Source organism: Massilimicrobiota sp. mt181 (genome assembly GCF_055420065.1).
In genome coordinates, this window is the sequence record NZ_JBVAYN010000006.1 from 1 (window position 1) to 57671 (window position 57671).

The 57671-nt window shown below is 30.8% G+C and carries 52 protein-coding genes and 1 pseudogene (1 of these 53 running past the window's edge); 45 read left to right on the top strand and 8 right to left on the bottom strand.

Annotated elements, in window-relative coordinates:
- Window positions 1-80: 80 nt before the first annotated feature.
- The 6 genes from ACZYT4_RS04940 to ACZYT4_RS04965 all read left to right on the top strand — a co-directional run bounded on the left by ACZYT4_RS04940 (window position 81) and on the right by ACZYT4_RS04965 (window position 9194).
- Window positions 81-512: a MarR family winged helix-turn-helix transcriptional regulator gene (locus ACZYT4_RS04940; protein WP_463783021.1), complete on the top strand. Its 432-nt coding sequence runs from the start codon at window positions 81-83 to the stop codon at window positions 510-512.
- A gap of 83 nt (window positions 513-595) precedes the next feature.
- Window positions 596-4816 (top strand): acyl-CoA dehydratase activase-related protein, encoded by a 4221-nt coding sequence (locus ACZYT4_RS04945; RefSeq protein WP_463783023.1) that lies wholly within the window; start codon window positions 596-598, stop codon window positions 4814-4816.
- Window positions 4817-4998: 182 nt separating this feature from the next.
- Window positions 4999-6120 carry a betaine/proline/choline family ABC transporter ATP-binding protein gene (locus tag ACZYT4_RS04950; RefSeq protein ID WP_463783026.1) on the top strand — a complete coding sequence of 374 codons (1122 nt, stop codon included), beginning with the start codon at window positions 4999-5001 and terminating at the stop codon, window positions 6118-6120.
- Complete coding sequence (locus tag ACZYT4_RS04955) at window positions 6120-7685, top strand: ABC transporter permease/substrate-binding protein (RefSeq protein WP_463783030.1); 1566 nt, start codon at window positions 6120-6122, stop codon at window positions 7683-7685. The genes ACZYT4_RS04950 and ACZYT4_RS04955 overlap by 1 nt, the downstream gene beginning before the upstream one ends.
- A gap of 82 nt (window positions 7686-7767) precedes the next feature.
- Window positions 7768-8745 (top strand): alpha/beta hydrolase, encoded by a 978-nt coding sequence (locus ACZYT4_RS04960; RefSeq protein WP_463783032.1) that lies wholly within the window; start codon window positions 7768-7770, stop codon window positions 8743-8745.
- Window positions 8746-8897: 152 nt separating this feature from the next.
- Window positions 8898-9194 carry an AAC(3) family N-acetyltransferase gene (locus ACZYT4_RS04965; RefSeq protein WP_463783034.1) on the top strand — a complete coding sequence of 99 codons (297 nt, stop codon included), beginning with the start codon at window positions 8898-8900 and terminating at the stop codon, window positions 9192-9194.
- A 113-nt stretch (window positions 9195-9307) separates the two neighbouring features.
- On the opposite strand, the gene ACZYT4_RS04970 is transcribed toward ACZYT4_RS04965, so the two are convergent.
- From ACZYT4_RS04970 to ACZYT4_RS04980, 3 genes are read right to left on the bottom strand one after another with little or no spacing between them, the layout of a single operon-like run.
- On the bottom strand, window positions 9308-10132 hold the full coding sequence (locus ACZYT4_RS04970) for an HAD family hydrolase (protein WP_463783037.1): 825 nt from the start codon (window positions 10130-10132) through the stop codon (window positions 9308-9310).
- Window positions 10125-11159, bottom strand: a complete 1035-nt coding sequence (locus tag ACZYT4_RS04975; protein WP_463783039.1) for a M42 family metallopeptidase — start codon at window positions 11157-11159, stop codon at window positions 10125-10127. Before ACZYT4_RS04975 ends, ACZYT4_RS04970 begins: the two co-directional genes overlap by 8 nt.
- Window positions 11156-11596 carry an RrF2 family transcriptional regulator gene (locus ACZYT4_RS04980; RefSeq protein WP_463783042.1) on the bottom strand — a complete coding sequence of 147 codons (441 nt, stop codon included), beginning with the start codon at window positions 11594-11596 and terminating at the stop codon, window positions 11156-11158. Before ACZYT4_RS04980 ends, ACZYT4_RS04975 begins: the two co-directional genes overlap by 4 nt.
- A 151-nt stretch (window positions 11597-11747) precedes the next feature.
- On the opposite strand from ACZYT4_RS04980, the gene ACZYT4_RS04985 reads away from it, so the two are divergent.
- Both ACZYT4_RS04985 and ACZYT4_RS04990 read left to right on the top strand, forming a co-directional pair.
- Window positions 11748-14195 carry a YhgE/Pip family protein gene (locus ACZYT4_RS04985; protein ID WP_463783045.1) on the top strand — a complete coding sequence of 816 codons (2448 nt, stop codon included), beginning with the start codon at window positions 11748-11750 and terminating at the stop codon, window positions 14193-14195.
- Between the two features lie 76 nt (window positions 14196-14271).
- The gene (locus tag ACZYT4_RS04990; protein ID WP_463783047.1) at window positions 14272-14718 is read left to right on the top strand and encodes a hypothetical protein; all 447 of its coding nucleotides are present in this window, start codon (window positions 14272-14274) and stop codon (window positions 14716-14718) included.
- A 98-nt stretch (window positions 14719-14816) separates the two neighbouring features.
- On the opposite strand, the gene ACZYT4_RS04995 is transcribed toward ACZYT4_RS04990, so the two are convergent.
- Window positions 14817-15500, bottom strand: coding sequence for a YjjG family noncanonical pyrimidine nucleotidase (locus ACZYT4_RS04995; protein ID WP_463783048.1), 684 nt, complete (start codon window positions 15498-15500; stop codon window positions 14817-14819).
- A 96-nt stretch (window positions 15501-15596) separates the two neighbouring features.
- Here ACZYT4_RS04995 and rnmV point away from each other — a divergent pair, with 96 nt between their 5' ends.
- Complete coding sequence (rnmV, locus tag ACZYT4_RS05000) at window positions 15597-16133, top strand: ribonuclease M5 (protein WP_463783050.1); 537 nt, start codon at window positions 15597-15599, stop codon at window positions 16131-16133.
- Between the two features lie 14 nt (window positions 16134-16147).
- Here the strand turns inward: rnmV and ACZYT4_RS05005 are convergent, their stop codons facing one another.
- Window positions 16148-16723, bottom strand: a complete 576-nt coding sequence (locus tag ACZYT4_RS05005; protein ID WP_087304461.1) for a hypothetical protein — start codon at window positions 16721-16723, stop codon at window positions 16148-16150.
- A 92-nt stretch (window positions 16724-16815) separates the two neighbouring features.
- A complete protein-coding gene (locus ACZYT4_RS05010; protein ID WP_087244642.1) occupies window positions 16816-17325 on the bottom strand; it encodes a transcription repressor NadR in 510 nt (169 codons plus the stop codon).
- A 140-nt stretch (window positions 17326-17465) separates the two neighbouring features.
- Here ACZYT4_RS05010 and ACZYT4_RS05015 point away from each other — a divergent pair, with 140 nt between their 5' ends.
- From ACZYT4_RS05015 to ACZYT4_RS05080, 14 genes are all read left to right on the top strand, one after another.
- Entirely contained in the window at window positions 17466-17759 is a 294-nt protein-coding gene (locus ACZYT4_RS05015; protein WP_463783054.1) for a hypothetical protein, read from the top strand.
- Window positions 17760-17785: 26 nt separating this feature from the next.
- Window positions 17786-18373 carry a hypothetical protein gene (locus ACZYT4_RS05020; protein WP_463783057.1) on the top strand — a complete coding sequence of 196 codons (588 nt, stop codon included), beginning with the start codon at window positions 17786-17788 and terminating at the stop codon, window positions 18371-18373.
- A complete protein-coding gene (locus tag ACZYT4_RS05025; RefSeq protein WP_463783060.1) occupies window positions 18370-19011 on the top strand; it encodes a LytR/AlgR family response regulator transcription factor in 642 nt (213 codons plus the stop codon). The genes ACZYT4_RS05020 and ACZYT4_RS05025 overlap by 4 nt, the downstream gene beginning before the upstream one ends.
- Window positions 19012-19024: 13 nt before the next feature.
- Window positions 19025-19264 (top strand): hypothetical protein, encoded by a 240-nt coding sequence (locus ACZYT4_RS05030; RefSeq protein WP_463783062.1) that lies wholly within the window; start codon window positions 19025-19027, stop codon window positions 19262-19264.
- Between the two features lie 101 nt (window positions 19265-19365).
- On the top strand, window positions 19366-19512 hold the full coding sequence (locus tag ACZYT4_RS05035; protein ID WP_463783066.1) for a hypothetical protein: 147 nt from the start codon (window positions 19366-19368) through the stop codon (window positions 19510-19512).
- A 64-nt stretch (window positions 19513-19576) separates the two neighbouring features.
- Window positions 19577-20392 (top strand): 16S rRNA (adenine(1518)-N(6)/adenine(1519)-N(6))-dimethyltransferase RsmA, encoded by an 816-nt coding sequence (gene rsmA, locus ACZYT4_RS05040; protein WP_463783069.1) that lies wholly within the window; start codon window positions 19577-19579, stop codon window positions 20390-20392.
- A gap of 25 nt (window positions 20393-20417) precedes the next feature.
- Window positions 20418-21164 carry a sporulation peptidase YabG gene (locus tag ACZYT4_RS05045; protein ID WP_463783071.1) on the top strand — a complete coding sequence of 249 codons (747 nt, stop codon included), beginning with the start codon at window positions 20418-20420 and terminating at the stop codon, window positions 21162-21164.
- A 4-nt stretch (window positions 21165-21168) separates the two neighbouring features.
- A complete protein-coding gene (gene ispE, locus ACZYT4_RS05050; protein ID WP_463783074.1) occupies window positions 21169-22020 on the top strand; it encodes a 4-(cytidine 5'-diphospho)-2-C-methyl-D-erythritol kinase in 852 nt (283 codons plus the stop codon).
- Between the two features lie 133 nt (window positions 22021-22153).
- Complete coding sequence (gene glmU / locus ACZYT4_RS05055; protein WP_463783076.1) at window positions 22154-23554, top strand: bifunctional UDP-N-acetylglucosamine diphosphorylase/glucosamine-1-phosphate N-acetyltransferase GlmU; 1401 nt, start codon at window positions 22154-22156, stop codon at window positions 23552-23554.
- 18 nt (window positions 23555-23572) lie between these two features.
- On the top strand, window positions 23573-24532 hold the full coding sequence (locus ACZYT4_RS05060) for a ribose-phosphate diphosphokinase (protein WP_463783078.1): 960 nt from the start codon (window positions 23573-23575) through the stop codon (window positions 24530-24532).
- A 291-nt stretch (window positions 24533-24823) separates the two neighbouring features.
- Window positions 24824-25582, top strand: coding sequence for a TatD family hydrolase (locus tag ACZYT4_RS05065; protein ID WP_463783080.1), 759 nt, complete (start codon window positions 24824-24826; stop codon window positions 25580-25582).
- 12 nt (window positions 25583-25594) lie between these two features.
- Window positions 25595-26533 carry a G5 domain-containing protein gene (locus ACZYT4_RS05070; protein WP_087359104.1) on the top strand — a complete coding sequence of 313 codons (939 nt, stop codon included), beginning with the start codon at window positions 25595-25597 and terminating at the stop codon, window positions 26531-26533.
- Between the two features lie 194 nt (window positions 26534-26727).
- The gene (locus tag ACZYT4_RS05075; RefSeq protein WP_463783084.1) at window positions 26728-28989 is read left to right on the top strand and encodes a family 16 glycosylhydrolase; all 2262 of its coding nucleotides are present in this window, start codon (window positions 26728-26730) and stop codon (window positions 28987-28989) included.
- Window positions 28990-29009: 20 nt separating this feature from the next.
- Window positions 29010-32486, top strand: a complete 3477-nt coding sequence (locus ACZYT4_RS05080) for an alpha-L-fucosidase (protein WP_463783085.1) — start codon at window positions 29010-29012, stop codon at window positions 32484-32486.
- Window positions 32487-32768: 282 nt separating this feature from the next.
- Here the strand turns inward: ACZYT4_RS05080 and ACZYT4_RS05085 are convergent, their stop codons facing one another.
- The gene (locus ACZYT4_RS05085; RefSeq protein ID WP_463783087.1) at window positions 32769-33260 is read right to left on the bottom strand and encodes a type III toxin-antitoxin system ToxN/AbiQ family toxin; all 492 of its coding nucleotides are present in this window, start codon (window positions 33258-33260) and stop codon (window positions 32769-32771) included.
- Between the two features lie 448 nt (window positions 33261-33708).
- Between ACZYT4_RS05085 and ACZYT4_RS05090 the strand changes: the two genes are divergently transcribed.
- The 20 genes and pseudogenes from ACZYT4_RS05090 (at window position 33709) to ACZYT4_RS05185 (ending at window position 54681) form a co-directional block, all read left to right on the top strand.
- Window positions 33709-34548: an aldo/keto reductase gene (locus tag ACZYT4_RS05090; protein WP_463783089.1), complete on the top strand. Its 840-nt coding sequence runs from the start codon at window positions 33709-33711 to the stop codon at window positions 34546-34548.
- Window positions 34549-34564: 16 nt separating this feature from the next.
- Window positions 34565-34957 (top strand): PTS sugar transporter subunit IIA, encoded by a 393-nt coding sequence (locus ACZYT4_RS05095; RefSeq protein ID WP_463783092.1) that lies wholly within the window; start codon window positions 34565-34567, stop codon window positions 34955-34957.
- An 89-nt stretch (window positions 34958-35046) separates the two neighbouring features.
- Complete coding sequence (locus tag ACZYT4_RS05100) at window positions 35047-35547, top strand: PTS sugar transporter subunit IIB (RefSeq protein WP_087304935.1); 501 nt, start codon at window positions 35047-35049, stop codon at window positions 35545-35547.
- Between the two features lie 4 nt (window positions 35548-35551).
- A complete protein-coding gene (locus ACZYT4_RS05105; RefSeq protein WP_463783095.1) occupies window positions 35552-36355 on the top strand; it encodes a PTS mannose/fructose/sorbose/N-acetylgalactosamine transporter subunit IIC in 804 nt (267 codons plus the stop codon).
- Window positions 36352-37171: pseudogene (locus ACZYT4_RS05110) on the top strand (PTS system mannose/fructose/sorbose family transporter subunit IID). The gene ACZYT4_RS05105 and the pseudogene ACZYT4_RS05110 overlap by 4 nt, the downstream one beginning before the upstream one ends.
- Window positions 37172-37185: 14 nt before the next feature.
- Window positions 37186-37989, top strand: a complete 804-nt coding sequence (locus ACZYT4_RS05115) for an HAD-IIB family hydrolase (protein WP_463783099.1) — start codon at window positions 37186-37188, stop codon at window positions 37987-37989.
- A 102-nt stretch (window positions 37990-38091) separates the two neighbouring features.
- The gene (locus ACZYT4_RS05120; RefSeq protein WP_463783101.1) at window positions 38092-39054 is read left to right on the top strand and encodes a type I phosphomannose isomerase catalytic subunit; all 963 of its coding nucleotides are present in this window, start codon (window positions 38092-38094) and stop codon (window positions 39052-39054) included.
- Between the two features lie 24 nt (window positions 39055-39078).
- Window positions 39079-40827, top strand: a complete 1749-nt coding sequence (locus tag ACZYT4_RS05125; protein ID WP_463783103.1) for a class I mannose-6-phosphate isomerase — start codon at window positions 39079-39081, stop codon at window positions 40825-40827.
- Window positions 40828-40837: 10 nt separating this feature from the next.
- Window positions 40838-42601, top strand: a complete 1764-nt coding sequence (locus ACZYT4_RS05130; protein ID WP_463783104.1) for a class I mannose-6-phosphate isomerase — start codon at window positions 40838-40840, stop codon at window positions 42599-42601.
- Between the two features lie 118 nt (window positions 42602-42719).
- Window positions 42720-43472 (top strand): GntR family transcriptional regulator, encoded by a 753-nt coding sequence (locus ACZYT4_RS05135; protein WP_463783107.1) that lies wholly within the window; start codon window positions 42720-42722, stop codon window positions 43470-43472.
- Window position 43473: 1 nt separating this feature from the next.
- Window positions 43474-44100 (top strand): HAD family hydrolase, encoded by a 627-nt coding sequence (locus ACZYT4_RS05140; RefSeq protein WP_087304927.1) that lies wholly within the window; start codon window positions 43474-43476, stop codon window positions 44098-44100.
- Between the two features lie 12 nt (window positions 44101-44112).
- A complete protein-coding gene (gene deoC, locus ACZYT4_RS05145) occupies window positions 44113-44793 on the top strand; it encodes a deoxyribose-phosphate aldolase (RefSeq protein WP_463783109.1) in 681 nt (226 codons plus the stop codon).
- Between the two features lie 135 nt (window positions 44794-44928).
- Window positions 44929-46200 (top strand): anti-sigma-I factor RsgI family protein, encoded by a 1272-nt coding sequence (locus tag ACZYT4_RS05150; protein ID WP_463783112.1) that lies wholly within the window; start codon window positions 44929-44931, stop codon window positions 46198-46200.
- Between the two features lie 89 nt (window positions 46201-46289).
- Window positions 46290-46805, top strand: coding sequence for an RNA polymerase sigma factor (locus tag ACZYT4_RS05155; RefSeq protein ID WP_463783114.1), 516 nt, complete (start codon window positions 46290-46292; stop codon window positions 46803-46805).
- A gap of 3 nt (window positions 46806-46808) precedes the next feature.
- Entirely contained in the window at window positions 46809-47774 is a 966-nt protein-coding gene (locus ACZYT4_RS05160) for a PepSY domain-containing protein (protein WP_087936593.1), read from the top strand.
- 45 nt (window positions 47775-47819) lie between these two features.
- Window positions 47820-48515, top strand: coding sequence for a polyphosphate polymerase domain-containing protein (locus tag ACZYT4_RS05165; RefSeq protein WP_289527179.1), 696 nt, complete (start codon window positions 47820-47822; stop codon window positions 48513-48515).
- A 12-nt stretch (window positions 48516-48527) separates the two neighbouring features.
- Window positions 48528-49199, top strand: a complete 672-nt coding sequence (locus ACZYT4_RS05170; RefSeq protein WP_463783118.1) for a DUF4956 domain-containing protein — start codon at window positions 48528-48530, stop codon at window positions 49197-49199.
- A 1-nt stretch (window position 49200) separates the two neighbouring features.
- On the top strand, window positions 49201-50601 hold the full coding sequence (locus ACZYT4_RS05175) for a CotH kinase family protein (protein WP_463783120.1): 1401 nt from the start codon (window positions 49201-49203) through the stop codon (window positions 50599-50601).
- Window positions 50602-51120: 519 nt separating this feature from the next.
- A complete protein-coding gene (locus tag ACZYT4_RS05180; protein WP_463783122.1) occupies window positions 51121-53460 on the top strand; it encodes a purple acid phosphatase family protein in 2340 nt (779 codons plus the stop codon).
- A 57-nt stretch (window positions 53461-53517) separates the two neighbouring features.
- Window positions 53518-54681: a YibE/F family protein gene (locus ACZYT4_RS05185; RefSeq protein ID WP_463783126.1), complete on the top strand. Its 1164-nt coding sequence runs from the start codon at window positions 53518-53520 to the stop codon at window positions 54679-54681.
- A gap of 34 nt (window positions 54682-54715) precedes the next feature.
- Here ACZYT4_RS05185 and ACZYT4_RS05190 read toward each other — a convergent pair whose 3' ends face one another.
- Window positions 54716-56185, bottom strand: a complete 1470-nt coding sequence (locus ACZYT4_RS05190; RefSeq protein WP_463783129.1) for a family 1 glycosylhydrolase — start codon at window positions 56183-56185, stop codon at window positions 54716-54718.
- Window positions 56186-56473: 288 nt separating this feature from the next.
- Between ACZYT4_RS05190 and nagB the strand changes: the two genes are divergently transcribed.
- Both nagB and ACZYT4_RS05200 read left to right on the top strand, forming a co-directional pair.
- On the top strand, window positions 56474-57223 hold the full coding sequence (gene nagB, locus ACZYT4_RS05195) for a glucosamine-6-phosphate deaminase (protein WP_463783132.1): 750 nt from the start codon (window positions 56474-56476) through the stop codon (window positions 57221-57223).
- Window positions 57210-57671: the beginning of a 6-phospho-beta-glucosidase gene (locus ACZYT4_RS05200; protein ID WP_463783134.1), read on the top strand. Its footprint extends 855 nt past the window's final position; 462 of the gene's 1317 nt are visible here — the first part of the coding sequence; it begins with the start codon at window positions 57210-57212; its stop codon lies beyond the right edge, outside the window. Before nagB ends, ACZYT4_RS05200 begins: the two co-directional genes overlap by 14 nt.

A 57671-nucleotide genomic window follows, 5' to 3' on the forward strand; every position in this document is an offset into this window, starting at 1 on the left:
TTTATAAAAACAACAAAAAACAAAAAAATTGACAAATCATATAAAGTTGTATAAAATGCTCATAGTGTGAGGTAATAAAAATGGATTATCATAAATATGCGAAAGAATTGATTGGTTGTATGGTAGAGAATCAGCAGAATTTTAAGTTCTGTCATCATGATGTCAGTGAAATTGCCAGAGGCGAAGGAGCTGTTCTGATTTATTTAATGGATGGCCATGAAGGTGCAAATGCATCAGAAATTAGTCAGCAGTTTGATATTAATAGCTCAAGAGTAGCGGCAGTATTAAATGCTCTATCAAAAAAAGGATATATCCAGCGTGTTGTTGATGCACAGGACAAACGTAAAATTAAGGTCTTTATTACAGAACAAGGAAGAGTATTTGCACAACAAAGAAGAGAAGAAATAGAAGACTATTTCCAAAAGATGCTGGAGATTTTAGGTGAAGAAGATACAAAGGAATATTTGCGCCTATGTTGTAAAGTGAATCAGATTTTTAAGACTTTAAAATAAAGCATAATGATTGAAAAAGATGTCGAAATTCGTTAAGATTGAAAATTATAAAATGAGTTGTCATATTTAAAAGGAGAAGTGTTATGAGTCAATATTATTTAGGAATTGATGTTGGATCAACAACAGTAAAAGCTTATTTAACTGATGAAAATGATGTATGTTTATTTTCTCGCTATGTAAGACATAATTCAGATGTCAGAAATACAATATTAACATTATTAGAAGAAATTCATCAGGAGTATCCAGATATTCAGATTCATCCAGTGATTACAGGATCAGGTGGATTATCTATATCTGAATCTTTACATGTTAAGTTTGTTCAGGAAGTCATTGCCTGTACAAAAACAATAGAAACTTATATTCCTCAAACTGATGTCGCTATTGAATTAGGTGGAGAAGATGCAAAAATCACTTATTTTGAAGGTTCATTAGAACAACGTATGAATGGAACTTGTGCTGGAGGTACAGGAGCTTTTATTGATCAGATGGCGACTTTATTACAGACAGATGCTTCAGGATTAAATGAACTTGCTAAAAATCATCAACGTATTTATCCAATTGCTTCTCGTTGTGGTGTTTTTGCTAAAACGGATGTGCAGCCTTTAATCAATGAAGGTGCTAGAAAAGAAGATATTGCTGCCTCAATTTTCCAGGCAGTTGTTAATCAGACAATCAGTGGATTAGCTTGTGGGAAACCCATCAAAGGAAAAGTTGCCTTTTTAGGTGGTCCATTATATTTCTTGAGTGAGTTAAGACAACGTTTTATTGAAACATTGGATCTACAACCAGAAGATATTATTTTCCCAGATAATTCTCAATTATTCGTTGCGATGGGTGCAGCCTTGAATGCAAAAGATGTTGAAGAAGCAATCTCTTTACAACAATTGATTCAGGATTTAAGAGCTTTAAAAGATAATGGAACAGAAGCTGCTCATACATTGGAACCTTTATTTCATAATGAAGATGAATTAAGAGGATTTAGAGATCGTCATCTTCAAGCTATGACAAAGAAGAGAAATCTTAAAAAATATCAAGGAAATATTTATGTTGGTATTGATGTTGGATCTACAACATCTAAAGTGGTTTTGATTGATGATGAAGGATCTATTTTATATTCTTTCTATAATTCTAATGAAGGAAATCCTTTAGATTTAATTATTAGAATTATGAAAGAAATCTATGATTTAATCCCTGAAGGATGTCGTATTCAAAAAGCGGCTGTGACTGGATATGGTGAAGCATTAATTAAAGCAGCATTAAAAGTGGATTATGGTGAAGTTGAAACAATTGCACACTATACAGCTGCAAAACATTTTGAACCAGATGTTGATTTTATCTTGGATATTGGTGGACAAGATATGAAAGCTATCACAATTAAGGATGATGTGATTCAAGATATAACATTAAATGAAGCTTGTTCATCTGGATGTGGATCATTCTTAGAGACATTTGCGCATTCTTTAGGATATGAAATTGATGAATTTGCCGAGATGGCATTGATGTCAAAACATCCGCTTGATTTAGGAAGTCGTTGCACTGTTTTCATGAACTCAAAAGTGAAACAGGCTCAAAAAGAGGGTGCATCTTTAGCGGATATTTCAGCAGGATTATCATATTCTGTTATTAAAAATGCTTTATATAAAGTTATTAAATTAAGAAGTAAAGATCAGATTGGTAAAAATGTTGTTGTGCAAGGTGGAACATTCTACAATGAAGCTGTTTTACGTGCTTTTGAAAAAGAAGCAGGTATTGAAGTCATCAGACCTGATATTGCAGGATTGATGGGTGCATATGGAATGGCTACCATTGCGAAAGAAAAAGATGATGGTAAAGGAACAACTTTACTAACACGAGAAGAACTAGAACATTTAACATATCAGAATAGTATGAAAAACTGTGGGAAATGTACAAATAACTGTATGTTGACAATTACTTCATTCAATGATGGAAGAGAGTTTATTAGTGGAAATAGATGTGAAAGAGGTGCCAATTTACCTTTAAAATCTAAATCATTACCAAACTTATTTGATTATAAATATCGTCGTGTTTTCAATTATCGTTCATTACCAATAGAAGATGCTCCAAGAGGTATCGTTGGTATTCCTAGAGCATTAAATATGTATGAAAACTATCCATTCTGGCATACATTCTTTACTGAACTGAAATTTAGAGTAATCCTATCAGCACGCTCATCTAAAGCTATCTATGAAAAAGGAATTGAATCTATTCCTAGTGAAAGTGCATGTTATCCAGCGAAGATTACACATGGACATATTGAAAATCTGATTGCCAGAGGGGTACCATTTATTTTCTACCCATCTGTAGCATATGAACGTGTAGAAAACGAAGATGCCGGAAATCATTATAACTGTCCAGTTGTCGCTTCTTATCCTGAAGTCATTAGAAATAATGTTGATAATCTTGAACAGAAAAATATAAAATTTAAAAACCCATTCATTTCATTAAATAATAAAAAGACTTTATTTAAAGTTCTCAAAGAAGAGCTTAGTGAATTCAATATTACTGATCATGAATTACATAATGCTATTGAAAAAGCGTATGAAGAATTAGATCATTGTCAACAGGATATCCGTGCCGAAGGAAAACGTGCTATGGAATATATGCGTGAAAATCATATGCAAGGTATTGTCTTGGCCGGTCGTCCATATCATGTTGATCCAGAAATCAATCATGGCATTCCAGATTTGATTACAAGTGAAGGATTTGTGGTATTAAGTGAAGATAGTGTATGTTATTTAGATGAAGAACATTTGAAATTACGTGTTGTTGATCAATGGACTTATCACTCTCGTTTATACAAAGCAGCTTCTTTTGTATCATCACAAAAAGATTTACAGTTAATCCAATTAACATCATTTGGATGTGGTCTAGATGCTGTGACAGCAGATCAGGTTGCTGAAATTTTAAAAGCTAGAAATAAAATTTATACATTGATTAAAATTGATGAAGGAAGTAACCTAGGAGCTATTCGTATCCGTATTCGTTCTTTAAAAGCTACAATTGAAAAGAAAGAAGATGTTATTGATCTATCAAAGAAATATGAACAGGTGAAAGTTCCTTTCACAAAACAGATGAAAGAAGATCGTTATACAATTCTTTGTCCACAAATGTCACCAATTCACTTCCAATTTATTGAAACAGCGATGAATTCTGAAGGATATAACTTTGAAGTTTTACCATCAGTAGATAAAAATGCTGTTGAACAGGGATTGAAATATGTCAATAATGATGCATGTTATCCAAGTATTTTGGTTGTAGGACAAATGATGAATGCTTTAAATAGTGGAAAATATGATTTAAATAAAGTCGCATTGATTATCTCTCAAACTGGTGGAGGATGTCGTGCAACAAACTATATTGCTTTCATTAGAAAAGCTTTAAAAGATGCTGGTATGGAACAGATTCCTGTTATTTCTGCTAACTTATCAGGATTAGAAAGTAATCCAGGATTCAAAATCACATATAAGATTGCCAAAAAAGCCATTATTGGTGCAATGTATGGAGACTTGTTTATGAGAGTATTATATCGTGTACGTCCTTATGAAAAAGTCAAAGGTTCAGCCAATAAACTTTATGAATCTTGGGTTGAAAAATGCCAGGAAAATGTGAAAAATGGCAGCATGAAAGAATTTAAAAAGAATGTTTATCAGATTGTCAAAGATTTTGATGAATTGCCTTTGTTAGATATTAAAAAACCTAGAGTTGGATTGGTAGGAGAAATTCTTGTGAAATTCCATCCAACAGCTAATAATGAAATCGTTAAAATTATCGAATCAGAAGGTGCTGAAGCCGTTATGCCTGATTTGATTGATTTCTTCCAGTATTGTTTCTATAATAATGGTTATAAACATGAACATTTTGAAGCATCACAAGCTTCAGCTTGGTTATGCAATTTTGGTATCTGGTTTGTTGACTTCTTAAGAAAAGATATGATTAAAGCATTAAAGGCATCAAAACGTTTTGATCCACCAACACCAATTGATCAGATTGCTAAAAATGCCAGCAAAGTTGTATCTATTGGTAATCAGACTGGTGAAGGTTGGTTCCTAACTGGAGAAATGATAGAGCTTATTGAAGAAGGTGCACCAAATATTGTGTGTATGCAGCCATTTGCCTGCTTACCAAATCATGTCACTGGTAAAGGTGTTATTAAAGCTTTGCGTAAGAAATATCCACAAAGCAATATTGTCGCTGTGGATTATGATCCAGGTGCGAGTGAAGTTAACCAATTAAATAGAATTAAGTTGATGTTATCAACTGCATTTAAGAATATGAATCAGTAATTCATATTCTTTTTTTCATTTCAACAAATTTTGAATTGGTTTTATCTTATAATAAAAAGAGTATATTTTTAGGATATAAATAAAGATTTATATATAGTTTAAGGAAATATATACATTTTTTAAATAAAATTCACAAAAGAGTCATATCTTAGGACTAAAATAGAGTTATGTGAGGTGTTTTTATGATAGAGTTTAAAAACGTTTATAAATCATTTAAGGATAAGCATGTCTTAGAAGATATTAGCTTTACAGTGAATGATGGCGAATTTGTCTGTTTAATAGGACCGAGTGGTTGTGGAAAGACAACAGCTTTAAAAATGATTAATAGATTGATTAAACCGACAAAAGGAAGAATTTTTATCAATGGAAAGGATATTAGTGAAGAAAATGAAATTGAATTAAGAAGAAATATTGGTTATGTGATTCAACAGACTGGATTATTTCCTCATATGACAGTGAGGGAGAATATTGAATTAATTCCTAAATTAAAAAATAAAAAAGATATACATCTCTTAGAAAAGGTAAAAGATGTGCTAAATATGGTTGGTTTAGACCCTGATGAATACCTAGATAAATATCCCATTCAGATGAGTGGAGGACAACAACAGCGTGTGGGTGTCGCAAGAGCTTTTGCAAGTGAACCTGATATTATTTTGATGGATGAACCATTTAGTGCCTTGGATCCCATTACAAGAAATCAGCTGCAAGATGAACTTTTAACATTACAAAGCAGTGTACAAAAAACAATTGTCTTTGTCACACATGATATGGCGGAAGCTATTAAACTGGCTGATAGAATTTGTATCATGAGTGGTGGAAAGATTCAACAATATGATACACCAGAACAGATTCTTAAACATCCAGCCAATGATTTTGTTTTAAACTTTGTAGGTAAGAAACGTATCTGGGATTCACCAGAATTAATTAAAGCAGCAGATATTATGATTGATCGTCCAATCACATGCTATGAACATTTAAAATGTGTCAAAGCCTTAAATATTATGTTTAATGAAAAAGTTGATAGCTTAATGGTGATTGATAGACGTGGTCAATTTAAAGGGGTTATTCAGGCAGCAACAGCAGCTAATGAAAAGAATAGGAATAAAGATGTAGGAAGCGTTATGCAAAAGGATTGCATAACCATATCATCAAATGAATCCATTGTTGATGTGTTAAATATTACAAAAGAAAAGAATATGTATACAATTCCTGTTGTTGATGATGGTATTTTAAAGGGATTAATTACAAAGAGTACTCTTGTGACAACTCTTTCGAAAAAATATGATGAAAGTGAGGGAGAATAATGCAGGCATTTATAGATTATTGTTCCCAGAATTATATGCAAATTTTTGATTTGTTAATTGGACATGTCCAATTAACAGTTATGTCTATTATCATTGCTATTTTGATTGGGGTTCCATTAGGTATACTGATTACTTATTTTAAACCTTCTCAAAAGCCTATTATGGCTTTAGCCAATGTCATTCAGGCGATTCCTTCTATGGCACTATTAGGATTTATGATTCCACTTTTAGGAATAGGAACCAAACCAGCTATTGTCATGGTTATTTTGTATTCCTTACTCCCTATTATTAAAAATACAGTGACAGGACTTGATAATATTAATGCAGAAAGCTTGGAAGCTGCCAAAGGGATTGGATTAAATAAATTTCAAGTCTTATATAAGGTACAGATTCCACTTGCTGCTCCAGTCATTATGGCTGGTGTCAGAGTAAGTGCAGTCAGTTCAGTAGGATTGATGACATTAGCTGCTTTTATTGGTGCTGATGGATTAGGATATTTAGTATATGCAGGTATTCGTACTGTCAATAATGCACAAATCCTAGCAGGAGCGATACCAGCATGTTTATTAGCTTTATTGATTGATTACATTTTTTCTATTTTGGAGAGAATGGTGACACCAAAGAGTTTTCAATTATCTCAACCACGTTCAAAATTCAAAAAAGTTTTAGATAAAGTTGTTATTGTAATATCTTGTCTGGCTTTAGCTGCAAGCTTTGTATATACAGGTTTATCACAAATCAATGAAGATAAAGTGATCAGAATTGGAAGTATGGATTTTACGGAACAGGAAATTCTGAATTACATGTTGAAATATTATATTGAAGACAATACAGACATTGAGGTTGAACAATCTTTGTCGCTAGGTTCTAGCTCTATTGTTTTAGATGCCATCAGTACGGGTTCTATTGATATGTATGTAGAATATACTGGAACTATTTATGGCAATGTTTTAGGTAATGAACCTAATGGTGATGTCAATGAAGTCTATAATACAGTCAAAAATCAAATGAAAGAAAGATATGATTTGAATGTTTTAGAATCATTAGGATTCAATAATACGTATACTTTGGCTATTAGAAAAGATACTGCAGAGAAATACAATATCAAAACAATTAGTGATTTATGTCAAGTTGCAAATCAATTAACTTTTTCACCAACATTAATGTTTATGGAAAGAGAAGATTGCTGGGTAGGATTACAGAAGGCTTATCCAATTCATTTTAAAGCAACCGTGCCAATTGATGGAGCACCTAGATATACAGCTTTAATGAATAATGAATGCGATGTCATTGACGCTTATTCTACGGACGGATTATTAAAGAAATTTGATTTACAAGTTTTAGAAGATGATCAAAAATTTTTCTTGCCTTATCATGCGATTCCTATAGTGAATAATACAGTTATTGAAGAATATCCAGAAGTTGTAGATTTAGTTAATCAATTACAAAATTATTTAAGTGATGAAGTTATGGTGGAGTTAAATTATCAAGTAGATGAACTTAATCAGAAAACAAGTGATGTCGCAAGAGAATTTTTAATTGAAAATAAATTAATTAATGAGTAGATAATCAAATCTGCTCATTTTTTCTTGAAGAGTTCATATTTTTTACATATAATAAATCACAATGAGAAAGGGATTGGTAGGATTGAAAAAGAAAGTATTTATCATTGTTTTTATCGTTCTTTCTGTTCTTTTAAGTGTAGGATATGGAATAGGAACATATTTTGTTGAATATGCCCTGTCTCCTGATAGTCAGTCAGACCAAAGAATTGTAGATACAAGTGATCAAATTCCATTAGAGGATAGTGTTCAACAAACAATTCAAAAAAATCAAGATAAAGAAATGATAAAAGGAATGGACTTTGAAAGTCAAACAAAACCAATGATTATAATTAGTAATGATTCTATTCAGTTAAAGGGAAAATATTTGGATCATGAAGATGAACATCGATGGGTTATTTTAATACATGGTTATAAATCAAGTCACGAAAATATGACATCTTATGGTGCAGAATATTATCAGCGAGGATATAATGTTGTCTTGCCAGATAATCGTGCGCATGGTAAAAGTGAAGGTGATTATATTGGCATGGGTTGGCTAGATAAAGATGATATTGCCTGTTGGGTAGACTGGATTATCGAAAAAGATTCTCAGGCACAAATTATTTTACATGGTGTTTCCATGGGAGGTGCTACCGTTATGATGGCATCAGGAGATCATTTGCCACATGTTGTAGGATATATTGAAGACTGTGGATATACGAGTGTATGGGATATTTTCGCAAGTGAATTAAACAAACGTTTTTCACTGCCTTCATTTCCTATTTTAGATATATCTAATGGAATAGCGCAATTAAAAGCAGGTTATGATTTTAAAAAGGCATCTAGTGTTGAACAGGTCAAAAAAGCAGATCAGCCTATGTTATTTATTCATGGTGAAAAAGATGACTTTGTTCCAGTGGAGATGGTCTATGAAGTTTATGAGGTCTGTCCAAGTCCAAAAGAGCTTTATATTGTAGAAGAAGCAGGACATGCACAAGCGAAAGATTGTGATGTGGAAGCTTATTGGAATAAAGTATTTGATTTCATCGATAAAAATATATGGAGTGTACAAGAATCATAAGTAAAGCCAGTTTTATTCAAAGAAGTCATGAACCACAAACCAAGAATACTTTAAAAGAAGATTTTCAAAAAATAGATATCTAAAAAGGAGATATTGTTTTCGTTCATTCTTCCATGTCACAAATAGAGTGGATTGTTGGATGAGAAATCACTGTGATTAAAGAAGAAATGCTACCTTTTGATTGTAATAAGACATCAACTAGAGAAAGGGGAAAAATTGCCAAAGCATTTTGGCATAAGCCTCATGTTTTACGTTCTCAACATCCTGAAGTTTCTTTTAGTGCTAGAGGAAAAATGGCAAGTGTAATTGTGGAAAAACATCCAAAATGGTATACCAATGGAGCAACTATCATTGAAAATCAACATTGTACATGGAAAGATTATGCAGAGATATCATATGATGAGAGTGATTTTCTTGGCATTGGACAAACTTATGAAAACCACATATGACAAAAATTGGTCAAGGAGACTAGGCACAAGATATTTAAAAATGAAACCTTTTTGTGATTTTGCTTATGAATGGATAAAAATGAATAGATAACAAAAAAAGTTCATTGGATTTTTCAATGAACTTTTTCAATCAAATGAAAATGTTGTAAAGCTTTCATAATACCATCATTTTTGACTTCATCAGTCACATAAGTTGCAGCCTGTTTGGCAGCTTCTCTTCCACTTCCCATGCAGATGCTTGTACCGGCACATTGAAACATAGGTATATCAACTTCTGCATCACCAAAAGCGTAGATATTGCTTTTATCTATTTTTAAAAACTGAATGAGTTCTTCAATAGCCTTTCTTTTGTCGATACCAGGTAAAGCACAGTCACCAAATAGAGCATCTTCTCCTTGACCACCCCAAGTTAAACATTGAAACTGTGGAAAATGTTCTTTAAAATCCAAATAGTCTTGATAACTATTTAAAATATAATTAATTTTTGTAATATTTTCTTGATACATGCTTTCAGGGAATTCCATCATTGGATAAATATCACGAATCTTAATATCACCTTGATGCCCATATTTTTGATAAGTAGGAATAGCTCTTGTTTCAAAATCGTGAGAACCATATAGGCCATCATTACCTTCCATGAAGTAACACAGATCATGATTATCTAAATAATCTGTGATTGTTTTGACTTGTTTTAAAGATAGTTTTTGATCTTTAAGAATTTTTCCTTCACATTCAATATAAGCACCATTCCCACAAATCATTCCACTTATTTCAATATTGCCAACAGTCGCTCTATTCTTTGTTCTGCCAGTTACAACAAAGACATAATGTCCTTGTTGCTTGGCTTTTTTTAATGCTTCTATTGTGCTAGAAGGAACAATACCATCATAACTGATTAAAGTTCCATCCACATCAAATAACAATAATTTTTTATCCATGATTTTCTCCTTGATGGATATATGCTAGAACTAAACGATATGTATTTTCGACAGCTTGGATATGTGTTCTTTCCATGCCATGTGAAGCATGAACACCAGGTCCTATTAAAGCACCTTTGATATTTTGCCCACCTCTTAATGCAGCTGAAACATCGCTACTGTAGAATGGATAAACATCAACAGCATATTGGAGATGATTTGTTTTGGCTAAATGAATGAATTGTGATGTTAATTCATAATCATATGGGCCACTAGAATCTTTAGCACAAATACTAACATCATATTCACTGCAAGCCAAATCTTGCCCAATACATCCCATATCTACAGCAATCAATTCGTCAACATCATGAGATATATAACTGCTGCCATGTCCAACCTCTTCAAAAGTAGAAATCATGAAATAGAGATTGTGCTGTGGCTGGATATGATTTTGAGATAAATGTTTTAAAACCCCAAAAAGAATTGCAACACTCATTTTATCATCAAGAAATCTTGATTTAATGAATCCAGAATCAGTAATCATTGTTTTTGTTTCAATGGCAATATAATCACCATTACAGATTCCTAATTTTTGTACATCTTCTTTTGTCTTCACTTTTTCATCAATACGAATATGCATTGTATCACATGTTCTTTCTTTGTTTTTAGCATCTTCATAAACATGTGCAGCAGGTGAATTAGAAAGAATCGTTCCTGTATATATTTGTTGATTTCTTGTGATGATACGGCAATATTCACCATCTAATGTTGGAATAATAGGACCACCAACATTTGTAAATGCTAGAGTTCCGTTATCTTTGATACTTCTTACCATTAATCCTAAAGTATCAACATGTGCACAAAACCCAACAGTATAGTCATCTTGACCATTTACAAAAATCTGTAAATTTCCTTTATTTGTCAGTTTAGTTTCAAATCCTAAATTTTGAGCTTCTTTTTGACAGTATTGAATCACTTCTTTTGTATATCCAGAAGGACTATCAATGGCCATAATATCTTTTAAAATAGAAAGTATGTATTCATTCATAAAATTTCTCCTTTTCCTTGATGAGCAGCATCTATAATTTGAGATAAAGTAATTTCTTTTAATTTTTGCTTATATTGATTTTCTGCAGCATTTAAATAATCAACAATAAAATCCTCAGTTTCTTTCACTTTTAAATGAGAATCAAAAACTTTATCTACTAAGTGTGTTGTTTTCACAAAAGGCTCCTTTCCTTCCATAGCCTCAAATATATCTAATAATGATATACAATCGAGTGATTTAGTTAAAACAAAACCACCACGTTTATTAGCCATAGATTGAATCAAACCAGAAACAACAAGCTGTCTGGTGATTTTTTTGAGATAAGAATCTGATACAAGTAGTTTTTCACTCAATTCATGACTTTTAATAGGTTTATCCTGTGCCCCAATTAAAAGTAATATACAAATAGCCTGTTCAAAACTTTTTCTAATCTTCATATCCTTATCACCTTCTTTTTTATTTTAACAGAAAAATAACACTTTGTATCTAAAAGAGTTGACAAATATGTATAAATTTATATAATAGTTCATAGATATTATATATCTATGGATAATAAATATCTAAAGATGGAAAGAAAGAAGGAATTTTATGCTTAAGCAAGAATGGAAAAATATTTTTCATCACACTTGGATAAAAGTTGTACTGGTTGCAATCATTTTGATTCCAAGTTTATATGCGTGTATCTTTTTAGGGTCAATGTGGGATCCTTACGGAAATACGGATAAAATACCAGTTGCTGTAGTCAACCATGATCAAGCGGTTGATTATGGGAATTCAACTTTGAATGTAGGAGAAGAATTGGTTGATCGTCTGCAAGAGAATCAAAGTATGAATTTTCAATGTGTAGATGAAGGAGAAGCACAGGATGGTTTAAAGAACGGTCAATATTATATGATTATAAGTATTCCTGAAGATTTTTCAAAAAATGCAACGACGCTTTTAGATCAACAACCACAAAAGATGAAACTTCAATATATAACAAATCCAGGAAGTAATTATATTGCTTCAAAGATGGGTGATTCAGCTATTGAAAAAATAAAAGAAGAAGTTTCTCAAACAGTAACGAAAACATATGCGAAAACTATCTTTGAACAAGTGGGAACATTAACAGATGGATTGAAGGAAGCACAGGATGGAACGAGTCAATTAGTAGATGGTTCGCAACAATTAACAGATGGAAATCAACTTATTTCAAATCATCTTCAAGTTCTAGCAGAGAGTTCGCTCATATTTGATGATGGTGTTCAAACACTTAGCCAGGGGTTAAAAGATTATACAGATGGTGTATTGACTGTTCATAATGGCGTTTATTCCTTAAAAACAGGTTTAGATACATTCAATGATTCAACAAAACCATTAAATGATGGTGTTCAACAGCTTGCAACGGGTTCTTCTTCATTGAATGAAGGTCTCCAAAAATATACAAATGGTGTTTTACAAACTTATCAGGGGACACAGAAACTTATTGAAAACAATGAAGCATTAAATAATGGAATAGATAGCCTCAATCAAGGTGTTCATCAGCTTGTTGATGGAAATAAGCAAGTCTTACAAGGCTTAACACAGTTGGATCAACAATTAAAAAATAATTTATCATCTGATAATATGAATAAAATATCTTCAGCAAATCAAGCAAATGATTCTTTGAATCAGGCAACAACATTATTAAATCAAATACTTACTACAAATCCAACCATTGCTCAGACATGGATGAATAGGTCATTGAGCATGGATGAAGCTAATCTTATCGCTAAGGATAATCAAACTGCTCAATATTTATTAACGCATTATTCATATACAGAATTGGTAAAAACTGTCACAAGTGGAAATCAAGAAGCAATCAATCAATTAAGTTCAGGATTAACACAAGTTTATGAGAATACACAGAAATTAGAAGCAGGAAGTCAAAAAGTACAAACAGGATTAGAATCTTTAAATAATTCAGTAGAAGAAACATTGAAACCTGGCTTTGAAACTTATATGAACGGTGTAACACAAGTCTATGGTGGCTTAGAAACACTGAATAGTCAAAGTCAAGCGTTATTAGATGGGGGTCAACAAATGAATGATGGGCTATTAGCTCTTCAAAAACAGACACCAGCACTTATCGATGGCATTCAACAATTAGATCAAGGAGCAAAAGCATTATATGAAGGAACTTCAAAAATCGTATCAAATAATGATGCATTAATAAGCGGCTCTGCTAAGTTAAGTGACGGTTCTACCCAAATCAAAGATGGATCACAACAGTTAAGTGATGGCTCTCAAACATTGGGTTCAGGTTTACAGACATTACAAAATGGACTCGAAACTTTAGATGAAAGTTTAGCTGATGGTGTAAAAAAAGCAAGTCTTGATATCGATGATAAGACTTTAGATATGATGTCAGCTCCTGTAGAGACATCACATCAAGAAATTTCAGTTGTAGAAAATAATGGGCATGCGATGGCACCCTATATGATGAGCGTAGCATTATATGTTGCTGCACTGGCTTTGACATTGATGTATCCAATCAGAGAAGGTATAAAACAAGCTTCATCACCTGTCAAATATTGGTTATCAAAAGCCTCTGTTATGTATAGTATTTCTACATTAGCAGCAATCGTTTTAATTACAAGTTTAAGGTGGATATGTGGTTTTGAACCTCAACAATTATTGATGACATATCTTTTCGCAATTATTGTTTCTGCAGCATTTATGTCACTTGTGATGTTATTATCATTAACGACAGGTTATATTGGAGAATTTTTATTGCTTGTGTTTATGATTATCAATCTCGGTGGTTCTGCAGGAACATATCCTTTAGAAACATCAGGAATATTTTATAAACTTATTCATCCATTCGTTCCTTATACTTATAGTGTAAATGGTTTTAGAAAAGTGATTAGTATGACAAATATGTCAATAACAAATGAAATGATGATTTTTATAGGAATATTAATCATTTGTTCATTTCTAACAATTCTTTATTATCGCTTTAAAAATAAAAAAGATCAGCATCTTATTCCACAGGCGTTTGAAAAGGTTAATGACTAAAAATAATAACATATTAAGATTGAATCATGTATATTTCTTTATTCTTTGTCCATGATATGAATGTGGAGGTAAGAATATGAAGAAAATTTTAGTTTTGCTTTTATGTATGTCATTCTTTACTGGATGTAGCAGTCAGACAGATACACCAAACGATACAGCAAATAACAATCGTTCAACTGAAAATGTCACAGAAAATGAAAACAACAACAATAATACGGCAACGAATCAAATAGATGATTGGTATACACGATTTGAAAATGGACTTAAGGAAGGAAATATTACTTATTCATCTAAGAATGTATTAGATGCAACAAGTGTTGGTGGTGTAGAAGGATATCGCTATGTAACAGATAATGGAAACATTGATGTGTATCGTTATGAAGATGGTGATGAATTCAATCGTATTATGAGTGAAAAGACAATTGGTGATGATAAGAAAAAAGTAGAAGTGAATGATCATATGGTTATTGTGTCAGATGGTCTATCAGAAGATGTATTAGATGTTTTTAGAAATTTAAAATAAATGTATGAGTCTTGTAGAAATACAGGACTTTTTATATGGCATTATGATGTGATGATTTGATGATAAAAAAACTTACAGCATCACGCTGTAAGCTTCAACTATAATAAGTCCAGTGATTCTTTTAAATCATGAATGATATAGGTGATATTCATATCTTGAGGCTCTTCAATACAATGAGGATTATACCAACAAGTATCAATACCTACATTGATACCACCTTGGATATCACTAGATAGAGAATCGCCAATAATTAAAGTTTGATCTAAATCTATGTTTTTCATCTTTTTAAAGCAGTAATCAAAATATTCTCGAGTTGGTTTTTGATAACCAATATCTTCTGATACAAAAATATCTTGAAAATACTGATCAATACGTGTTCCTTTTAAACGACTATATTGAGTTTTAGATACACCATTTGTTACAACGTATAATGGATATTTTTGATAAAGCTTTTCAAGTATATCTCTAGCATGAGGCAAAAGAAAATATCCTTCACCTAAGGCATCCTGATAGTCATCTTCAAAAGCAATGCCATCTTCATCAATGCCAAATTCTTGAAATAACTGAACAAAACGTGTATAAACAATTGTTTTTTTATCAATGAGCCCATTCTCAAAATCTTTCCATAACTGTTTATTGATTTGTTCATATCTTTGATTCATCTGTTCAGTAAGGACAATATTATATTTTTGAAATGTATTGATAAGTGCCTGTTCTTCTGCTTTGTTGAAATCTAACAAAGTTCCATCTACATCAAATAACAAATATTTATATTTTTTCATGTCATCAACCCCTTGTCACCATATTATACTGATAAAAGTGCTTTATTGACAATGAAAAATAATAAAAATATAGTATAATGAATATGGTGAAGAAGAATGAAGAAAAAAATCAAAGAAGTGATTGTTGTAGAAGGAAAAACAGACACAGCAGCGATTCAAAAATTATTTGATGCAGATACAATAGAAACACATGGTTTAGCTTTAGATGAAGCAACATTGGACTTGATTGAGGAATTAGAAAAAACAAGAGGAGTTATTATTTTGACCGATCCTGATTATCCTGGTATGCGCATTCGAAATATGATTATGGAAAGAGTTCCTCATGTTAAGCAAGCTTTTGTAGATAAAAAAGATGCTATTGGGAAAAAGAAATTGGGGATTGCTGAAGCAAGGGAAGAAGCTATTATACAGGCATTAGAAAATGTTGTGAGCTTTTCTAAAGAAAGTCAGTCATTGACATGGGAAGAATTTATTTCTTTAGATATTATTGGTGATAAACAAAAAAGATTGGCTATCTATGATTTGTTTCATCTAGGTTATGGAAATGCGAAAACATTATTTAAAAGATTAAATATGGCATCCATTACAAAACAAGATATTCTTAATAAATTAAAAGCATATAACCTTCAATGATTATATGCTTATTTTTATGCGTTTTTAATGAGATTGATTTTCTTCACTTGTGAAACACCAGTGATAACTCTGCTTTGACTTAAAGCCTTCCATACAGGAAGAGTGATACAAAAATCAATAGAGCTGTGAATAATAGTTCCTAAGCCTACTAAACCAAAAATCATATAACAGAACATTTGGATATCCATTCCATTTCCATAATAGAAAGGAATTACAATAATCATTTCTCCAATGGCATGAATCAATGCAATCACAATATTAAACTGTAATGTTTTGATTGGTTTTTCAAAAATTTGTGGATTCTTTTGCGCATATTTTGCACCTAGATAAGCCCAAATGACATGAGTAAGAGCTCTCATGACAACAACAAATGGGAAACCTGCCATAAAGAAACCAAGTGTTGTTCCTAAAGCAACAGCAATGGCTACAGCTGGACTAATAAAGATGGCTATCATGACAGCAACATGTGAAGCTAAGGTAAAAGACATTGGTCCAACAATAATTTTAGGCATTAACATAGGAATGACTGTTCCTACAGCAATTAATAATGAAGCTAAAACGAGTACTTGCATATGTTTATGTGATTTCATATTTCTACATCTCCTTGTCAATTAATGTGTCAAGACACATGTTATGACTTATTATATTCAAAAAAGAAAATGTGTCAATAAAAAAAGAAGAATTAAATCTCCTTCTTAAATAAATATCCTTTTTCATCTAATGCACTGACAATACGTTGATATGTGTCTTCATTTGGACATTGAATCGTGTGTAAATGCAAACCATCAGTTAACTGACTTAAAGGTTTAGCCTGATTGTTATTGACTTTTTTTATAAATTGATCAACATCATAACGAGATGATAAATGTAATTTACCAGTGAGTTGTCCATAGACAGGATGATCCACAATAACATCAATAGCACATCCACCCAAATCCACAATCGTATATAATTCATCAGCCATTTGTTCTTGAGAGTGATTGACCGCAATGGTATAAGTTTGATTTTGTTGTTTAGAATCTAATATATAACCTCTTGGTGTCGCAATAATATTGGTTCCACTGGCACGTATTAATGCCACATCACCGACAATGATTTGTCTGGAAACGCCAAGTTTTTTTGCCAGTGTAGATGCTGATATAGGCTTATCGCTTTTTTTGATTTCTTCAATAATTTTTTCTTTTCTATCCATAATGTTTTACCTCACAACAAATTATAAATGATTTCAACTATAAAATAAAGTAGAATAAGTCTATAAGATGTCGTTGGTGTCATATCTATTTACAATGGTATAAAAAGGCATAAAATGAAAAGTGAAAGGAGAGAGGAAATATGAAAAAAACATTTCTATCCAAATTAAAACCGTTTCTTGGCACTTTTCAATTGCATTTAGATGAAAACACAGAATTCGATTATTTTATTGTTTTTAAAAATGCAGATAATATTTCTTTGAAAGTATTCAATCAAATGGGAAGATGGACTCATTATGGTCAAAAATCAGTGAGAGGTTGGTCCTCTTTATCTAAAGAACAAAGCAAAGCATTTGTTGTGGAGCATTTGAACTGTAAAGATGATGAATTTGAAGTTTTCAATGCTAATAATGAATTATTTAGAATGAGATTTTAAAGTTATATAAAAAGGAGGAAACATTAATGAAATATATTGTAGGTAGACCTAAAATCAAAACAGCTTTCACATATGTTTTGTTTATTTGTGCTTTTGGAGTCAGTATATTTATTGCTGATGCATGGAAAGGAATGCAAATTGTAGGTATACTGATTATTTTGGTAGGAATATTGATTGTTTTTCCAGGTATCAGTTATTGTGAGTTGATGTGGAAAGTTGATCAAAATGTTTTACAATACACTTATCATGATAATATGCTGATGAAGATTTCGTCTTTCTTTAAACATCTTTTGCATACACATCGTTTAGAATATCAAATGACAATAGAACTCAGTCAGATTGATTATATCGCCATCACATATGCGAAAGTTCCACGTTTACCTTATGGAGCCATTGGTTATGATGTCTGGTTTCATGTGCATATGTATGATGGCTCTATATATAGTTTTATAGCTTTAACATTATCAGGCAGAAAGGATTTTAATCAGGCTGTTGATTTCATGAAGGAACAAGGTATTCATTTTAAAGATGGTTATCATATTCTTGATGCGTTACATTCTCATGAACATCTTTCTTATTATTTAGAAAGAATAGATAAGGAGCAATCAAAATGATTAGAGTGAGTATCTATTCAAAGAATAGTTCAAATATTCAACAACTATTTGAAAGTTTCTTCCAAAAAGAACATCTAGAATATACAATCATTTCTTATCAAAAAAATAGTCATCAGGATATTTATATTTTTGAAGTCCAACAAAAAGAAGATTTAAAATTGATTGAACAACAACCACATCATGATTATGCACTGTATTATGTTATTGGTCCTAAAGACTATGATATGGTTAGTGAGTGTATGAGATTAAAAGTCAATCTCTATTTTTCAAAAGAATCATTACCAGAAGACATACAAAAGAATGAATCTCATATGCTTCAAGATATTCAAGATAAATTTCAATATTATGAATATCAAAGAAATGGTATTGTCTCTAAGATTCGTTTATCCCATATTTATTATGTTGAATCATTAAGACATCAGATTATTATCCATTCTATCAATGGAACAATGGTCGAAAGAAAGAATTTAAATGCCTTTCTCAATACAATCCATTCCACACAATTTATTCAGATTCATAAATCCTTTATTGTGAATAAACAATGGATACAAAATATTTTCTCTGATCATATTTTATTAAAGAATGCCGAAACATTACAGATTGGCAGAGCCTATAAAGGTAATGTAAAAATGTCATAAGGAGTTTATGTTTATGTTAAGAATCAGAATAGATTTAGGAAATCATGATATGGAGAGATATTTGAATAAAAAATCATATCAAGGATATCAACTTATGAGTTTGACTCCCTTTGATTTATTTGTTCCATTGAGAATTATATTTTATAAATTTAAAAAGGTGAATCAAAAAAGATATGTTTATAAGGTTATGAATACTTGTCAAAAGGAAATGAAAGATCAGGGATGGGAAAAATTGAAAGATAACTATTTCTAGGTAATTCAAGGACTATTATTTATCAGAGTTGTATTAACAAACCAATAGTGCATACGGACTCAAAAGATTCTTATCAATTGATTATTAAAGGATGTTGGTTATTGTGTATTTATGTTATCTTGATGAATTTTATACCAATGCCATATTATGGAACAAATATTTGGGGATTTTTCTTGCATTATGCATATGTCATTATTGCATTAGGAATGATTGCTTTTGGAATTATTGATGGTCGAAGAAAATTATAGCAGCCTGATGAAAGGCTGCTTTTCTTTTATACCAATTTAGATTATAATGAATCTAGGTGAGAGAATGAAAAATATCGCAAAAAAAGCAAATACAATGTATTTATTAGAAAAATATAATATAAAAGCAACAAAGAAGTTTGGACAGAATTTCCTGATAGATTTGAATGTGATTCAAAAGATAGTGGCTTGTACACCAATTGATCAGCAGACTTGTGTTATTGAGATTGGACCAGGAATAGGGGCTTTAACTGAACAATTATCTTATCAGGCAGGACATGTTGTCAGTTATGAGATCGATACAAGATTAAAAGATGTATTAAATGAATCATTAAGTGAATGTTTGAATGTTGATATTATTTTTCAAGATTTCTTAACAGTTGATTTGAAGAAAATAGTGGCTGATTATAAAAAACAATATACAAAAGTCAGTATTGTAGCCAATTTACCTTATTACATTACTTCAGATATTTTAGAACATATTATAACGTCTCAGGCAGATATTGATAGTCTTCATGTGATGGTTCAAAAAGAAGTTGCTTTAAAGTTAACTGATCCATCTTATCGTAGTCCTTTGACATTGATGATAGAAAGTGTTGGCAAGAGTTCATTAGATATGACGATTTCTCAAAACGTCTTTTCTCCAGCACCAAGAGTGGATAGTGCTATTTTATCGATTGTTTTTGAAAAAACATATAATCCACTTCTTACAAAGGTTTTAAAATGTGCATTTACACAAAAAAGAAAAACAATCTATAATAATCTCAAGAGTTTATTTTTAGATAAAACTGAAGAGATATTGAATGCATGTGATATTGATTTAAAGAAAAGACCTGAAGAATTAAAAATAGAAGATTATCAGAAACTCACACATTATTTATAAATTCATATAATATCATGGTGAGATTATGAAAATTGGAGATTATGTTGTCAGAAAGAAATATAATCGTGATATATTATTTGAAATTTTTGATATTAAAGATGGTATTTATTACTTAAGAGGTGTAGAACTGAGATTAATTGCGGATAGTGATTTAGATGATTTGGAATTAAGTGAAATTCAACCACATATGGAAGATGATTTTGTGATGGAAAGACATCCAGTTATTAGGGGAAAGGTTTTGCATCTTGATGGTGATGAAAAATATTTGAAGATGTGTCAAAAGAAATACGAGGAATTAAAGATTAGAGCGGATTGCTATTATATGAAAGAAAGTGAAATGCCTTCTCGTGTTGTAGAGTTATTAGAAAAACATAAACCACAGATTTTGGTCATTACTGGTCATGATGCTTTAAGAAAAAATGCAGATAAAACAATAGGTCAAAATTATCAGCATTCTTTAGATTATACAGCTGCTGTCAAACAGGCACGTTTATATCAGGGAGATAAAGATGCGTTGATTATTATAGCAGGAGCGTGTCAGTCTTATTATGAAATGTTATTGGCGAGTGGCGCAAATTTTGCTTCGAGTCCTAAACGCATGAATATTCATGCGTTGGATCCTGTTTATATTGCCAGTTTAGTCGCCAATGAGAGTGTGAGAAATTATTGTGATGTGGAAGATATTATTAATCACACTTCACATAAACAAAATGGAATTGGTGGTATTGATACAAAAGGTGTTGCTAGAAAAATATATCCAACAAGGGGTTGAAAAAATGAAAGTAAGAGCATATGCAAAAGTGAATCTGGCTTTAGATGTTGTCAGAAAAAGAGAAGATGGTTATCATGATTTGGAGATGATCATGACACCTATTACTTTACATGATTTAATTTATATTGAAAAAATAGACCAGGGCATTCAGATTACAGCGAATACAAATCGTATGCCTACAGATGAACGTAATATCATGTATAAAGTTGCTAGAGCATTGATAGAACGTTATCAAATACCTTATGGTGTGAAAATTCATATTTATAAACATATTCCAACGCAAGCCGGATTGGCTGGAGGCAGTGCTGATGGGGCAGCCGTCATGAAAGCCATGAATCAGATGTTTAGGTTAAATTTATCTTTAGAAACATTAGCTGATATAGGTAAAGAGATTGGTGCTGATATTCCATTTTGCATTTATGAGAAAATGGCATTTGTCAAAGGCATTGGAGAACAGTTAGAATTTATTCCACATCAGTTTCATTGTTATTTATTGTTGGTTAAACCTAAAAAAGGTGTTTCAACAAAGAAATCATTTGGAATGCTTGATCTCAAAAAAGCTGTTCATCCACGTATTCACGATATGAAAGAGGCTATTGAGAATAATGATTATGATCAAGTTGTTGATTGCTTAGGAAATACATTAGAAGAACCATCATTAAAAATTGTACCTGATATTTTGAAAATTAAAGAAGAAATGAAAGAATTGGGGTTTGATGGAACTTTGATGTCAGGAAGTGGTTCTTGTGTATTTGGTTTAACACAGGATCAGGAATTATTGGAAAGAGGATATCGTTTCTTTTTGCATAAATATGCTTTTGTACGAAAAACAGAAATTTTAAATCAGGAAGATTGAAGTTATAAATGACTAACTTTATATTTTGTGAAAAAAGTATGGAAAATATGGGAATGAATGTAAGTATTTCCCTGTTTCCTCTTTTTTTTTATATGTTTTTTTGTTAGAATAGTGGCGATAAGGAGAGAAAAAAATGAAAGTATATGCTATTGTATTGGCTGCTGGTAAAGGCACAAGAATGAAGTCTGATAAACCAAAAGTAGTACATGAAGTATTGTACAAGCCAATGATCAATCATGTTGTTGATGAATTGAAAAAGCTTGGTGTAGATGAAACAATAGTTGTTGTTGGGCATGAAGCAGAACAAGTGAAAGCTATTGTTGATGATGTGACTTTTGTTGAACAAAAGGAACAATTAGGAACAGGACATGCTGTTTTACAGGCTCAAGATGTTTTAGCGGATCAAGATGGTATTACATTAGTTTTATGTGGTGATGCACCATTGATTCGTAAGGAAACATTAGAGGAATTTATCGAATATCATCAAAAACATCATAATTCTGCAACGATTATGAGTGCTGATTGTGATGTTAGTACACATTATGGAAGAATTATTAAAGTTGATGATCAAGTTAAAGGAATCGTAGAATTTAAAGATTTATTGGATAGTCAAAAAGACATTACAGAGATGAATACAGGTGAGTATTGCTTTGATAACAAAGCTTTATTTAAAGCTTTATCTCAAGTGACTAATGACAATGCTCAACATGAGTATTATTTGACTGATGTCATTGCGATTATGAATGAAGAAGGATTAAAAGTTGATGCTTATAAGATTGATGATTTTGATGAAGTTGGTGGTATCAATGATCGTGTAGCATTAGCTGAATCAACACAATTTTTAAGAAATCGTATTAATCGTGAACATTTATTAAATGGTGTGACAATTGTTGATCCATCAAATACGTATATTGGTAGAGATGTTGTGATTGGACAAGATACAATTATTGAACCAGGATGTATTATTAAAGGAAAAACAGTGATTGGTAGTCATTGTCATATTGGTCCATATTGTGAGTTTACGAATATGGAAATTAAAGACAATGTTGAAATTAAATTCTCTGTCTTAAGTGATTCCATTATTGAAAGTGGTGTAGATATTGGACCTTATGCAAGATTAAGAACAAATTGTCATATTCATGAAAATGCTCATTTAGGAAATTTCGTTGAAATGAAAAAAGCTGATTTTGGAGCAGGAAGTAAGGCTTCACATTTAACTTATGTAGGTGATGCTGAAGTTGGTAAAGATGTTAATTTTGGATGTGGAACAATTACATCAAACTATGATGGTAAGAACAAATCACTGACAAAGATTGAAGATAATGTCTTTATTGGATGTAATACAAATTTAGTGGCTCCAGTGACAGTTAGAAAGAATGCTTATATTGCAGCTGGTTCAACAATTACAAAAGAAGTTGAAGAAGATGCAATGGCTATCGCAAGAGTTAGACAGGAAAATAAACAAGGTTATAGTAAAGTTTTAAAAGAGATAAGAGAAAAAGAATACGAAAGACGTAATAAAAATAAAAAATAAGGAGAATATGAGGTAAAAATGAAAAATAATATAACAATATTTGCTTTATCATCTAATCAGGAATTAGCCAACTCAATGGCAGATATTTTGGGAACAGAAGTTGGAAAAAGTAAAGTTCATCATTTTGCAGATGGTGAAATTTTAGTTGAAATTGAAGAATCAGTACGTGGAAAAGATGTCTTTATTGTACAATCAACATCTAATCCAGTAACTGAAAATTTAATGGAAATTTTAGTTTTAACTGATGCTTTAAAACGTGCATCAGCTAAAGAAATTACAGCAGTTATACCATATTTTGGATATGCAAGACAAGATAGAAAAGCAAAGCCAAGACAACCAATCACATCACGTTTAGTTGCTGATTTATTAACAGTAGCGGGAGTAGATAGAGTTGTTACAGTAGACTTACATGCTCGTCAAATTCAGGGATTCTTTGATATTCCTGTTGATGAAATGGAAGCTTTACCTCTTATTTGTAGATATATTAAAAATAAAAATATTGAAGATTTATGTGTTGTATCACCAGATCATGGTGGAGCAACTCGTGCAAGAAAAATGTCAGAAGCATTGGATTGTCCAATTGCAATCATTGACAAGAGACGTCCAAAACCAAATGTCGCAGAAGTTATGGGTATTATTGGGGATGTTGCAGGTAAAAACTGTGTCTTAATTGATGATATGATTGACACTGCAGGAACAATTGTTGCAGGAGCACAAATCTTAAAAGAAAAAGGTGCTAAAGATGTATATATTGCTTGTACTCATGGTGTATTATCAGGACCAGCAGTAGATAGATTAAAAGATTGTGTCGCTAAAGAAGTTATTATTACTGATACAATTGCGATTCCAGAAGAAAAACGTTTTGATAAATTAGTACAAATCAGTGTAGCTGAATTATTGGCTTATACTATTGAAAGTATTGAAAATGATTTACCTGTAAGTGATGTTTTCAAACATTTTGATTTTAAGGGTGAATAGTGATTGATGGGAGATTGAAGAATCTCCTTTTTATTTTGTTATGAGAATTTGATTAAATAATTGTGAAATAGACATACTATAAATATGATGTTGGTGATTTCAACGTTTTTTGACAAATATTTATAGATTGGAATATTTCAAAAGAGTATAGAATGATGTTTGTTATAATGACAAATATATGGAATTGTGAATAAGAAAAATGTCGATAAAATGGTAATTAATTGTATATTTGTGTTTTTAGAAATTTGACAAAGCTTTAAATATTTGTTATTATGCCTCAGGGTGATGAAGATGTATTTCAATACACATACACATTTAAATAGTGAACAATTGTATCCTGATAGAGATCAATTTATTCAAAATGCTTTAGATCATCAAGTCGAAAATATGGTTGTTGTAGGATATGATTTAGAGTCATCAAAGAAGGCTGTTGAGATAGCTCATGAGTATTCATTTATCTATGCAGCAGTCGGAATAAGTCCTAATGATTGTAAGGATACAACGGATGAGGATTTAAATGAAATTGAAAAAATACTTCAAGACCCATGTGTAGTGGCTTTAGGAGAAATAGGTTTAGATTATTATTGGGAAGAAGTCCCTCATGAAAAGCAAAAAGATATTTTTATAAAGCAAATTGAAATTGCTAAAAAATATCAAAAGCCCATTGTGATTCATGCTAGAGATGCCTATGAAGATACTTACAATATCTTAAAACAAACTGCACATTATGGCATTATGCATTGTTATAGTGGATCGGCTGAAATGGCAAAGCGATATATTGATATAGGTTTTGAAATATCATTAGCTGGACCCGTGACATTTAAGAATGCAAAAGTCCCTAAAGAAGTTGCTCAATCAATTGATATAGAACATTTAATGATTGAAACGGACTGCCCTTATTTAACACCTCACCCATTTCGAGGAAAGTTGAATGAGCCAGCAAATGTTGTGTATATTGCCCAGGAAATAGCAAAGCTAAAGAACATGGAGATAGAAGACGTTGCTAGAATCACAACATTTAATGCCAAAAAAATGTTTGGGATTAAATAAGGAGGATATTTTATGTTACAAAAAGCTAAAGAGGCAATTGTCTCGGCTGATAGCCGAACAAAAGGAATTTTAGCGATGGCTGTGGTATATGTTGTTATTATGTTAGCAACTGTATCATCAGGAGCTGTTAATCAGATTACAGATTTTATTCCAACTGTAGATATTCGTTTAAAAGATGGTTTACAGGAGGAAAAAGATTATTTGGTCAAGCAGGATACAGTATCAAATGTCTTAAATGAATTAAATGTTGAGTTAGATCAGAAGGATACTTTAAATAAAGATAAAGATGCTATTGTTCAACAGGATGATTTGATTAAAATTACAAGAGTTGAAACGAAAACAATAGAAAAAATAGAAACAATACCATACTCAACAAAAACCAAAGGTAGTGGAAGCTGGACAAAAACAGTTGTTCAAAAAGGAAAAGATGGAAAAGCTAAAAGAACTTATCTGTTGACTTATGCTAATGGAAAAGAAACTGATCGTCAAATGATTAAAGAAGAAATTATTGAAAAGCCAGTAGATAAGATTATTCAATATGGTGGTGTTTTAAAAGGTACAACTTTTACAGGTAGATTGACAATATATGGTGGAGATTGTACAGGATGTGGAGGAACATCTTCATCTGGTGTGAAATTATCCCCAACGAGTGGAGTCAATAATACCAACTCACCTTACTTATATTATAAAGGAAAGAAATATTATTGTTTGGCTGCTGATCGATCTATTCCATTTGGAACTGTGATTAAGATTTCTAATCATAATTTAAATACAGCAGGGACTATTTATGGAATTGTTGTAGATCGTGGTGGTGCTATTAAGGGAAATAAAATAGATATTTTTAATGGTAGTGAAGGTTCTGGGAAAAGATATTTTGGTGGTGGCACCTCACATAATACCAAATTTGAAGTTGTTTCTCTTGGTAGTGGAAATGCGAATTTTTGGAGATAGGAAAACTATCTCTTTTTTTATTTGCTCTGTGAATTTTATAAGGGACTTATATTAAGGATAATAAAAAATAAAACAAAAAATGATGAAATCGCTTGCAAAAATAAATCTATAAGTATATACTAGCCATAGTAAAAAGTTTAGTAAAAAGAAATAAAAAAACTTTATATTTTTACTAAACAGGAAAGGAGAAAGGTATGAAGACCAAAAAGAAAGTTTTTGTCGCTGGAGCAATGACATTTGCTATGTTGGGAACAATGATTCCACAAAACTGGAATGTCAATGCTGCTAGCAATCTCATTTCCAATGGTGATTTTGAAGAAATCAAATCTGCTGACATTGGAAAACCTGAAGATGCATCCAATATGAATGTTGGAACATGGTATTCAAACAGCGGAGGGGGGGTCAGTTTCATTGGCTACAATGAAAGCGAACGCTCTGCAATTCTACCTGCTAAAAATGGTAATGTCTGGATTAGACAAGTCATTGAGGTAGAAAAGAATACGGATTATGTATTTAGTACTTATGTGAGAACATCATTATCTGGTGCACAAGCTATTGTTCAAGTTGCTGATGAAAAAGGAGGAAAAATTGAAGGTATTGAAGATCAATACATTGGAGGAACTGACTGGACCAAAGCAAAAATTGAATTTAATTCAGGTGATCACGATAAAATCACAATTGGAGTTTTAAAGTATACTGAGAATGAAGATTCAATCTTTAATTCAACTATGTATTTTGATGAAGCTGTATTAATGAAAAAAGCAGAGTATACAAAGTATGAAGAAAAAGAAGAATCAAAAACAAAATTAGAAAACTTAATTAAGAATAGTGATTTAATTGGTATCACACAAGATAGTATTAAAGGAAATGATGGTTGGCCATTGGGATGGAACTCAGGAGATTTTTATTCAAATGCTCCAGCAGATAATCCAGTAACAATTGGGGAAGGTTATGGTGAAAACGCCAATGGATTTGTATTGCCTGCTGAAAATGGAGATGTTTGGGTAAGAACTGCTGCGCAAGTTAAACCAAATACTGAATATATTTTTAAAGTACGTGTCAAACATAGTGCTGCACAAGCAGGAACAACAGTTTCAGTAGAGGGGCCAAATAATGATGAGAATGCATCAACAACTCGATTAGGAGAGCAATACCCTGGTGGTACTTCTTGGAGTGATGTTGAAATTGCATTTAATTCAGGTAATTATGATAAAGTTATATTAAATGTTTATAAATATGGTCCTGATAATGGAAATGAAGCAGAACAGGCATCATATCATGCTACAGTAAATGTTAGTGATATGCGTGTTTATGAAAAATCAGTATATGATAAGGTTCAAGAAGAAGAAAAAGAAGAAGAACAAGAAGAACAAGCAAGTCAATATACTGAAGTATGGCGTGATGATTTCGACACTTTAGATAAAAGCACTTGGTCATATCAATTAGGACATAAACGTGGTATTGAACCTCAAGATTATGTTTCTAATAAAGATAATGTTTTTGTTGAAGATGGGAAATTATATTTACGTGCAACAGAAAAAGGTGAATATCGTGTGCACTACAATGCAGATGGTAGTGATATTGTTAAGAAATATGACTCAGGAAGTATTGCAACATTTGGTAAGAAAGAGTTCTTATATGGAAAAATTGAAATGAGAGCTAAATTACCAAAAGGCGCTGGGGCATTCCCTGCGTTCTGGACTTTAGGTAATGATTTCACGTTAGATGGATTGGTTGATTCTAAACAAGGTGTGGGATGGCCAATGTGTGGTGAAATCGATATTATGGAATTAATTGGAGCTAATCCAGATGTTTCTGGTACAAGTGATAGTACAGTACATGGAACAATTCATAATGGATTGACAGAAAATGGTGATAAGGCTCAAACAAATACTTATTCATTAAAAGAAGGAACTTTTAATGATGATTATCATACATTTGGTATTGTATGGAATCCTGATACAATTGAATGGTATGTTGATGGTAATGTTTATAGCACAATTTATATTACAGATTTAGATTATTTCCAAAAACCTCATTACTTATTATTTAACTTGGCTGCAGGAGGAGCATGGCCTGGTTTCCCTAACGAAGATACAGATTTCCCTATGGATTTCATTATTGATTATGTAAGTTATAGCCAGACAGCTGCTCAAAAAGAAGCTGCTGACAAATATTATGCGACAGCACCAACTTTTAGTGGTGTAAAAGACATAACAATTAGTGATGAATCACAATTATCATCATTATTGGATAATGTTAAGGCAACTGATGCTAATGGTAAAGCATTAGATGTAAGCTGTTCAATCAATGATGGGCAAAAATTAATGTGGAATGGTAGAACAAGAACAAGTGAAATTGATTTCTCAAAAGAAGGAACATATGAAATTGTTTATTCTACTATTGGTGAAAATAACGTATATACAAGAGCGTGTGCAACATTACATGTTAAATAAGGAAAGAGAAGGGAACAACTATGAATAAAAGTAAGATTTTAAAAGGTACCTTAGCAGGTACACTTGCAATGACAATTGTTGGTTCAGCTGTTTACTCTTCAAATGCCTTAGTCTATGACACTGATTTAGAAGATAAAACAGTTACTGAACCAGAAAGCTGGGGAGCTTTACCAAATGAAGCACAGCTTCAATATCACGATGATGAATTAGCTGCATTCATACATTTTGGTGTAAATACATTTACGGGTAATGAATGGGGAGATGGAACAGAATCTCCATCTGTATTCAATCCTACAGGAGATTTTGGAGAAAGTGCAAAATCAATGGTTGAAGCATTGAAAAATGCTGGATTTAAGAAAGTCATCGTAACTGCAAAGCATCATGATGGTTTCTGTATTTGGCCAAGTGAATATACAGAACATGATATTGAAAATTCACCATATAAAGATGGTAAGGGAGATATTTTAGCAGAAATTTCAGCAGCTTGTACTGAATATGATATGGATATGGGATTATACTTATCTCCATGGGACGAAAATGCTGAAAGCTATGGATACTATGATAAAGATGGTAATCCATTGTTAGATGAAAATGGAAATCCTGTTGATGGTATGACAATGGAAGAAGTCAAAGAAAAAGATGTTTTAGATTATAATGATTATTATGTTAATCAGATTACTGAGATCGTAACTAATCCTAAATATGGTAATCATGGAAAATTCACAGAATGGTGGATGGATGGTGCCAAAGGAGAAGGTGGCGATGCTCAAGAATATGATACAGAACGTATTTTAAAAACTATCAAAGATAATGAACCAGGTATTCTTATTTTTGGTGGTGGAACAGAAGGTGGAATTCACTGGATTGGAAATGAAAAAGGGCAAGCAAGTGATACAACTTGGGCTAAAGTAGATTCTGAAAAAGGTGACGGATATAGTGAAGCTGATGGATTCACTTATGGTATTCCAGATGGTGACCATTGGTCAGTTCCAGAAAGTGATGTCAGTATTACTTCTGGTTGGTTCTATCACGATGGAGATTTACCAAAATCTATAAGTCAATTAGGAAATATTTATTTCCAAACAGTAGGTAATGGATCACCATTATTATTGAACTTCCCACCAAATCAAACAGGGGATTTAGATGGAAGTATTTATTCTCGTCTAAATGAATTTAAAAATGCAATTGATAATACATTTAAAACAAATTTATTAGCACAAAATTCTAAAGCAGGAGCTTCATCTGTTTATGAAAATGCAAAAGAGTATTCACCAGCTAAAGCTATTGATGGTGATGAAGATACTTATTGGACAACAGAAAAAGGTGAAAAAACAGGAACTTTAGAAATTGAATTTGATGAAGTGAAAGAATTTGATGTTGTATCAATTGAAGAATATATTGAAAAGGGACAAAGAATTAGTGAGTTTGAAGTAGAATATCAAACTGCAGATGGACAATGGCTACCTTTTGAAGATGGTCATACTATTGGAGCTAAAAAATTATTAAGAATTGATCCAGTTCAAGCAAAAGCTATTAGAATTCATATTTCTAATTCTTATGCTGAACCAATGATCAGTGAAGTTGGTATTTATAAAACAGCTGATGGTTTTGAAAAAACTCAACCTTTACCAGAAGCATATACAAAATTTGTTCCAGGTGATGAAGGATTGGAATTAAATAAAGGTTCTTGGGATGATGACCATCAAGGAAATACAGGTTGGGAAAAACAAGAAGATGGAAGTTATACAACAACTGATGGTTGGGCAAATATTAAGTATACATTTGAAGGAACATACTTTGCATTAGTAGGTACAAAAGGACCTGACTATGGTTCATTTGATATTTATATTGATGGAAAATATACAAGTTCAGCTAATGCTTCAGCTGGAGAAATAACACCAGGTCAAATATTGTATGAATCTCCAACTTTAGGTGCAGGAACACATACAATTCAATTAACAACAGGTACAAATAGAAAACCTGTAAACTTTGCATATGGTTACTATTTAGGTACAAATGAAAATGGTTTATTTGAAATTGAAACAGATTCATATCAAGTCACTGAAGGAGACTCTATCAAAGTTAAGATTAAACGTAACGGGGGATCAACAGGAGAAGTTACTGTTAATGTTACAACACCTCCAGGTACAGCAGTACAAGGGCAATATTATGAAAATATTACAAATGAAACAATCACATTCAAAGATGGAGAAAAAGTAAAATATGTAACTTTAAAAACTATTGATAATTTGGATGTGACTGGAAATAAAGATTTTTATGTAGAAATTTTCTCACCAACAGGTGGAGCACAACTTGGTATGAGAAGTACAGCCAGAGTTCTTATTGTTGAAAATGATAAGAGAATAGCTGATGCTGTAGAACAAACTTCAAATATTAGTGAATCATGGTATAAAGCTGAAAGCTGGGATGCCTTTGATCAAGCTTATATAAAAGCTAAAGCAGCAGTAGATGATAATTCTATGAGTGATGATGAAAAAATGAAATTATCTAATGCTTTAATGGAAGCTTACAATAATCTTGAAGTCATTAGTCAATATTCTGTAAGAAATGCGATGATCTTACCAGATAATTTTGAAGATGAAAAAGTTTTAGAAGTAGAATTAGGTATTTTAGATTCAAAACATGAAAATATTGTTGCTAATGAATACTTAAAGATGGTTAATGGAAGTGATTATAGTAATGGACGTTTGATCAATAAGATTAAAGATGGAAATACAATTACAATACCATTAAATGTTCAAAAAACAGGTTTATATAATTTTGATTTTACTTATCAGGCAACACAACCTATGTCACTTATCATTAGTGGAGATCATATTGTTAAACAAACAATTTCTTTAGATGCTTCAGAAACATTAACAGAAAAATCAATACCATTGAATATTCAAGAAACTGGTGTTTCTCAAGTTGTGATTACTGCTAAATCTTTAGCAAAATCAGATGGTGATTTAGCTATTGATAATGCAAAAATTAAATTACAAGAAGTATCAAATGGAAAGATTGAAAGTATCGCCATTGAACAAATGCCAAGTAAAACAGTTTATGCACTTGGAGATACACTTGATTTAACAGGATTAAAAGTTATAGCAAAATATGATACAGGTGCAACAGCTGATATTACTCATAAAGTAGAAGTAACAGGATTTGATTCATCAAAAGTTGGTGAACAAACTTTAACTGTACATTATGGTGAATTTGAAGCTCAATTTACAGTTACTGTTAAAGGTAAGAGTGATGAAATGAATCCAGGTACAGATACACCTGAAAAACCAGGTCAAGATAATCCAAATCAAGGAAATTCAGGACAAACTGGAGAAAAACCTTCTACTACACCAACAGTAAATGGGACAACTTCATCTCATGATAAAGTAAAAACTGGTGATGAACAAGTTATAGGAGTATTTGTATTAGCATTATTAGGAGCTGCATGTTTATTTGTGGTTATGAAAAATAAAAAATCTGATTCTCAAGATTAATACTATTTTGAAGATTAGCTATTGATAATTTTTATCAATAGCTTTCTTTATATCTAAGCTTATTATTATGAAAAGAATATATTAAAAAATATTGAAAACATCTGTTGATATATTACTAAATTATTATATGTATACACATAATAAAATAAAACAGAAGCATAATATTATAAAGGCCTCTGTTTCAATGTTTAATAATGAGTATATTAAATAAAAATGAGAATATATAATTGTTATAATGGATAAAGATTACAAGCTTTTTCAAGTAGTTCAAAATCACAACATTTAGAATAAAGAAAATGATGAGGATTTCCGAGGATTTCCTTTGACTTTATTATATAATTTGATTGCTGAATTTATGATGATTTCTTCCTTTTCAGATGATTTTAGATAGAAATATTGTGACATAAGTACATTTTTATAATTGTTATCTTCTATATTGTTAATATTAATCAAATGAATCAAATTACTATCTTTTATAGGAATCATATAGCAAAACATTAGTCGACCATATTTTCTTCCATTTGTTAATTCAATAGGATGAGAAATTCTATTAAAAAATCGAGCATTATCATCGTAATGTTGTTTTGGATGTGTTAGTGGAACAAAGTAATTGTATTTTTCAATTTGTAAAACAATACCTACATAAGGTTTGAAATTTTCATAGTTCATATCTGTGTTGTTTGAAACTTTAGTAAAACCCCTTGCTTTTCGTTCTTCTTCTTGCAAATAATTGATATAGTTATTGTTTATGTAATAAATATTTAATTTGCTCATAGAATCCTCCTGATTAAATAAAAAAGGATAGGTAGTCTGTTAAAAGTTTCAACCCACATTTTCAGCTGTGGAGCACTGAATGTTTCAACCCACATTTTCAGCTGTGGAGCACTGAATGTTTCAACCCACATTTAACGGCTGTGAAGCACCATTTAACAAACTTCTATCCTTTTTTTGAAATATTCTTCATTTATAATATACTACAAATGAAAAGTAAGGTCAATGCGGATAAGAATATTTCTATATATAGTATATGATATGAAAAATATATTGATACAATTAAAGTTATTTTTCTATTAATTTTAGAATGAAATCTTATTCATAGTTTGTATGTTAAAAAATATTGTTGATAAACATTTTAGATAATTTATCACTTCATATTGACAAAAAAATACACAAGAGTTAATATAATGATGACATGACATCATTACAATAAAGGAGGGAAATAATGGATTTACAATTAAATAATGGTGTGAATATACCTTGTATTGGTTTTGGAACCTGGAAAATTGATGATTATGATACTGCTGTTGAGTCGGTGAAAGCAGCTATTTCCTATGGGTATAGACATATTGATACTGCAAGTAGCTATGGGAATGAATGTGCAATTGGTGAAGCAATTAAGCAAAGTCATATATCAAGAGATGAGCTTTTTGTTACAACAAAATTATGGAATACAGTAAGTCATTATCAAGAAGCTATTGATGCATTTTATGAAAGTTTAAATAAATTACAGCTTGAATACATTGATTTATACTTAATTCATTGGCCTGCACCAAAAGACTATAGAGAGAATTATCAAAAAAGAAATATTGAAGTTTATCAAGCAATGGAATATCTCTATAAAGAGGGTAAAATTAAAGCGATTGGAGTAAGTAACTTTATGAAACATCATTTAGAAGAACTCAGTCAGGAGATAGAGATTCCTATTACGGTGAATCAAATAGAATTCCATCCTTATTATTATGATGAAGAAACAATATCATATTGTCGTCAAAATAATATTGTTTTAGAAGCATATAGTCCATTAGGAAGAAGTCAAGTATTGAATGATCCGATTATACAGAAGATAGCGGAGAAATATAGAAAGACACCTGCTCAAATTTGTATTCGATACGCCATAGATAATGAAATCATTCCTATACCTAAATCAGTAACAAATGAAAGAATTAAAAGTAATTTAGAAGTTTTTGATTTTCAATTAGTGAAAGAAGATATTAAAAGAATAAAAAATCTTAGTCAGACTCATGGAAAAATAGGATCCTATCCAGATACAGCAAATTTTTAAAGATGAGGTGGAAATAATGAAAGCTATTTTATTAGTTACACATTCTACAATGTGTGAAGGTGTTAAAGAAAGTTGTGAGATGATTATAGGTAAAAAGGAAAATATTTATACATGTTCATTAACAGAAGAAGGAGTTGATAATTTTAGAGTACAACTAACTGAAAGAATAGAAACATTAGAAAAAGAATATAAAGAAATTATTATTGTAACGGATATTCCAAATGCCACTCCATATAACGAGTGTTATAGATATATTCTGGCTCATAAGGATTCAAATATATATCTTGTAACAGGAATGAATCTGGCAATGGTTATAGAGCTAGAGATGTTATGTGATTTAGATATGGAAACGCAACAATTAATTAACCAAATTATGGACACAGGAAAAATTTCTATTTGTAGTTTATAGAGCATTGCATTTTTATAAAAGTAATGCTATTATATTAATGTAAAGATGTCATGACAACACGATAACATAACAGGAAAGGAGAGAAAATTATGTCTTTAAATTTGGTAAGAGTGGACGATCGTTTGATACATGGACAAGTTTTATTGATGTGGACGAAGGTCAGACAAGGGGATGCTATTATTTTATTAGTTGATGATGAATTAGCTAATGATCCATTTTTAAAAGAAGTTTTCATAAATGCAGGAAATGGATTAGGTAAAAAAGTATATATTTTCACAGTTGAACAAGCTATAGAAAAAGTACCTAAAGCCATATCTGGAAAGAAAAAATATTATTTAATTTCAAAGAAAATTGAACAACTTTATCTGCTTAAAAAGAAAGGGGTAGATTTTGGTAAAGAAATTATATTTGGAACAGCAAGTAAAGCAGAAGGAACTGAGAAAGTTTATAATAATGTTTATTTATCACCAAATGATATGAAATATTGTGAATATTTGAATGCACAAGGTATTGATATTCAATTCAAATTGATACCAGATGAAAAAGGTTTAACGTTTAAAGAAGTCCAATCAAATTATAAGGGAGGTTAAAATTATGGATGTAAGTATTTTTCAAGCCTTTTTAATAGGTGTAGCATGTTGGTTAGGAAGTGTTGAGAATTCTCAACCATTAGGAGTCGCTTTTTCTGATGCTATGTCGAAGCCAATTGTTGGGGGAACAATTGTTGGTATTATTTTAGGAGATGTTGTAACTGGAGCAACAATTGGAGCAGCTGTACAAGCTATGTATTTAGGGCAGGTTCTTATCGGTGGTGTTGCAACAGCTGATATGGCCTTTGTATCATATCCTTCAATAGCACTGGCAATGTTAGCGGGTGCTGATGCAAATGTAGCAGTAACATTAGCAGCAACAGTAGGTGTTTTGGGAGCAGCCTTATTTACAGGTTATGAAATTTTAGCATCTGTATTTTATCAATTAGGTGATAAATTCATTGCTCAAAATAATATTAAAGGAATGAAAGTTGCATATATGGTTTTACCACCTATAACAAGTTTTGTTATACGATTTGGAATAACTTTCGCTATTGTTTTATTAGGTAGTAATTATGCTTCTTCATTATTGGCAGCAATACCTGAACTTGTTTTACATATAGCAAGTGTCTTGGGTGGTGTTTTACCAGCAGTAGGAATTTCTATTTTAGTAACTTATACATTAAAGGATTACAAATTTGTTATATTCTTCCTTATTGGAATGATGTGTATTACATTTTTACAATTTAATATGGTTGCCACAGCAGTGTTTGGGGCATGTTTAGCTGTTATGTATTATATGTTTACTGATCATAAGAATGAAAATAATTTAGAAATACAAGATGATGAGGAGGATGAGTTATTATGAGTGAAAAAAAAGAAATTATTAATGAATCAACGCAATTAACAAAAAAGGAAGTTAATAAAGTATGGTGGACATGGTGGAAATATGCTCTTACTGTATTTGGGTATGAAAGATTACAAGCACCTGGTTTTACCTTATCCATGTTACCTATTTTTAAGAAATTTTATAAAAATAAACCAGAAAAAATGGTAGCTGCTTTAAAACGACATTCAGTTTTTTATAATACAAATAATATTGTTGGGGCAGTTGTCAATGGAAGTTGAAAAAGCTAATGGGGCTAAAATTAGTGATGATTTTATTCAAAATATTAAAGTCGGACTTATGGGCCCTTTAGCTGGAATTGGTGATGCAATTACTCAAGCAACTATTCCACCAATTGTGTTAAGCGTTGCTATTGGTTTATCTACAAATGGAAGTGTACTAGGAGCTATATTTGCAGTTGCTGTACTATATGGAATTAATATGTTAATTTCAAGAATAACTTTTATGTCAGGATATAAATCAGGACGTGAAGCAGTTAATAAATTATTAGGTAAACAAATGGCTAGAATTCAAGATGCTATGTCAGTTCTTGGGTTAACTGTAGTGGGAGCTATTACAGCAAGTTATGTAAATTTTACAATTACTGCTGAATATGTAAGTGAATATAGCACTATTAATTTTCAAGAGGTCTTAGATGGTATTTTTCCAAAGTTTATTCCAATGTGTCTTGTTTTATTAGGATTCTATTTACTAAAATTTAAAAAGTTTAGTGCTATTAAATTGATTGGTGTTTATCTTGTGATTGCCATTGTGTTAGGAGTTTTTGGTATTGTTTAAAGTGAGGATATGATATGAATCAGATTATATTTTGTGATTTGGATGATACATTATTAAGACCGAAAACAAAGGAAGTATTAGATGAGGATGTTGAAGCTATTAAACGTTGGATCAATAATAAAAATAAATTTGTACTATGTACAGCTAGACATCATACTTTTTTGAATAATATTACAACAAAATTTAAATCAATTGATTTTGATTGTATAGGTTGGAATGGTGCTGAAATATATATGAATCATAAAGTTATCTGCTTATATCCTTTTACAAATAATCAATTTTTAGAAATATATCATGGTATGTATAAGTACAAAGATTATGCTAAAGTGACAAACATTGATAATGAATATATTTTTGGAAAATTATCTTCATATACAACATTTATGTTTCAAAATGATCCCAATAAAATTCTTTCTCAAACTATAGATGAATATATACAAAATGATTATAAACAAATTATCCATATAAATTATATTTTCCCTAATAAACAAAAACATCATGAATTTTATGAAGATTATCAAAAAAATATTTTAAGTCGTACAAATCATTATCAATGTAAAGAAACATCAGATTATAGTTACGATATTACTCAGCAACAAGCGACAAAAGAACACGGTATATATCAATATTTAAAACTCAATAATATACCTCAAAAGAATACTATTGCCATTGGTGATAGTCTAAATGATATAGGAATGTTCCATTTTTGTCATATGAGCTTTTGTATGGTGCATGGACATGAAGTTGCAAAGAAACAAGCAACATATAGAGTTAAAAATATAAAAGATGTAATTAATATTTTAGAAAATGAAATTTAAAAGCAAAAGGATTTAGAAAAGCATAATCTTTTACTTATATACAATATGTTTCAATCATTTTATTAATTTGAAATATACAATAAAAATAGAGGTGATACTTTTATGAATGAAAAATATGTATTTTTAAAGCCGACATTTTCAACTGCAATTTGGGGTGACGGGACATTGGTTCATCGTTATCATGTAGAAAATTATGTACCAAAAAATATGAATATAGATGAAGTCACTGGTTTAGGTGCATTTAGTGGATTACCACAAGATGCTAATGAAATTTTAAATGGTGAATATAAAGGAAGAAAATTAAATGAGCTTTATGAAGAACACCCAGAAATGTTTGGAACACCTTCAACTTTAAAATGGGAACATATACCTGTGTCTATGGGAATAGCTCATGCGTGTGCAGATTTAAGTATACAAGTTCATCCTACAGAACAATATGCATTAAAAAATTTAGGGTGTCATGGAAAAAGTGAGAGCTGGTATATTGTAGATTGTCCGCCTCATTCAGATATAGTTATGGGACATAATGCTAAAACATTTGAAGAATTAGATGAGTATATCCAAAATAAGGATTGGAATGGCTTATTGAAAAGATATCCTATTTTTCCTGAATCTTTTTATAACATTCAGGCAGGAACACTACATGCTATACAAAAAGGAACAACTTTTATGGAAGTATGTAATCCTTGTCCTATCACATATCGTTTTTATGATTATGATCGTCTAGATAAAAATGGACAACCACGACAACTTGATATTGAGAAAGCTAAAGATAATATATTAGTTCCATTTGAGTGTCAAGATACATATTATCGTTATCGTAATCATCAAGGTGTAACAGAGATTAATTTAACGGATAATGAGAATTTTTCAGTTTATAAATATGTTGTCAAAGGTGAAGGCGAATTAACAATGCCAAAACCTTATCTAGGTGCATTTGTTATTGATGGTGAAGGTCAAATAGAAGATGTTTATCTTAAAGCAGGAGATTCTTTCTTAATCAGTGCAAATGTAAAAAAATTAGTGTGGAAAGGAGAAATGACAATTTTAGCTTACTATGGATAACTCTAAAATTGTTAGATGAGATATATGTATGAAATAAAAAATAGAGTACCAAATTTTGATTTGTATCCTAAAAAAAATATAAATATAAGTGCTAAAGTTGGGTTTATTGATATTGTTAATGAAATTAATGCTCAAATAAAATTAATTCAAAAGGATCGTATTGTTATTTGTTTTGATTATTATCATGGTGTTAATGAAGAAATATTTGAAAAAATAGCAAAAGCATTACAACCTCAATTGATTATCCATTCTGATATAGCTAAGTATGATGAATCAATCATTCAAGAAAAGTTTGGTAGATTTATTACAGATGATCGTGTAAATGGGGTATTTAGTGTAGGAACTATTGAAGAATTTTTTGATTTTAACAAGATAAAAGATGTACAAGATAAAATAAAAAACACTCAAGGTTTAATTGTTGTTTATGGTGTTGCATCAAAAACGATTTGTCAACCAGATATCTTAGTATATGGTTCTATTAGCTATCAAACAATAAAAGATAGATATCAGCAAGGTTTAGGAAATTGGGGTGCTCATAATGAAGATGAAGAATATTTGAGAAAAGAAAAGAGATTTAATTTTTTAGAAAGTAGAATTCAAGATAAACATAAAAGAGATATTTATAAAATATGCGATTATGTCATTGATTGTAATAAAGATAATCAGTTTATCATGATAACAAAAAAAGATTTTGATGAAATAACACATAAATTTTCAACAAGTCCATTTAAACCAATCCCTATTTTTACGAAAGGAGTATGGGGTGGACATTGGTGTCAAAAAGTTTTAAATGCTGGAAAAGATTTAGAAAATACCGCATGGGGAATTACAGGATTTTTGGATTGGCAAGCCGTAGCTGCACAATTGAATAATGCTATTTTTGAATTTCCATCAACAGATTTAATTTTATGTAACCCTAAAGAAGTATTAGGAAGAAAAATCTGGTATCTCTATGGAAATAGATGTCCATTGCATGTTAATTTCTTAGATACATGGGGTGGAGGTAATCTTAGTCTACAGGTTCATCCCACGATTGCCTATGCTCAAGAAGTATTTAATTCATCATGGGGACATTATGAAAGCTATTATATGTTAGATACTTGTGACGAAAGTTCGGTTTATTTAGGAACAAAGGATGGTGTAAAACTTGATGAGTTAGTAGCAGCTTTTGAAACTGCCCAAGAAACTGGAGAATTTGATGATGAAAAGTGGATTAATCATTTTCCTGTAAAAAAACATGATCATGTCTTTATCCCTGGAGGTACAATTCACTCTGCTGGTAAAAATACATTAACACTTGAGATAGATATGTTTTGCTTTACAACATTTAAATTATGGGATTGGGGACGTTTAGATTATGATGGAAAACCTAGACCTATTAATATTGATCATGGAAAACATGTTATTCAAGAGGAATTTCAAACCCAAATGATTAAAGACCAATTTATTTCTAAAAAGCAAGAAGTAGATAGAGGGTATGGATGGAAAAAAGAAAGAAGCGGAACAATGCCATTTGAGGCTCCTATGGAAGTAAACAGATATTGGTTTAATAAGACAGTACATTTTGATCCAAATGATTGTATTATGATTCATGTTCTTGTAGAGGGAGAGGAAGCTATTATTGAAAGTTTAGATAATAGTTTTGAACCAGTTGTTATTCATTATGCAGAAGCAGTTTTTGTCCCTCCAGCAGCAGGTCAGTATACTATTAAACCATATGGAAAATCACGTCTTCAAGAGTGTGCTGTTTTAGAAATTTATATGGATATATAGGAGGACTATTATGTACGAAAAGATAAATGAAAGAATTCCAAATTTTGATTTACATCCTGTATTTGTTGTAGAAGAAACACAATCTTGGAAAGGATATCAGCAAATATGTAGAGTGATTGATTCTGAAATACAAAAATATGATTCTAAATGTGTAATGGTTATTGATTCATATTATCATATTAATCATAAAGAGATACGACAGTTTTTGATAGACAATATTCATCCACAATTAGTAATTTGTACAGATGATCTGAGAGCTTCCGATGATGTTTTACGTGATAGATTAGACAAATTTATAACTGAAGATCGTATTAATGGAGTATTTGCAGTCGGGCAAATAGATGAATATTTTGATAAACAAAAGCTAAAAACAGCGCAAGAAGTAATAAATAGTACTCAAGGATTAATTGTTATTTATGGAATAGGAGCAACTTTGGTGACAAAGGGAAATATTCTTGTATATAACAATATTACAATTCAAAGAATTAAAGATGGTTATTTTTCGACATTAACAAATTGGGGAATGAATAATCCAGATGAAGATCCATTGACAAAAGAAAAAATTTTTAATTTTGTTGAATCCAAGTATTTTGATAGTCATAAACGTCATATTTTTGATGATATGGATTTTGTAATAGATGGTGATAATAAAGACAATCCTGTTATGACAACAGGAGATGATTTTAGAAAAGCATTGAATTACTTTGCTTCTCATCCTTTTAAACTTGAACCATTCTTTAATAGAGGAGTATGGGGTGGACATTGGTGTAAGGATGTTTTAAATGGAGGACTTGATAAAGAAAATACAGCTTGGGGTATGACTGGATGGATGAATTTTCAAAATACACTAGCAAAATTAGGAGAAAATGAATTTAGAATTATTGGTAGAGATATAGTACAATATAAAGCTGTTGAGTTTTTAGGAAATCAAAATTTTTTCTGGTTTGGATATAATTGCCCAGTTGGATGTGATTTTTTAGATACATGGGGTGGTGGAAATTTAAGTTTGCAAGTTCATCCAGATATTGGATATGCACAAGAAGTTTTTAATTTTCCATTTGGACATTATGAGAGTTATTATTTTCTTGATACATCTGAAAAAAGTTCTGTATATTTAGGGACTAAGGATGGAGTCAAAAAAGAGGAACTGGTTAAAGCCTTTAAAGAAGCTCAAAAAACTGGTGAATTTGATGATGAACAATGGATTAATCGTTTTCCAATGAAAAAACATGACCATATTTATATTCCAAGTGGAACAATTCATGCTTCTGGTAAAGATACTTTAGTATTAGAAATAAATCCAATTGGATTTCAGACATTTAAACTCTGGGATTGGGGACGTATTGATGCTGATGGTAAACCAAGACCAATTAATATAGATCATGGTGAAAAGGTTATTCAAGAAAAATATCAAACTAAATTTGTAAAAGAACATCTTATTTCTAAAAAAGCTGAAGTTGATAGAGGAACTGGATGGAGAAAAGAGCATAGTGGAACAATGGAATATGAATTATTAAAAGTTGATAGATATTGGTTTAATAAGCCAGTGTTTTTTGAAACAAAGGATCATGTAAAATTGCATGTACTTGTAGAAGGAGAAGAAGCTATTATTGTTAGTCCTAATAATGAATTTGAGCCTATTGAAATTCATTATGCTGAAGCAGTTTTTATTCCTGCAAGTGTTGGACAATATGTAATAAAACCTAAAGATAAATCTGATGAAGAATTGGCTGTTTTAGAATGTTATATGGATATGGGTAATGCGTATCAATAAATACTTCCCTTTTTGAAAAAATAGGGTGAAAATCCCTATTTTTTCAAATTTATAATAATAATAAATAGGTAAAATATGGAAAAAATGTTACAATGTGACAAGAGGAGTTGATATATAAATGAAATATACTATTGATAAAAATATACCTTTACCATTATTTTACCAGCTAAAGCAAATTATAATCAATTTGATTGATGATGGTGTTTATAAGGAAGATGAAACAATTCCCACTGAACACGAATTAATTGATAAATATCAGTTAAGCAGAACAACAGTTAGACAGGCATTAAATGAGCTTGTAACTGAGGGTTATTTATATAAAAGAAAAGGCGTTGGAACATTTGTTTCATCTAAGAAAAAAATTAATGATCAACAAGAGGTTATCAATTCAACAATATATAAATTAGATAAAGTTATTAATAGAAATGGTTTTGTTTGTAAAACAAAATTTTTAAATGTTGGAATAACTGAGGCTACACCAGATATTGCTAAACACTTATCAATAAATGTAGGTGATCTTGTATGGGTCATGGATAGAGTCAGATATGCTGGAATAAAGGTAGCATCATTTTCACGCTCATATATTGATAAAAAATTATTAGAAAATTTTGATAAAGAGGCTAAAGAAGCAGCACAGCATTTCTACCAGTATCTGGATAGTAAAGGATTAAAGGTATCCATTATTCGAGAAACACTAATTCCAAGTTTACCTGATAGTGAAGTTAGAAAAATTTTAGAAGTCAGCTCTACAAATCCAATTATGCTTGTTCAAGATATTGGATATGCTGACGATGGAGCAGTCATAGAATATTCTATTTCATCTTTAGATGTTACTTTTATTAATATGACAGCAACATTTAAGAGGGGTTAAGATGAAACCGTATATTATTTTTGATATGGATGGAGTTATTATTGATAGTGAAAGTTGGTACATGAACCAGTTAAGGAATTTTTTTGTATCTAGAGGATATGTTATACCAGAGAAGAAACTAGAAGAAATACTAGGTTTAAATACTAAAGATATATTTGATATTTTAAAAGAATATATTAATTATCAAGGTAATATTCAATACCTTTTTGAAAAGTATCTTCAGGAATTAAAATTCCCTAATTATCAGCAAATAGTTTTTCCAAATGTTCAACAATGCATAGAAAATATCTTTCAAAAGAATATTGATATTATCATAGCTTCTTCGTCACCAAGAAAAATAATAAAACAAGTTTTGACAGATTTAAACTTAGATAAGTATATATTATTTTACATGGGAAAAGAAGATGTTAAAAAAACAAAGCCTAGTCCGGAAGTTTATCAAATAATTGTAAGACAACAAAAATATCAAAAGCCATTGTTTGTTGTAGAGGATAGTACTTTTGGAATACAAGCAGCAAAAATGGCAGGTTTAGAAGTTGTTGCTTACTATTCAGGAAAATTTCAAAATAATCAAAGTCAAAGTGATATAATTATTACAAATCACATGCAATTGTTGAAATTATTATAAGGAGGTTTTGACATGACAAAAGAAGAACTAGCTAGTATGTTTGATCATACGTTTTTAAAGGCTTATGCCTCGAGAGATGATTTTATTAAATTATGTGATGAGGCTAAAGATATTGGAGCTGCAATGGTAGCAATTAACAGTGAGCCAGTAAAGTTGTGTAAAGAATTACTGAAAGGAACTTCTATTCATGTCGGTGCAGCTATTTCATTTCCATTAGGACAGACAACATTAGATATCAAATTAGCTGAAACAAAACAGGCTATTGATGATGGAGCTGATGAGATTGATTATGTAATTAATATTGGGAAAGCAAAGATGCATGACTGGGATTATATTGAAAAAGAAATGCAAAGTATTGTGCAACTCTGTCATCAAAATCACAGGATATGTAAAGTTATTTTTGAAAATTGTTACCTTACAAAAGATGAAATAAAGCATATAGCACTCATTGCAAAACAAGTGAAGCCGGATTATATCAAAACGAGTACAGGTTTTGGTACTTCAGGAGCAACAGTAGAAGATGTTCGTTTAATGAAAGAAACAGTTGGAGATGAAGTCAAAGTGAAAGCTGCCGGAGGAATACGTGATTGGAAAACATGCCGAGCAATGATAGAAGCTGGAGCAAGTCGTATTGGAACAAGCAGTTCACTCAAGATATTGGAAGAATTTGAAGAAGATAATCATAAATTATGAGAAGAATAACGTGTTTTATATTTTAAAAAAGAGCATCCCTGAAAAGGATGTTTTTTTGTTATAAAAATTTTTTTAATTTTGTTGTGATAAATCAGTATGTTTATACATTAATAGAGTGAAGGAGATGAGAAAACTATGAAAAAAACAAATATGATAAAATTATTAGGAACAGGAGTCATTATGTTATCAATGGTGACTGGGTGTGGAAATGGACAAAGTGCACAAAAATATACGAGTCTTGTGACACTAGATGTGAATCCTAGTATCCAATTACATTTGGATGAGGACGATAAAGTTATAGAAGCTATCGCAGTTAATGATGATGCTAAAAAAGTATTACAAGATATGGAGTTAGAACAGGCAGATGCAAATGTCGCAATGAATGCTGTCCTTGGATCGCTGGTGAAGAATGGATATTTAAATGCAAATCAAAATACAGTCTTATTGTCAGTTGAAAATGATGATGATCAAGCAAGAGTGGCCTTAGAAGATGAATTGAGTCAATATATTTATACAACATTGAAGAGTTATTCTATTGAAGGTGCTATTTATTCTCAAGATATAGATATTGATGATGATGTGGAATCTTTGATGAATAAATACAGCATTTCTTATGGAAAAGCAAATTTAATTGAAGATATTATAGATGAAAATGATGATGCTAAGAAGACATATAAAGTAGAGGATTTGGTGAAACTTAATGCTCAAGATTTAATTTTAATTTATCAGTCTTTAGATAAAGATGATACACAAAAAAATGCCAATAAAATGGTAGGAAATGTTAGTACAAAACAATATATTACAAAAGATGAAGCTTTAAATATCGCATTAAAGAATGCTTCCGTTTCAAAGAGTCAGATTAAAGAATTGGAAATTGATTATGATATGGAAAATGGTGTTTTGACTTATGATATAGAATTTAAATATAATCAAAATGAATATGAATATGAAGTGAGTGCTGCAAAAGGGATTGTAGAAAGAGAGGTTGAACCAGAAGTTAAACCTGTAAGTAAACCATCAAATACACAACAGACAACACAAAATAAAGTAACAAATCAAAACAATACGAATTACGACAATACAAACTATGATAATACAAACTATAATTCAACAAGTAAACCAGCAGCATCCAAACCATCAACTTCATCACAAACAAGTAAAAACACAAATTATGATAATACAAATTATGATAATACGAATTATGATGATAATACGAATTATCAGTCAACAAATAAACCTGCTACTTCAAAACCATCAACACAACCATCAAGTTCAGGACAATCAACAAATAAAAATACAAATTATGACAATACAAACTATGATAATACAAATTATGATGATCATGATGATGATGATACAAATTATGACAAAGATGATGATCATGATGATACAAATTACGATGATTAATTAACGTAAACTTAATATATTCTTAATATAAACATGCAAGAAATAGATAAATCATAAATGAGATATTAACATCATAGGAGAGATCAATGATGTTAAGAGAGAAAAAATTAGAGAAATTGTTAATTCGATTAAAAAATGAAACAGATATTTTAGGAGAAATATATGATTTGATGCGTGATGATATTTATCGCTATATTTATAGTATTGCCAAATCAAAGGAAATGGCACAGGATTTGACTCACGATACTTTTATACAGATATATAAAAATATTCATCTGTATAAAGAAAATGGTCATCCTAAAGCATGGATAATAACAATCTCTCGCAACATCACTTATATGTCATTTAGAAAACATAATAGGGAACAGGTTGTCGATTATGAAATTGATGATGTAGATGAAGGGATGAAAGATATACATGATAAGATGATGATTCGGGTTCTATTGGATAAACTCTCAGTTGAAGAAAGAGAAATCATCATCTTACATGTAGAAGAAGGATTAACTTTTAAAGAAATTTCTGAAATTATGGAAATGAAATTAACAACAGTTTTAAATAAATATCATCGTTCATTAAAGAAATTGAAAAAAAGTTTGGAGGAATGAACTATGAATAATAGAAAGATAAAAAAGATGATTAGACAGGAATTTCAAAGTGTTCATACACCTTCAAGAAAAAATGAATTACTCCAAGATATACAGTACATATCTCAAGTTAGACCTGAAGATGAAGTTCATAAAAGAAAAATTCATATTCATAAATCATTATCACTTGCAGTTGTTATGTGTATGATTGTGATTGGTTTTCTTTTTTGGCCTTCACAAGAGGCTTATTCAGTTGCCTTTGAAGTGAATCCAAGCATTGAATTGGAAGTCAATAATGAAAGGCGAGTAGAAGAGGTTATTTGTCACAATGAAGATGCAGTTCTTGTTTTAGAAGAGATGGATTTAGAAAATACAGATTTGGATGTAGCTGTAAATGCTATTATAGGAAGTATGTTTAAATATGGATATATAAGTGAAGCTAAAAATTCAGTTTTAGTTAGTGTTCAAGGACAGGATAAAGAAATTAGAGAAGAATTGAAAGAACAAGTTGCATCAGATGTTAAAGATATTTTATCGGGTTATTCATTAAATGCATCAGTTGTTTCACAGGATTACAGTTTTTCTAAAGAACGACAGGAATTAGCTAAAAAATATGGGATTTCTGTAGGTAAGGTCACGTTAATAAAAAAATTAATAGGTGTCAGTCCAGATTATGAATTTTCTGATTTGGTTGATCTTTCCATTAATGATTTAAATACATTAATTCATTATAAAAATATACAGTTTAAAACAATTACGATAGATGGGGTAGAGAGTCATAGTGGATATTTGAGAGATGAAGAAGTTAGAACAAAAGTTTTAGAACATGCTCAAGTGACTCTTAATGATTTGAAGTCGTATGAAGATGAATTGGATGTTAAAAGCAATCAACTTGTATATAATGTGAATTTTACAGATTCATATGCAAGTTATAGTTATCAAGTGAATGCTATTAGTGGAGAAATTGTTTCATTTGATGTGAAAATGTAGGAGTTTATGGAAATAAACTCCTCAATTTATAGAGAGGTTATGCTTATGATTAAGAATTATAAACCTATTCAATATCGGCACGAACTTAAACATATTATCAATCCATTAGAAGCAGAGATTTTAAATCGAAGATTGAATTTATTATTCTCTAAAGATCATTATACATTAAATGAAGGATATTATGATGTTCATAGTCTTTATTTTGATACACCTGATGATAGAGCTTTAAAAGAAAAGTTAAATGGGGTATCACAAAGGCATAAGTTTAGAATACGATATTATAATCATGATTTAAGTTTTATACGATTAGAAAAGAAAATGAAACATAATGGGTTATGTGCGAAACGTTCTACGAAATTGACTGTTAAACAGGTTCAAGATATATTGAATGGAGATATAGATTTTTTATTAAAAAGTGGTAATCCATTAATGATTGAATTTTATAGTGCATTAAAAGGAGAATTATTAAAACCTTGTGTGATTGTATCATACCAAAGGCAGGCTTATACATATGATGTATCCAAGGTAAGATTAACAATAGATAGATATTTGTGTACATATAAAAATATATATGATTTTTTATCATTGGATCATAGAAAAATAGGTGTAGATGATTTTGCAGTATTCGAAGTGAAATATAATGAATTTTTACCTGATATTGTGAAAATGGCGATACAAGGACTTTCACAGAAAACATCAGCCTATTCAAAGTTTGCAAAATGTCGACAGATTGATTGGTAAAGGAGAAGAAAAATGACTTTTCAGGATATATTTCGTTCAAATTTTTTAGAAAATATACATGCTGTTTCATTACTGGATATGTCAATAGCTTTACTTTTGGCATTTATGATGGGGATGTTTATTTTCTTTGTTTATAAAAAAACATATAGTGGGATTATGTATACTTCCAGTTTTGCAATAACACTTGTAGCTTTAACAATGATTACGACATTAGTGATTCTTGCCATTACAAGTAATATTATTTTATCTTTAGGGATGGTTGGTGCTTTATCAATTGTACGATTTAGAACAGCTATTAAAGAACCTATGGACATTGCGTTTTTGTTCTGGAGTATAGCAGTCGGTATTGTATTGGCAGCAGGTTTAATTCCTTTAGCTGTATTTGGGAGTTTATGGATTGGAATTATTCTTTATATCTTTTCTCATAAGAAAAATACACAAAGACCTTATATACTAGTTGTTCATTGTGAAAATCAAAATAGTGAAAAGAATGTCTATCAATTTATTCAAAAACAGGTATATGCTTTTTCGTTGAAAAGCAAGAGTATCAAAAAAGATTGTATTGAACTGAATTATGAAATCAGACTTAAGGATCAGGAAACATCATTTGTTAATGAGCTTTCAGATATGGAAGGTGTTTTATATACAGTGATGGTTTCTTATAATGGAGATTATATGAATTAATATGATTAAACATAAATATATAGATATACTTGTTATGATATTCGTTATCTTTAGTCTTATTATCACTGTTGGTTTGATGTTACCGGGACATTGGGGTATAACACCAGCCTATCAATTACCTGCTTATGCTTCTAAATTATTTGATCAAAGTTATGTTCATACGATTGATATACAATTGGAAAATCCACAGAAATTTTTTGATCAGGCACAAGCCAAAGAATATCATGTATCTTCTATAACGATAGATGGAGAAACCTTTGATATGGTAGGGCTGAGAGTGAAGGGAAATAATTCGTTAGAACTTATTGACCGTTATGAATCAGATCGTTTTAGTCTAAAAATAGAATTTGATCATTATGATTCAGGATATCATTATTATGGTTTGGATAAGTTTACATTAGATTGTTCTTTTCAAGATAATGCATACTTAAAAAACTATATGACTTACGATATGATGTCTTTTATGGGTGTTCCATCTCCTCTAACAAGTTATGTCTGGGTGACAATCAATCAAAAAGATTGGGGATTATTTTTAGCGATTGAAGAACCAGAAGAAGCTTTTGTAAAAAGAAATTATGGAAAAGATCATGGAATTCTTTATAAACCTGGATATACAGATGTTTATGCACCTAATAAAGATTTAGCGTTACAGTATATTGATGAGAATATTGAATCGTATCCTAATTTATTTAATAATGCGAAATTTAAGATAACTGAAGCTGATAAAAAAAGATTAATTCAATCATTAAAAATATTAGATGATAATCAAAATATAGAAAAAGCTGTCAACATAGATGAGGTTTTAAGATATTTCGTAGTACAGGTTTTTGTGGTTAATTTAGATAGTTATTTAGGTCCAACAGGACATAACTATTATTTATATGAAGAAGATGGTATGATTTCAATGCTTCCCTGGGATTATAATCTAGCATATGGTACATATTCATTAGGTATGCCTAATCCTAGTAATGATGTGACAAAATATGTGAATTATCCTATTAATACGCCTTATACTCAAGAGGTTATGTTTAATAGACCGTTGTACCATCATGTTATGCAACATGATGAGTATTTTAAACAATATCATGAATATTTCCAATATTTTATTGATGAATATTTTGAAAGTGGATATTTTCAAAAGAAGGTAGAAGACACAACGCAAATGATAGATTCTTATGTACGAAAAGATCCAACTGCATTTTGTTCTTATCAAGATTATCTTTTAGGCGTAGATACATTTCAGGAGTTTTGCTTACTAAGATCAAAAAGTATTAGAGGACAATTAGAAGGACAGTTACCTGCCAATCTATCCCAACAAAATGAAGAATCACCAAGAATAGATGCTTCACATATACGATTGGAAGATATGGGAGAAATTGCAGATTTATATGATGAACAATAATAGTATTTCAAATTGAGAATACTTAAAGAAGGAAAATCTATTTAAATAGAAATTCCTTTTTTATTTAAGGGAGACTATTCTATTTGGTTATAGTGGATTTCATTATTGTTATTGTACAAAAGAATAAAATAAAGAAGATAAAAGAAGAATGTATATTATGAATATTCTTGAACCTAACATTTCCCTTCTTAAGAAGCAATAAATATTTAGTAATCAGGCATTAAAAAATTAATTGTTCCCTTATTAATTGAACAGTTATTATTATTGCTGGTTGGTATGATAGATACCTTGATAATCAAAATGTATAAAGTGTATTCTTTTGTTATGAAGTAAGATCATTTTGTTTAAAGATATCATTTTAATAATTTCTAAGTTTTCTAAATAAAAATGGAAGTTCTCTTAAAATTATGTAAAAGAAGTTTAAGTTTTTGTAAATGCTATTGAGGTCTTCTTTGATATTGTTTAAAGTATACACGGAAGTATTGAAAGATACTTTAAATTAAAAAAGGGAGAATGAAAATGAACGAAAACTTAAAAAGAAAATTACTTCTTTCATTAGCAACTATGACAACAGTGTCATCAATGTGTAGCGCTTCAGTTTTTGCATTCGGAGTTCATGCAGATGGATATAAAGATTATATTTCTAATGTCCAAAATGAATCTGGATATCAAGACTGGTATAATAACACTTGGAACAATAAAGAAGAATTTGATTCAGGAAAAGTTATTTTAACACCTGGTAAAACAGAAAAAGATTTAAATTTTGCATGGTATTCAAAAGTCGCTGGGACACCACAAGTTAAAATGTCTAAATCTCAAGATATGAGTAATGCTACTGTATTTGAAGGGAAAGCTCAAAGTATTAATAAAACAAATGATTTTGATACTGATGCAGAATATTATAAAGCATCAAATAAAGTATCAGTTGACAATTATTTAGAAGAAAACACAACTTATTACTATCAATACAGTGTAGATGGAAGTACATGGAGTGATACTTATACATATCAGACACATTCATTTACAAACTTCCAGACAATTCTTGTAGGAGATCCACAAATTGGTGCTTCTGGATCATCAGGTGAAAAATCTAATGATGATCAAAATATTGCAAATGATACTTATTCATGGAACAAAACTTTAACTCAGGCAATGAAAACAGCACCTGATGCAAGCTTTATTTTATCTGCAGGAGATCAAATTGATTATTCAGAAGTTACAAATGATAATTCAGCTGAAGATAAAGCACGTTATATTATTAAAGAACAGGAATATGCTGGATATTTATATCCTCAATATCTAAGAAGTATTCCTGTCGCAACAACAATTGGTAATCATGAATCTAAAGGTGATGATTACAAATTACATTACAATAATCCAAACGCATCTGCATTAGGATCTACAAATGCAGGAGGAAACTATTACTATAGTTATGGTGATGCATTAATTATTTCTTTAAATAGTAATAGCCGTAATGTTGCTCAACACAAAGCATTCTTAGAAGAAGCTATTAGCAGTCATGAAGATGCAAAATGGCGTATCGTTATGTTCCATCATGATATTTATGGAGCTGGCGCACCTCATGCTAATACGGATGGAGCTAACTTAAGAATTTTATTTGCACCATTAATGGATGAATTTGATATTGATGTATGTTTAACTGGGCACGATCATTCTTATGCACGTACTTTCCAAATTTTAGATGGTAAAGTTATTACAACTGAAGGAGTTGGAGAAGATGCAGCGAGTACTGCATATAATCCAGAAGGAACTTTATATATCGCTGCTGGTTCAGCAACAGGAAGTAAATTCTATGCTTTAAGTACAGATAAACAATATTACTTAGCTGAACGTTCTAATAATCCAATTCCAACATTCTCAACAATTGATTTTACAAGTGATTCATTTACAATCAAAACATATGATGTTAATGGAGATAAATATGCAAATGATGTTACTATTAAAAAAGATGAAAAAGCAACTTCAATTGAAGAATTAAAAGCTGATTTACAATCAATGGATAAAGTAGATATGACAAGTGGATCAAAACAACGTATTGAAGAAGCTTTAAATGGCTTATCTACAACTTTAGAAACTGTTGATGATTCTGTGGCTATCGATGATTTAGCTTCAAGATGGAATACTAACAACGATCCATTAGATTACTATGCTAGAGCAAAAGATACAGATTATAGAGATCCAAATAACACTGATGCTTTAAAACAAGGATACTCAAAATTCTTGGATAAGACATTCTATGAAGCTGATAAAAATGCAGCAGTTGATGAAGCAACAATTGATCAAGTTTATACAAATATGTTAACAGCTAAATCTGAAGTTGTGACAAAAGCAGAATATGCAGATTTACAGGCACAATTCGATGAAGCTGGAAAATTCTTATCAACAATTGAAATTGGAAATAAAAAAGGTCAATATACACAAGAAAATGTTAATGCGTATAAACAAGCTTTAGCTCAATTAAAAACACAAATGAATGAATCAAAGATTACAAAAACAGAATTAACTTCATTACTTGATTCATTAAAACAAGAACAAACAGAATTACAATCTTTAGTTAATAAAGAAGATATAACACCTGTTACACCTGTAAACCCAGATGAGAATAATCAAAATAACAATCAAAACCAACAAGAAACAAATAAAGATCAGACTCCTTCTCAAACAACTGATCAATCTGGCAAATCAGATCAAATAGTACAGACTTCAAATTCTGCTACGTCTAAAGATGCTGTTAAAACTGAGGATACAGCCAACGTTTTAGGATTAACATTATTAGCAGTAGGTTCATTAGCTGGAATTGTATCTTATAAGGTTTATAGAAAAAAAGAGACTGAATAATTGATTGAAGTAACAAGACAGACTTGTTCTGTCTTGTTTTCGTTATTGGAGGGTTTTATGAAATTGTGGAATGAATTTATGAGTTTGAATAGAAAAGAACAAATAAAACATATTGTTGTTTGGATATGTGTTTTATTGTTTTTTGTGTTTTTGTATTTTTTTAATCAAGGAGTAGATAAAGTGTCTTTAATGGATACTGAAGGTGCTCAATTTGAAAGAGCAACGGTTGTGGAAATTATTTCTGAAAGTAGAGATGAAAGTGGACAACAATTGGGAACACAGGTTGTTAATGTTGAACTCAAATCTGGAGATTATGCCGGAGAGATTGTCGAAGCAACAAATATCGATAGTTATCTGTATGGTGCTGATTGTCAAGTTGGAACAGATGTTATTGTACAAGTCAGTGAATATGACGGATCATTTTCAGCTAGCGTGTATAATTATGATAGAACGAATACATTATTTATGATTGTTGCATTTTTTCTCATTTGTTTAGTTATGATTGGAAAAAGAAAAGGTCTCACTTCAGCTATTAGTTTAATTTTTACATTTATTTGTATTATTTATTTATATCTACCAATGTTATACTTAGGATTTTCACCGTTTTTAGGAGCTGTTATAGTTACCATTATAACAACGTTAATGACGATGTATCTGATAGGCGGATTTTCTATGAAAACATATTGTTCTATTATTGGAACAGTTTGTGGGGTTGTTGTGGCAGGATTATTTGCTGCGTTATGTGGAATGTTTACAAATATTAATGGTTATAATGTAGAAGATATAGAATCATTAATATATATTGGACAGAGTGTACCATTGGATGTTAGTGGATTATTATTCTCCGCTATTTTAATTGCATCATTAGGTGCTGTTGTTGATATGTCAATGTCAATTGCAACAACGTTAGAAGAATTAGTATATCATAATCCTAATATATCAAGAGCGATTTTATTTAAGAGTGGTATTAAAATTGGTGGAGATATGATGGGAACAATGTCTAATACATTGATTTTAGCATTTGTTGGAAGTTCTTTAAGTACATTGATGATTTATTATGCATATAATATTCCATTTTTACAGATGATTAATTCTTATGATATAGGTATTGAAATTATTCAAGGGATCTCAGGGTCTTTGGGGGTTATTATGACTGTACCTTTTGTTTCATTTGTTTCTTCAGTGTTCATGACAAAAAAGGCAAAAAAAAGACGTTATTAAAACACGTTAATCATTTTGATCAACGTGTTTTCTTTTAGTCTAAATCTTCTCCATGACTTTCAATCACTTTTTTATACCAGTAGAAAGAATCTTTACGATAACGATTATAAGTTCCATGACCTTGATCATCTTTATCTACATAAATAAAACCATAACGTTTACGCATTTCTCCAGTACCTGCTGATACTAAATCAATACATCCCCACGTTGTATATCCAATCAAATTAACACCATTATCAATGGCTTTTCCCATTTCTTTAATATGATCTCTTAAATAGTCGATACGATAATCATCATGAATGCTTCCGTCTTCTTCTAAAGTATCATAAGCACCTAAACCATTTTCTACAACCATTAATGGTTTTTCATAACGATCATAAATCATTTCTAGATAATAGCGTAATCCTAGAGGGTCTTGAGCCCATCCCCAATCAGAATATGTTAAATATGGGTTTCTTGCTCCAGCAGCAAAGTTACCAGAAACCATATCATCTGTTTCATGTGTTGTTTCGATAGATGACATATAGTAAGAGAATGTATACATATCGACACAACCATTTCTTAAATCTTCTAAATCTTGTTCAGTGATATCTAATTGAACATGATGTTCATTCCATAATCTTTTCGCAAAAGTTGGATATTTTCCTTTACATTGAACATCTCCACAATAGAAAATACTCTTTTCCCACATATGGCGATTAGCCATAATATCTTGAGGATCACATGTTCCTGGATAAAATGTAATGCCACAAATCATACATCCAATCATATTATTTGGATCAATTTCATGACCAATCTGAACTGCTTTTGCACTTGCAACAAATTGATAATGAAGTTGTTGATAACCTTGTTGATGTTCTTTATCTCCTGCATGATTACCAAAAAGATTTAACATCATGACTGTGTTATTGATTTCATTGAAAGTTAACCAATATTTTACTAGTCCTTGATATTCTTTAAAACAAGTTGTCGCAAAACGTACGTAAAAATCAATCAATTGACGATTGTTCCATCCACCATAATGTTCTTCTAAATATAGTGGTGTATCAAAATGCCAGATAGTCACTAATGGTTCAATACTATGTTTTTTACATTCCATAAAGACGGAACGATAAAATTCAACTCCTTTTGGATTTGGTGTTTCTTCGTCACCATGAGGATATAAACGTGACCATGAAATAGACAGTCTAAACATTTTAAATCCCATTTCAGCAAGTAATGCGATATCTTCCTTATAATGATGATAAAAATCTACACCATCATGATTAGGATAATAGTAATCATCTAATACCGCATATTTAGCACCACTAGGAATAGGTTGGCCGTTTACAACTTTACCAGGTTTTCCATCTTTATCAATAAATGTGACATATCTAGGTTCTTTTACAGAACCTCCTGTTGTCACGTCTGTTTTGGCAGGACCACGCCCATCTACATTCCATGCTCCTTCAGCCTGGTTTGCAGCAATTGCTCCACCCCATAAAAAATTGTCTTGAAAACTCATATCTTATATTCCTCCTTATACTCTATATTGTAATAGCGAATGATGAAAAAACAAATACTTAAAAAGAATGTATATATATGCCTTTTACAATATTAAACTTCATAAATAAGTCATAAAGTCAATTTATATTGAAAAGATATTTAGGTTTACTTATTAAAAGTTGTCTAAGAATATACTTTAAAAAATATGAGATTAAGAATTAATTAAAATTTGTTTTTTTGTATATTCTCGTCTTTAATCATGTTACTATTAATGTGAGAAGAGAGTTATAAAATAGGAGGGTTTAAAATGAAAATTCTTGTCTTTGAAAAAGAGGAGCATCTTGATGCTTATGTAGGAGAATATATCTGTCATTTTATTAGAAATCATTCGCAACCAGTTATTGGGTTTGCAACAGGATCAACACCACTTGGAGTTTATCGCTATTTTATAGACAATTATCAGGCTCAAAAAGTAAGTTTTCGTCAGGTCAAAGCATTCAATTTAGATGAATATGTAGGATTAACTCCAAGTCATCCACATAGTTTTGCATCAGCAATGAAAAATGAACTTTTTTCCCACATTGATATTTTACCTGAAAATATCAATGCTTTAGATGGATCAAAAGAAGATATGATTCAAGAATGTCAAAGATATGAATCTTTGATTGATGCCAATCCTATTGATATCCAAATTTTAGGAATTGGAATGGATGGACACATTGCTTATAATGAGCCAGGAAGTCTACTTGATGGAGCATGTCATGTTGTGAATTTACATCAAGAATCTATAGAAAGTTCACTTGATTATGGATTTGATCATATTGAAGATGTTCCTACACAAGGTGTCACACAGGGAATTGGTACAATCATGAAAGCAAAACAACTGATCATGATGGCTAAGGGAGAAAAGAAAGCTGATTTAGTGAAAAGAATGATTTATGGTGAAGTGACTTCAGATTTCCCTAGTTCTATTATTCAAAGACATCCAAATGTGATTGTTTGTTTGGATCAAGAAGCTGCAAGTCAATTGAAGGAGGAAGATTATGAAAAGCGTTAAAATAGTAACAATTGGTGGTGGTTCTTCCTATACACCAGAGCTTATTGAAGGATTTATCAAAAGATATGATGAATTACCTGTTAGAGAATTATGGCTTGTTGATATTGAAGAAGGGAAACATAAGTTGGAAATTGTAGGAAATCTTGCTAAAAGAATGGTTAAAAAAGCAGGAATCCCTATGAAAATTTATATGACTCTTGATCGTCAGGAGGCATTGAAAGATGCAAATTTTGTCACAACTCAATTTAGAGTTGGGCAATTAGATGCGAGAGAAAAGGATGAATTGATTCCTTTGAAATATGGTGTCATTGGACAGGAAACAAATGGACCAGGTGGAATGTTTAAAGCTTTAAGAACGATACCTGTTATCTTTGATATTATTAAGGATTGTGAAAAATTATGCCCAGATGCTTGGATTATCTCATTTACAAACCCATCAGGAATTAAT

Excerpts from the sequence above, each read along its gene's own strand:
- ACZYT4_RS05085 (WP_463783087.1), bottom strand. The coding sequence starts at position 33,260 with ATGAGCAAATTAAATATTTATTACATAAACAATAACTATATCAATTAT.
- deoC (WP_463783109.1), top strand. The coding sequence starts at position 44,113 with ATGACAAAAGAAGAACTAGCTAGTATGTTTGATCATACGTTTTTAAAG.
- ACZYT4_RS05005 (WP_087304461.1), bottom strand. The coding sequence starts at position 16,723 with ATGAAATCACATAAACATATGCAAGTACTCGTTTTAGCTTCATTATTA.
- glmU (WP_463783076.1), top strand. The coding sequence starts at position 22,154 with ATGAAAGTATATGCTATTGTATTGGCTGCTGGTAAAGGCACAAGAATG.
- ACZYT4_RS05190 (WP_463783129.1), bottom strand. The coding sequence starts at position 56,185 with ATGAGTTTTCAAGACAATTTTTTATGGGGTGGAGCAATTGCTGCAAAC.
- ACZYT4_RS04955 (WP_463783030.1), top strand. The coding sequence starts at position 6,120 with ATGCAGGCATTTATAGATTATTGTTCCCAGAATTATATGCAAATTTTT.
- ACZYT4_RS05015 (WP_463783054.1), top strand. The coding sequence starts at position 17,466 with ATGAAAAAAACATTTCTATCCAAATTAAAACCGTTTCTTGGCACTTTT.
- nagB (WP_463783132.1), top strand. The coding sequence starts at position 56,474 with ATGAAAATTCTTGTCTTTGAAAAAGAGGAGCATCTTGATGCTTATGTA.
- ACZYT4_RS04940 (WP_463783021.1), top strand. The coding sequence starts at position 81 with ATGGATTATCATAAATATGCGAAAGAATTGATTGGTTGTATGGTAGAG.
- ACZYT4_RS05090 (WP_463783089.1), top strand. The coding sequence starts at position 33,709 with ATGGATTTACAATTAAATAATGGTGTGAATATACCTTGTATTGGTTTT.
- ispE (WP_463783074.1), top strand. The coding sequence starts at position 21,169 with ATGAAAGTAAGAGCATATGCAAAAGTGAATCTGGCTTTAGATGTTGTC.
- ACZYT4_RS05030 (WP_463783062.1), top strand. The coding sequence starts at position 19,025 with ATGTTAAGAATCAGAATAGATTTAGGAAATCATGATATGGAGAGATAT.
- ACZYT4_RS04975 (WP_463783039.1), bottom strand. The coding sequence starts at position 11,159 with ATGAATGAATACATACTTTCTATTTTAAAAGATATTATGGCCATTGAT.
- ACZYT4_RS05080 (WP_463783085.1), top strand. The coding sequence starts at position 29,010 with ATGAATAAAAGTAAGATTTTAAAAGGTACCTTAGCAGGTACACTTGCA.
- ACZYT4_RS05100 (WP_087304935.1), top strand. The coding sequence starts at position 35,047 with ATGTCTTTAAATTTGGTAAGAGTGGACGATCGTTTGATACATGGACAA.
- ACZYT4_RS05125 (WP_463783103.1), top strand. The coding sequence starts at position 39,079 with ATGTATGAAATAAAAAATAGAGTACCAAATTTTGATTTGTATCCTAAA.
- ACZYT4_RS05020 (WP_463783057.1), top strand. The coding sequence starts at position 17,786 with ATGAAATATATTGTAGGTAGACCTAAAATCAAAACAGCTTTCACATAT.
- rnmV (WP_463783050.1), top strand. The coding sequence starts at position 15,597 with ATGAAGAAAAAAATCAAAGAAGTGATTGTTGTAGAAGGAAAAACAGAC.
- ACZYT4_RS04985 (WP_463783045.1), top strand. The coding sequence starts at position 11,748 with ATGCTTAAGCAAGAATGGAAAAATATTTTTCATCACACTTGGATAAAA.
- ACZYT4_RS04950 (WP_463783026.1), top strand. The coding sequence starts at position 4,999 with ATGATAGAGTTTAAAAACGTTTATAAATCATTTAAGGATAAGCATGTC.
- ACZYT4_RS05185 (WP_463783126.1), top strand. The coding sequence starts at position 53,518 with ATGAAATTGTGGAATGAATTTATGAGTTTGAATAGAAAAGAACAAATA.
- ACZYT4_RS04990 (WP_463783047.1), top strand. The coding sequence starts at position 14,272 with ATGAAGAAAATTTTAGTTTTGCTTTTATGTATGTCATTCTTTACTGGA.
- ACZYT4_RS05060 (WP_463783078.1), top strand. The coding sequence starts at position 23,573 with ATGAAAAATAATATAACAATATTTGCTTTATCATCTAATCAGGAATTA.
- ACZYT4_RS04995 (WP_463783048.1), bottom strand. The coding sequence starts at position 15,500 with ATGAAAAAATATAAATATTTGTTATTTGATGTAGATGGAACTTTGTTA.
- ACZYT4_RS05065 (WP_463783080.1), top strand. The coding sequence starts at position 24,824 with ATGTATTTCAATACACATACACATTTAAATAGTGAACAATTGTATCCT.
- ACZYT4_RS05070 (WP_087359104.1), top strand. The coding sequence starts at position 25,595 with ATGTTACAAAAAGCTAAAGAGGCAATTGTCTCGGCTGATAGCCGAACA.
- ACZYT4_RS05165 (WP_289527179.1), top strand. The coding sequence starts at position 47,820 with ATGATTAAGAATTATAAACCTATTCAATATCGGCACGAACTTAAACAT.
- ACZYT4_RS05105 (WP_463783095.1), top strand. The coding sequence starts at position 35,552 with ATGGATGTAAGTATTTTTCAAGCCTTTTTAATAGGTGTAGCATGTTGG.
- ACZYT4_RS05140 (WP_087304927.1), top strand. The coding sequence starts at position 43,474 with ATGAAACCGTATATTATTTTTGATATGGATGGAGTTATTATTGATAGT.
- ACZYT4_RS04945 (WP_463783023.1), top strand. The coding sequence starts at position 596 with ATGAGTCAATATTATTTAGGAATTGATGTTGGATCAACAACAGTAAAA.
- ACZYT4_RS05095 (WP_463783092.1), top strand. The coding sequence starts at position 34,565 with ATGAAAGCTATTTTATTAGTTACACATTCTACAATGTGTGAAGGTGTT.
- ACZYT4_RS05180 (WP_463783122.1), top strand. The coding sequence starts at position 51,121 with ATGAACGAAAACTTAAAAAGAAAATTACTTCTTTCATTAGCAACTATG.
- ACZYT4_RS05170 (WP_463783118.1), top strand. The coding sequence starts at position 48,528 with ATGACTTTTCAGGATATATTTCGTTCAAATTTTTTAGAAAATATACAT.
- ACZYT4_RS05175 (WP_463783120.1), top strand. The coding sequence starts at position 49,201 with ATGATTAAACATAAATATATAGATATACTTGTTATGATATTCGTTATC.
- ACZYT4_RS04970 (WP_463783037.1), bottom strand. The coding sequence starts at position 10,132 with ATGGATAAAAAATTATTGTTATTTGATGTGGATGGAACTTTAATCAGT.
- ACZYT4_RS05045 (WP_463783071.1), top strand. The coding sequence starts at position 20,418 with ATGAAAATTGGAGATTATGTTGTCAGAAAGAAATATAATCGTGATATA.
- ACZYT4_RS05120 (WP_463783101.1), top strand. The coding sequence starts at position 38,092 with ATGAATGAAAAATATGTATTTTTAAAGCCGACATTTTCAACTGCAATT.
- ACZYT4_RS05010 (WP_087244642.1), bottom strand. The coding sequence starts at position 17,325 with ATGGATAGAAAAGAAAAAATTATTGAAGAAATCAAAAAAAGCGATAAG.
- ACZYT4_RS04980 (WP_463783042.1), bottom strand. The coding sequence starts at position 11,596 with ATGAAGATTAGAAAAAGTTTTGAACAGGCTATTTGTATATTACTTTTA.
- rsmA (WP_463783069.1), top strand. The coding sequence starts at position 19,577 with ATGAAAAATATCGCAAAAAAAGCAAATACAATGTATTTATTAGAAAAA.
- ACZYT4_RS05135 (WP_463783107.1), top strand. The coding sequence starts at position 42,720 with ATGAAATATACTATTGATAAAAATATACCTTTACCATTATTTTACCAG.
- ACZYT4_RS05155 (WP_463783114.1), top strand. The coding sequence starts at position 46,290 with ATGTTAAGAGAGAAAAAATTAGAGAAATTGTTAATTCGATTAAAAAAT.
- ACZYT4_RS05075 (WP_463783084.1), top strand. The coding sequence starts at position 26,728 with ATGAAGACCAAAAAGAAAGTTTTTGTCGCTGGAGCAATGACATTTGCT.
- ACZYT4_RS05115 (WP_463783099.1), top strand. The coding sequence starts at position 37,186 with ATGAATCAGATTATATTTTGTGATTTGGATGATACATTATTAAGACCG.
- ACZYT4_RS05160 (WP_087936593.1), top strand. The coding sequence starts at position 46,809 with ATGAATAATAGAAAGATAAAAAAGATGATTAGACAGGAATTTCAAAGT.
- ACZYT4_RS05025 (WP_463783060.1), top strand. The coding sequence starts at position 18,370 with ATGATTAGAGTGAGTATCTATTCAAAGAATAGTTCAAATATTCAACAA.
- ACZYT4_RS05150 (WP_463783112.1), top strand. The coding sequence starts at position 44,929 with ATGAAAAAAACAAATATGATAAAATTATTAGGAACAGGAGTCATTATG.
- ACZYT4_RS05130 (WP_463783104.1), top strand. The coding sequence starts at position 40,838 with ATGTACGAAAAGATAAATGAAAGAATTCCAAATTTTGATTTACATCCT.